Genomic DNA, 57,671 nt, shown 5'->3' on the forward strand with positions numbered 1-57,671 from the left:
GGCAGTGCCAAGAAAGGCTACGTCAACTGTTTGGGCGCACTGACTGGTGGCCAGGCGGTGCAGCAGGCCAAGGCGGGCATTGAAGCCATTTATCTATCAGGTTGGCAGGTTGCCGCCGATAACAACACAGCGTCGAGCATGTATCCGGACCAGTCACTTTACCCGGTAGATTCGGTACCCGCTGTGGTCAAGCGTATCAACAACTCGTTCCGCCGTGCCGACCAGATCCAGTGGTCAACCGGTAGCTCTCCAGAAGAAGGGATTGATTACTTCCTGCCAATCGTTGCCGATGCGGAAGCGGGTTTTGGCGGGGTGCTCAATGCCTACGAGCTGATGCGCAATATGATTGATGCCGGTGCGGCAGGTGTGCACTTCGAAGATCAGCTAGCGTCGGTCAAGAAGTGTGGTCACATGGGCGGTAAAGTGCTGGTGCCTACCCAAGAAGCGGTGCAGAAGCTGGTCGCAGCCCGCTTGGCGGCGGATGTGGCAGGTACGACGACTTTGGTGATTGCCCGTACCGATGCCAATGCTGCGGATCTGCTGACTTCAGACTGCGACCCATACGATAAAGACTTTATTGTCGGTGACCGCACTCAGGAAGGCTTCTACCGCGTACGTGCCGGTATCGATCAGGCGATTGCACGTGGCCTTGCTTATGCACCATATGCTGATTTGATTTGGTGTGAAACGGCGACCCCGTGCCTTGAAGAGGCGCGTAAGTTCGCTGAGGCTATCCATGCCCAGTACCCTGACCAGCTGTTGGCCTACAACTGCTCGCCATCTTTCAACTGGGAGAAGAACCTGGACGCCGAAACCATTGCCAAATTCCAGCAAGAACTGTCGGACATGGGCTACAAGTACCAGTTCATTACCCTAGCAGGTATCCATAACATGTGGTTCAACATGTTCGAGCTGGCCCACTCTTATGCCCAGGGTGAAGGGATGCGCCATTATGTTGAGAAAGTCCAGCGTCCAGAGTTCGAAGCGGCTGAAAAAGGGTATACCTTCGTGGCTCACCAGCAGGAAGTGGGTACCGGTTACTTCGATAAGATGACCAACACTATCCAAGGCGGTAACTCGTCGGTCACCGCACTGACAGGCTCGACCGAGGAAGATCAGTTCAAATAACCCATAAACCAAAACCTCCTAGTATTTGTTATAACCTTTTTTATTTTGAGCGCCTTTGTGGCGCTCTTTTTTTGTTTGCATTCGGGTGGTTTTTAAGGGCTTGGTTGAAAACGTTTTGCTGCCTGTTCGACTTGCGGGTAAATCAAAAAGAATTGGTGCTTTAGTTGGTCGTAGTTCGCCATAAGCACTGCCGGCGTATGGGCTAGCTGGTGGAGCCGAGGGCGACGGCTGGCCATCCTAACTAGCGCAGTTTCTAATGTTTCGGGGTACTGGTATTGCAAAAGCCAGTTTTGCTGCCACATTCGGTTCATCATAAGCAGGTAGGATTCAGGCATATTTTGCTGGTATGGCTCAACCTCATTTCGGGCTGTGTTGACAAAGTCGCTCAGGGAGTGGGGGTGGAATTGTTGCCAATGGCGGGCCAGGAAGTGATCCCAGACCATATCGAGGGCAATTCCGCTGACTCTGCGGGTATCTGACCCAAACAATTGCCTACATTGTTTCACCTCCGGCATGGCATCGATATAACTGTCGACAAACCGGTGGAGTTTGATCCCATCAGCGATGTCTTTGCTAAATTGCCGGTAGGGATCACCCCTGACGAAATCGGCAACCAGGTTGCCTGCGAGATGACTGTTGCATTGCTGGGCGAGGTGGAGATGGGCCAGAAAGTTCATGCGTTAACAATAGCGTCTGTGCTTTCTGGCGCAGGCTTGATGATAATTTCAGTAGGTTGATTGAGTGTCGTTTTCAAGCGGTTCGACCTCTTCTTGTAGCTCCAATAAATTAATGGCGATAGAGACAAAGTCGGTATCGGTGATGATCCCCACTAACTTATTGTGGTCGACAATAGGCAAACAGCCAATTTGGTGCTTTTGCATATAGAGCGCTGCTTCTTTTAGCCCCGCGGTCGGGTCAACACTCATCAAGTTACGGTGCATGGTTTGCTCAAGGGGAATATCCAAGGCGGAGATGAAAGAGCTCTTGGAGATTTGCTCAAGGCTAGACTCTTGGGCGGAGAGGATATCCCGCTGGCTTACAAGGCCAACCAGGTGGTTGTCTTTGTCGGTGATAGGGACATGGTGAATATGATGCTTGGCCATGAGTCGCTTGGCATCCGCCAAGGTGTGCGATGCGGTCAAGGTATGGGGGTGGGGCGTCATCATATCGGCAACGGTAAACATAAAGCCTCCTCAATAACGGTGCGTTATTTGTTGTTATTGCCCACTATTGCGGGCTTCTCGGTATCCTTTTTCTGCTTCTTCTATGAATGTAGCCAATCTTACCGTCATGACCTATGACGCCAGTCAAAGAACTTGCAAGTTATTTAACTGTGTCTCAGATGTTTCTCATGAGTTAAATTTAAGAATGTGTCGTATACTCATTGAAATGATGCCGTAGAGGAATGAGTCAATGCGTAAGCTGCTGTTTATTTTGCTGTCTTGGGCGATGTGGTTACCATTCTATGCTCACAGTGATGATCCTGTCCCCCAGGCCAAAATTATTGGCGGGATTGAATCCGGGACCAATGAAATTCCTTGGCAGGCTTACCTCAATATGACCTTTGGTGAGGGCACGCAGGAAAGGACTTTCATTTGTGGTGGGGTGGTGATCAGTAAAGATGTGGTTATTACCGCGGCCCATTGCATGCGTAATGGTTCCGAAACCGCTAGGCCCGAAAATGTCAAAGTATGGGCTGGCATCACCAGTATCTTCAGTGCGGGCTTACTCAACTCTGTGGCAGTCAGTGACATTATTCTCCATCCCAACTACAACTCATCGCGCTTTGCCAATGATATTGCCATCTTAAAATTATCCAGCACCTTGCCTGATGCTGCTCTGCCGATCCGTCTGGCCTCAGAGAGTGAGCAGCAACGCGCCGATCAGGCCTTTGCCAATGGCTGGGTAACTGACGGCGAGCGTCAGCCTAACCTATTGGTATCAGGCTGGGGCAGTACCGATGCCAATGACTCAAGTTCGGGGGCGACCCGGTTGCAGCAGACCTTATTATCGGGTGTGCCTGACACTATCTGTGATTCCATGTGGGGCAGTAATATCAATAGCAGCGAATACGGCATTTATTTGTGTGCCGGCTCGGTGTCGCCAACATTAGGACGAGACAGTTGCTTCGGTGACTCAGGCGGCCCTTTGGTATGGCAGGATCCTCAGCGGGCAGCTGACAGTGACTTTGGCTTGCGTTTGGTCGGCTTGGTTAGCTTTGGCGAAGGTTGTGCGGGGCGCCTACCTGGTGTCTACTCGGAAGTTGCCAGCCAGACTGGCTGGCTAGCAGGTGAAATAGGGTCGGCATTCTTGACGCAGGCGGCATCGGAGTTTTCGGTTGATCCTTTCCTTGCGAATTATGATGGGATTGGTGCTGAGGTTGAGGGTGGCCAATCTGTTGCAGTGGGAGGCAACAGTAGTAGCAGTGGGGGAGCTCTCGGAATGATGGGGACACTTCTTCTGACTATAGTGATGTGGTTACGTCGCCGTGGAGTCGCCTAGCAGATGATCTTTGCTTGATATTGCAGTGTGGCAGCCTATACTAGCTGCCTGCTGTAATTTAGGGCCCTAATGATGCAAGTTTCTGATTTTGACTTTGACCTTCCTGATGAGCTGATCGCTCGCTACCCGCAACCTCAGCGTACTGCTAGCCGCTTGCTGCAGCTGACCGGTAATACTGGTGAGTTGGCGCACAAAGGCTTCAAAGATGTATTGGATCTGGTAGAGCCGGGTGACTTGTTGGTATTCAACAATACCCGAGTGATCCCAGCGCGCCTGTTCGGCCGCAAAGCTTCCGGCGGTAAGATGGAAGTGTTGGTTGAGCGCATGCTGGATGACAAGAGCATCCTTGCCCATGTGCGTGCGTCAAAATCACCGAAGCCGGGTAATGAGCTGTTCCTCGGCGAAAACGACGAGTACCAAGCCGAAATGGTTGCCCGCCACGATGCATTGTTCGAAATCCGCTTCAACAGCGATAAAACGGTATTGGAGATCCTTGAAGAAGTTGGCCATATGCCGCTTCCGCCATATATCGACCGCCCAGATGAAGATTCCGATAAAGAGCGTTACCAAACGGTATATAACGCCAAGCCGGGTGCGGTGGCTGCGCCGACGGCGGGCTTGCACTTTGACGATGAGCTGATGGCTGACCTGAAAGCAAAAGGTGTCAATTTTGCTTTTGTGACCCTTCATGTTGGCGCAGGTACCTTCCAGCCAGTTCGTGTGGATAATATCAACGATCACCACATGCATGCCGAGTATGTCGAAGTTCCAGAGGAAGTGGTCACAGCGATCAACGAAACCAAAGCCAACGGTAAGCGCGTGATTGCAGTGGGGACGACGTCAGTGCGTTCGCTGGAAAGTGCCGCTCAGGATGCCAAGCAGAAGGGAACCGAGCTGAAGCCGTTTTTTGGTGATACCGAAATCTTTATCTACCCGGGTTATGAATACCAGCTGATTGATGTCTTGATCACCAACTTCCACTTGCCGGAATCAACCCTGATCATGCTGGTGAGTGCGTTTGCTGGTTACGAGCATACCATGAACGCATACAAGCAAGCTGTTGAAAATAAATACCGTTTCTTCAGCTATGGCGACTCGATGTTTATTACCCGTAAAACCGCGTAATCATACGTTTCATTGACGAAGTCAGTGTTACTTAAGGCTGCATTTGCTAAAATGCGGCCTTTCTGTTTTTCATCTCTGGCTAATTTAGATCAGACGATGACAAATTCTTCCACTAGGCTTTAGGGCGGAGTGGAAAACCTGCCAACACGTTGGCAGGTGATATTGGGCATCAAGGGCGTATTGCCTGTTGGTGCCATCGTTGTGCCCCTGACCTTAGCAGGATGGGGGTGTTGATGTCAGATTGTTTCTCTGGCTGTTGGAGGCTTTGTGAAATTTGAATTAGATAAAACCCAGGGACGTGCCCGTCGTGGCCGTCTGCAGTTTGAGCGTGGCACGGTAGAAACCCCTGCCTTCATGCCAGTTGGTACTTACGGTACCGTTAAAGGCATGACACCGGAAGAAGTGAAAGAAACCGGTGCGCAAATCCTGTTGGGTAATACCTTCCACCTGTGGCTGCGTCCTGGCCAAGAAGTAATGAAAATGCATGGCGATCTGCACGACTTCATGCAGTGGCAAGGCCCGATCCTGACTGATTCAGGCGGTTTCCAGGTATTCAGCTTGGGTGATATCCGTAAGATCACCGAAGAGGGTGTTCACTTCCGTAACCCTGTGAACGGCGACAAGATTTTCATGGACGCAGAGAAGTCGATGGAAATCCAGAAAGACCTGGGTTCAGACGTCGTGATGATCTTCGATGAGTGTACGCCATACCCTGCGACGCACGACGAAGCGAAGAAGTCGATGGAGATGTCACTGCGCTGGGCTCAGCGTAGCCGCAACCACTTTGACAAACTTGGTAACAAAAATGCGCTATTCGGTATCGTCCAAGGTAGTGTATATGAAGACTTGCGCGATGTTTCTGTTGAAGGCCTGACCAAAATCGGCTTTGACGGCTATGCGGTAGGTGGTCTGGCAGTCGGTGAGCCGAAAGAAGATATGCACCGCGTACTTGAGCACACTTGTCCTCAGCTACCTGAAGACAAGCCGCGTTACCTGATGGGTGTGGGTAAGCCAGAAGACTTGGTTGAAGGCGTACGTCGCGGTATCGACATGTTCGACTGCGTCATGCCGACTCGAAATGCCCGAAATGGCCACCTGTTTGTGACCGGAGGTGTGATCAAGATCCGTAATGCGAAACATAAAACGGATACAACCCCTCTCGATCCGCACTGTGACTGTTACACTTGTCGCAACTATTCGAAGGCGTATCTGTACCACCTGGATAAATGTAATGAAATCCTGGGTGCGCGTCTTAACACAATCCACAACTTGCGTTACTACCAGCGTTTGATGGAAAGTATCCGCAAGGCGATTGAAGAAGATCGTTTCGATGTGTTCGTAGAGGAATTCTACGCACGTCGTAACCGTGAAGTTCCACCATTAAATGACAACAAATAATCGAGGACGTTAGTAAATGAGTCTGATTTCTCAAGCACACGCAGCAGCTGAAGGTGCACCACAGGGCGGCGGCATGCAGCTATTCATCATGCTTGGCCTTTTTGCCGTAATCTTCTACTTCATGATTTACCGCCCACAGGCAAAACGTGTGAAAGAGCACAAGAACCTTATGTCCTCGATGGGCAAAGGTGACGAAGTGCTGACCAACGGTGGCCTTGTAGGTAAAATCTCTAAGGTTTCTGAAGAAAACGACTACATTGTTATCGCGCTGAACGACACAACTGAAGTGACTATCAAGAAAGACTTCGTTACTGCCGTTCTGCCAAAAGGCACAATGAAGTCTCTATAAAATTCGCTTAAAGGATCGTAGCAGTGCTAAACCGTTATCCCTTGTGGAAGAACCTGATGGTAGTGTTCGCACTACTGATCGGTTTGCTTTATGCGCTTCCCAATGTTTACGGCGAAGATCCAGCAATTCAAATCTCCGGGGCGCGTGGCGCCTCGGCAGATATGTCCACGCTGGATGCCGTCACCGAAGATTTAGAACAAAATCAAATCTCATATAAATCAGTCGCTTTCGAAAACGGTACTGTCCTGGTCCGCTTTAACGACACTAACACCCAAATTAGTGCTCGCGATATTCTTAACGACCAGCTTGGCGATGATTTCATCGTAGCCCTTAACCTTGCCCCTTCTACTCCGGCCTGGCTTGAATCCATCGGCGCGAACCCTATGAAACTGGGTCTTGATCTGCGTGGCGGTGTGCATTTCTTGATGGAAGTAGACATGGACGCAGCAATGGATAAATTGCTGGGTCAGCAGGAAGAAACGTTCCGTACTGAGTTGCGTGAAGCGAAGATTCGTTACCGCGCGATCAGCAAGACCGATGAAGCGGTTGAAGTTCGTCTGCGTAATGCAGAGCAGCTTGATGAAGCCAAGCGCGAACTGCAGCGTCTTCACCCTGATATGCAGTTTATCGATACCACTAGCGGCTTCCTGCTAACAGCGACATTTACCGATGCCCGACTGCAGGAAATCCGCAACTATGCGGTTGACCAAAACATCACTATCCTGCGTAACCGTGTTAACGAACTGGGTGTTGCCGAGCCATTGGTTCAGCGCCAGGGTGCTAACCGTATCGTGGTTCAGCTACCGGGTGTACAGGATACAGCCCGCGCCAAGGAAATCCTGGGTGCAACAGCAACCCTTGAATTCCGCGAAGTGGATAACTCGGCTGACCTGGCGGCAGCAGCATCTGGCCGTGTACCACCGGGCAGCGAAGTGAAGTTCACCCGTGATAATCGTCCTGTCGTACTGAAGAAACGTGTGATCCTTTCTGGTTCTCACATTACTGATGCAAGCTCCAGTGCCGATGAATACGGTCGTCCTCAGGTCAACATTTCGCTCGACAGCGAAGGCGGCAGCAAAATGACAGCCTTCTCGCGTAACAACGTGGGCAAGCTGATGGCGACGGTCTTTACCGAGTATAAAGACAGCGGTGATCGTGATGAGAGCGGTAAAGTCATCCTGGAAAAACACGAAGAAGTGATTAACCAGGCGACTATCCAGACTGCCCTTGGCCGTAACTTCCGCATTACCGGTATTGATTCGCAGGCTGAAGCCCACAACCTGGCGTTGCTACTGCGTGCCGGTGCTCTGATTGCACCTATCTCAATCGTTGAAGAGCGTACCATTGGTCCATCTATGGGTCAGCAGAACATCGACATGGGTATCCAGGCGATGATTTGGGGTATGGTTGCAGTAATGCTGTTTACCTTGGTTTACTACCGCCGTTTCGGTTTGTTTGCCAACATGGCACTGCTGATGAACCTGGTATTGATTATCGGTGTGATGTCGATGATCCCGGGTGCGACGATGACCCTGCCGGGTATTGCCGGTATCGTTCTGACAGTCGGTATGGCGGTTGATGCCAACGTACTGATCTTCGAACGTATCCGTGAAGAGCTTCGCGAGGGCCGCAGCCCGCAGCATGCGATTCAGCAGGGCTACGCCAATGCATTTAGCACCATTGCCGATGCCAACATCACGACCCTTATCACCGCAATTATCCTGTTTGCAGTAGGTACGGGCGCGATAAAAGGCTTCGCTGTTACGCTATCAATTGGTATTTTGACGTCCATGTTCACGGCTATCATCGGTACCCGTGCACTGGTTAACCTGGTTTACGGCGGTAAGCGCGTCGATAAACTGTCGATCTAAGGAGACGCTGACATGTTTCAGATAATGAAAGCGGATAAGGCGATCGACTTTATGCGCTGGTCGAAAGGCGCATTTGTCCTTTCGATCATTATGATTATCGCTGCAATCGGTACTGTGACGACCCAGAAACTGAACTGGGGCTTGGACTTCACCGGTGGTACCCTGATTGAAGTGGGCTTTGAACAGCCTGCTGATCTGGTGCTGATCCGTGAGTCGTTGGAAGGGGCGGGCTTTGGTGATGCCATTGTGCAGAACTTTGGCACGGCACGTGACGTCATGGTTCGTCTCCAGCCGCGCGAAGATGCACAGGGTGAGAAACTGGGTAACCAGATCATCGATGCACTGCGAGCGGGTACTGGCCAGGATGTTGAAATGCGTCGTATCGAGTTCGTTGGCCCGAATGTGGGTGATGAACTGGCAGAAGCGGGTGGCTTGGCTATCTTGGTCTCGCTGATCTGTATCTTGCTGTACGTTTCAATGCGATTCGAATGGCGTTTGGCGGCAGGTGCGGTACTGGCACTGGCTCACGACGTTATTATCACTATCGGTATCTTCTCGTTTACCCAGATTGAGATTGACCTGACTATCGTGGCAGCCCTGCTGACCGTTGTCGGTTACTCGCTCAACGATACCATCGTGGTCTTCGACCGTATCCGTGAGAATTTCCGCAAGATGCGTAAGGGCGATGCGGTAGAGGTGATGAACAACTCTATTACCCAGACCCTGAGCCGTACCCTGATCACCTCGGCAACGACATTGTTCGTGGTTATTGCCCTGTTCTTGAAAGGCGGCAGTATGATCCACGGTTTTGCCGCAGCCTTGCTGATCGGTATCACCGTTGGTACTTACTCGTCTATCTACGTAGCTTCGGCACTAGCGTTGAAACTGGGCATTGCCCGTGAGCACTTGATGCCGCCGCAAGTGGACAAAGAAGGTGAAGAGTTTGATGCCATGCCGTAAGGCATCCATCGCTTGAACGAAAAAATCCGGGCCTGGCCCGGATTTTTTTTGCTGGTGCTCAAGGTGCCTGTTTGGGCTGCTCGGGTGTCGCTGCCAGCCCCGACAAGTCCTTGATATGCAGATCCCTCTGCGGGAAGGGAATGGTTACTCCCCGGGCGGTGAGCTGCTCGTATATCTCGAATAGCAGATCAGACCGGATGATAAACACCTGCCGGACATCGTCAATAAAGCAGCGCAGTTCGAAAAGCAGCGCACTGTCGCCCATTTCAGTGAAAATGACCATGGGCTCGGGGTAGTCCAGTACCCGAGAGTGTCCAACGGCGGCTTCGGTCAACACCGCTTTGACGGTATTGAGATCGCTGCCATACGCGACACCGACCGGGACGACCAACCGGCCGTGGCTGTTGTGGAGCGTCATGTTCTTGACCGTGCCGGCGATGAGATCCGAGTTGGGGATCACGACGTCGTGCAAATCGAAGGTTTCGATACGAGTTGAGCGCACGGCGACCTTTTTGACAAAACCCGAATAGCCAGATACCTCGATCCAGTCCCCTTCCTTGATCGGCCGCTCCACCAGCAAGATGATCCCCGAGACAAAGTTCGACACTATGGTCTGCAAGCCAAATCCGATCCCGACGGAAAGGGCGCCGGCCACAACAGCCAGGCTCGACAGGTTGATCCCGGCAGCTGAAATCGCCACCAGTGCTGACAGGGTATAGCCGATATAGCCGATCCCGGTCACCAGTGCGGTGCTGGCCCCGATGTCGATACGGGTTTTTGGCAGCACCGAATACCTAAGGACATGCTGCAGCCAGCGGGTGAGAACGATCCCCGTGAGCAAAACGACGAACAGGGTCAGAATAACGTTCAGAGACAACCGCGCTTCACCGAGCGAAATGCCTTCGGAGAGCAAGCGCCAGACCTCGACAATATCGGTCATTCTCGCTCCCCAGGTCAGGGCGAGCAGAGGTATGATGGCAATGCCGATCAGGGTGATCAAGATGAAGGGCAACAAGCCCGGCTGGTTCTGCTTCTGCTCTTCGCTTAGGGTGGAAAAGCGAAATAGTACGGAAAGCAGGCCGTAGTACATCACAATAGCCAGCGCAATGACCCCGATAGACATCACCATTGGGATAATCGCCTGGCGAGCGAGGTTATCGTAGCCTAGCGCGACGAAGATAACACTAAGGATGCTGGAGGCTTTCATGAGGAGGATCAGCGTGCCGAGTACTCCCTTGCTGGCGGTATTGGCTTGCCCTTCTCCCTGATCGGCAGGGTGCTGCTGGATCGCCTTGCGGAGCACCCTTGCTAGGCTCCACATCATCAAGCTGCCCAGCAGAATGCACGGCAGAGTGTAAACGGCAATCGATGCTGGGCTGAATCGGAAATCGAGGCTGAAGGTGCCTATCAGGGAGATCAGGCACAGGAACCCTCCCAGCGACAAGCAGAACCGAAGCCCGAGCGCCGCCTGTTTGTCATCGCAGGTAATGATCCGCTTGTTGGGTGTTGCTGGCCGAAACATGAGAAACCCCAGCCAGTGACTGATGACCAAGAAACCGACCAGGGCTGGCCAAATACTCAGAGTGCTGTGCATTGAGGCAAGCCTTAACTCCAGGACCCTGATGGCAATAACAGCGGCGGCCATGCTGAGCAGTGGAAACAGTAGATAGAAGAAAGTGGCGGACATACTTAACAGTAATGACACCCCTTTGCTTGCCATATGCTGGATATGCCCCTCGAGATGCTCAAGCACTTTGGGCTGAAGCCAGGTGAGGTTGAGCACCGCTAGGATCAATAGGGCCAGCGACAGCGGAAGGACGGAAACGAAGTGGTGCTTTTTTTCCTTGTCATCCAGTACGCGGCTGAGTTCCTGATTAACGGACGAAAAGTAGCTGCTGAGTTCGCTGCTGGCGGTTGTCCAGCGTGCCGGCGAAAGCGGGGAGGGGCTTTTGACCAGCCACCTTTGCGCTGTATTTTCCCTGATCCTCGAGTCAATCTCCCCGATCAGGAGATTGATACGCTCATAGGCTCCCCTGGCGTACACACTAGGGCGGCTGGCGTTGGCCAGAGACTGCTCCAGCTCCTCTCTGCGCTGGGCTTTTAGGGGGGCTTCACTTTCCCCTTCTTTAGGGGGCGGGCCGAGGGCATCAAGCTGGGCCTCTAGGGTTCGAACTTCGACATCTTGATAGGTCGCAATTTTGTAAGCTTGTTCGCGCTGCTCGGCGAGCGCCTTGCGAAGCACCTCGAGTTGCCCGCTGGTGGTGCTCTCCCCCCGCAGTAAACGCTCTGCTTCACGGGCCGTTTGGTCCCAAGTACGAAAGGGCTCCTGCTGGTTGACGTCGGCGGCACTGGCCCACCGGGGGAGCAACGCAAGTGCGAGGAGTAGCATCCCAACGGTGAGCAGGTACATCCGTGGCTGAATTGGCGACAGCTGGATCGTATACATAGTGGCTCCTCGGGTGAGCGGCTTGTTATTATCGTCCTCTCGGGCGAAGAGAGCTGGCTTTTTCAGGATATGCCAAAAGCCGGCTGGTTGCTTGGCTGGGGGAGTGAATAGGCCAGAAACAACAACGCCCCGGTGACTTTCGTCACCGGGGCGTTTAATGTTTTTATATTAGCGAAAATTATTTCGCTAGTGCTTCGCTACCGTGTTCACGGATTTTGCTTAGCAGTGGCTTAACCACGCGTGCGTTACCAGCAACGATGTTGCCAGTCACAAGGTGGTTAGTGTTGCCAGTGAAGTCAGCGCAGATAGCACCTGCTTCGCGAGCGATTAGCTCACCCGCTGCAATTTCCCAAGGCTTCAGGCCTAGGCGGAATACACCGTCAACACGGCCAGCCGCTAGGTAGCATAGGTCTAGGGCTGCACAGCCAGACATACGCATATCGTCACACTCTACAAATAGAGCGCTCTGGATTTTGATGAAGCTTTCAGAGTGCTGCTTGGCAGCAAACGGTAGGCCAGTAGCCAGAGTCGTACCAGTTAGATCACGCGGCTGAGATGAACGGATACGCTGGCTGTTAAGCTGCGCACCTGCGCCACGAGTTGCAGTGAAAAGCTCGTTGCGTGCTGGGTCGTAAACTGCTGCCACTTCAGTGCGGCCGCGCATACGTAGTGCAACAGAGATTGCGTAGTGAGGGTAACCACGAACGAAGTTCTTGGTGCCATCCACTGGGTCGATGATCCACTGGCATTCTTTGTCCTTGCCTTCAATCGTACCGCTCTCCGCTGCAATGATGCAGTGATCAGGGTAAGATTTGCGGATAGTGTCGATAATGATAGCTTCAGCTTCGTTATCGATGTTAGTAACAACATCATTGCCTTTGTTAGCTACTTCAATAGCTTGCGATTTTTCTAGAGATTTAATGACATGGTCACCAGCCTTTCGTGCAGCACGAATGGCAATATTCAGCATAGGATGCATAGGATCTTCCCAACGGATGTTAAAGAACTAAAAAGCGGCGGCGAGTATATCAGAGCTAGGACAAAAGGGAAGTGGTTATTTTTTATTCGTGCAGGCAGGCGGTGCCGGGGCGGTGAGAAATTGCCCATTCGGTGAGGAACAAAACGTTATTGGTATAAAGTTTTTACATGTTTTCACCATTTTTAAAATGCCTGTGTTAAAATCCTTCGGTTCGATTGATAGAGTTGAAAGTTGCACCTCCTATGTTAGATAAAGTCAGTGTCGTTCTCGTGGGTACTTCTCACCCTGGCAATATTGGTTCTGCTGCCCGGGCAATGAAAGTGATGGGACTAACCAACTTGGTTTTAGTTGACCCAGCCTGTGAAATAGATGAAACAACCCATGCGCTGGCGGCGGGTGCATCCGATATCGTTGAGCAAGCAAAAATTGTATCTAGCCTTGATGAGGCTATTGCCGATTGTGGCTTGGTGGTCGGCTCTAGCGCCCGCTCTCGTACGCTGGAGTGGCCGCAGTTGGATCCCCGCGAGTGCGGGATCAAAACCATTGCCGAAGCACCTTCCCATAATGTCGCTATTCTGTTCGGCCGTGAACGCACCGGCCTAACCAATGAAGAATTACAGCGCTGTCACTGCCATGTGTATATTCCGGCTAACCCTGAATATAGCTCGCTGAATTTGGCGATGGCAGTGCAGACGGTGAGCTATGAAATTCGCATGGCTTATTTGGACTCTGAGAAATTCCAATCGCCACAGCCGGTTGAGGAATATCCGCGAATGAAGGAGCTGGAAATGTTCTACCAGCACCTTGAAAATGTGGCGACCAAGACCAACTTTATCAGTAAAGACAAGCCATCGATGGTAATGAGTAAGATGCGTCGCCTGTTTTCCCGAGCAAGACCGGAGTCACAGGAGCTGAATATTTTGCGTGGTATCCTTTCTTCAATAGAAAAATCACTCTCTCGCCCAGAGAAATAGACACAAACTCTTAATGGTTAAAAGCCTGACTAAAACAGTCGGGTAAATACTTGACCGTTTTAGTCAGGTATGCGACACTCCCCTCATAAACAAACGTGGGTAGCGGTGTGTTATGAGATTGACATCAAAAGGAAGATACGCAGTCACGGCCATGTTAGACGTGGCTTTGCACTCTCAGGATGGTCCGGTTCCTCTGGCTGATATTTCAGAGCGTCAGGGGATCTCATTATCCTATCTAGAACAGTTGTTCTCTCGCCTGCGCAAGGCTGGTTTGGTTGCCAGTGTTCGTGGACCGGGCGGGGGATATCGCCTCGGCGAAGATGCCAACCATATTGCTGTTGGCATGGTGATCGCAGCCGTCGATGAATCCGTAGATGCGACTAAGTGTCACGGCAAAGGAGACTGTCAAGGTGGCGTGCGTTGCCTGACACACACGCTATGGCGTGACTTGAGCTCCCGTATCAGCGGCTTTTTGAACAACATCACTCTTGGTGAGTTGATGCAAGACAATGACGTACAAGAAATTTCTGATCGCCAAGATCAGATCCTAACCAAGGCGTCATTTGGACATAAAAACACACACGACAACACCTCAATCGGTGTCGATGTTCGCTCCTAGAGACTAGACGTCCGTGTTTTCGGAGATGAAGATGAAACTGCCAATATATTTTGATTACTCTGCTACTTGCCCAGTAGATCCTCGCGTTGCCGAAAAGATGATGCAGTGCATGACTATGGATGGGAACTTCGGTAACCCAGCATCACGTTCTCACCGTTTCGGTTGGCAGGCTGAAGAAGCGGTTGACACTGCGCGCGAGCAAATTGCGGAATTGCTAAACGCAGACCCGCGTGAAATCGTATTTACTTCAGGTGCGACCGAGTCAGACAACCTGGCTATCAAAGGTGCAGCCCACTTCTACGGTAAGAAGGGCAAGCACGTGATTACCTGTAAAACAGAACACAAAGCGGTTCTTGATCCATGCCGCCAGCTAGAGCGTGAAGGCTACGAGGTAACTTACCTTGAGCCGGAAGCTAATGGCATTATCGATATGGCCAAATTGCGGGACGCAATGCGTGAAGACACAGTATTGGTGTCAATCATGCACGTGAACAATGAAATCGGTGTTATCCAGGACATCGCCGCTATTGGTGAGCTATGCCGTGAGAAGAAAGTGATCTTCCACGTTGATGCTGCCCAGTCGGCGGGCAAGTTGCCAATCGATGTTCAAGAAATGAAAATCGACCTGATTTCTCTTTCTGCGCACAAAATTTATGGTCCTAAAGGTATCGGTGCCCTTTACGTTCGTCGTAAGCCGCGTATCCGCCTAGAAGCTCAGATGCACGGTGGTGGTCACGAGCGTGGTTTCCGCTCTGGTACCTTAGCGACTCACCAGATTGTGGGTATGGGTGAAGCATTCCGTATCGCCAAACAAGAGATGGACAAAGATTACCAGCACGCCCTTGCCCTGCGCGAGCGTATGCTAAAAGGCCTTGAAGGCATCGAGGCAATGACCATCAACGGTGATTTGGAGCAGCGCGTACCAAACAACCTGAATATCAGCTTTGCCTTCGTTGAGGGCGAATCGCTACTGATGGCTCTGAAAGACCTTGCAGTATCATCGGGTTCGGCATGTACCTCTGCCAGCCTGGAGCCATCTTATGTGCTTCGTGCCCTTGGTTTGGACGACGAACTGGCACACAGCTCAATTCGCTTCTCTTTCGGTCGCTTCACGACGGAAGAAGAAGTAGACTACGCAGTTTCACAGATCCGCGGTGCGGTAGAGAAACTACGTGACATGTCTCCGCTTTGGGATATGTATAAAGAAGGTATTGACCTGAACACGGTCGAGTGGGCACACCACTAATCTTGCGGTCATCACGTATTCGAGGAAACTGTCATGGCATATAGTGAAAAAGTTATCGATCATTATGAGAACCCGCGTAACGTAGGCTCATTTGATAAAAGCGACAAAAATGTAGGTAGCGGCATGGTGGGAGCACCTGCCTGCGGTGACGTAATGAAACTTCAGATCAAAGTGACTGAAGAAGGTATCATCGAAGATGCCAAGTTCAAGACGTACGGCTGTGGTTCTGCGATTGCATCAAGCTCACTAATTACTGAGTGGGTGAAGGGCAAGACGCTGGACGAAGCTGCTAGCATCAAGAACTCAGCGATTGCTGAAGAACTTGAGCTTCCACCTGTAAAAGTTCACTGCTCAATTCTTGCGGAAGACGCAATTAAAGCAGCAGTTAGCGATTACAAGAAGAAACACGAAGATTAATTCTCTAAGGGTTGTTGTATGGCCATAACGATTACTGAAGCGGCAGCGAGTCGCGTAGCATCTTTCCTAGAAAACCGAGGAAAAGGCATCGGCCTTCGGCTGGGTGTTCGGACTTCAGGCTGTTCGGGAATGGCCTATGTACTGGAATTTGTTGACCAGCTAGATGAAGGCGATCAGATCTTCGAAGAAAAAGGAGTGAAGATCATCATCGATGCCAAGAGCATGGTATATCTAGATGGTACTGAGTTGGACTTCGCCAAAGAAGGTCTCAACGAAGGCTTCAAATTCAACAACCCGAACGTATCCAGCGAATGCGGCTGTGGTGAAAGCTTCAACGTATAATCGCTGAGCCAATTGGACCTGATTGCTGCCTTGAGTCGAGGGAGGATCAGGTTCAGTTATTTTTAGACTCGGTCTTTACAGAAACTCACGCGATATGAATCATTTCGAACTCTTTGGGCTACCTTTTCAGTTTCAGCTGGACGGTAGCCTTCTTGCAACCCAGTTCCGCGAACTGCAGCGCCATTTCCACCCTGATAACTTTGCGACGGCTTCCGAGCGTGACCGCTTAATGGCGGTACAGAAAGCTGCGCAGATCAACGATGCCTTCCAGACGTTGAAAAACCCTATCTCCCGTGCAGAGTACATGCTGTCGGTTAACGGCGTGGATATCCGTGGCGAGCAGAAGACGTTGCAGGATCCTGCCTTCTTGATGCAACAGATGGAGTTGCGTGAAGAGCTGGAGGAGATCCCGGAGTCGAGTGATCCACAAAGCGCGTTGTTTGATTTTGAACAGCACGCCTCAACCCTGTACAAAGCACAGCTGGTTGAGCTTGAGCAATTACTTGTTGATGAAAACTGGGAAGTGGCGGCTGACGCCGTGCGCAAGCTGAAATTTATTGTTAAGCTGCGTGAAGAAGTCGAGCGCTTGGAAGATAGCCTGCTTGATTGATTTGATCCAAGCCCGGTAAAAACACCACAGGAACGAAAATGGCACTGTTACAGATTGCTGAACCCGGTCAAAGCGCTGCGCCGCACCAACACAAATTGGCGGTGGGCATTGATCTGGGCACTACAAACTCTCTCGTGGCTGCAGTACGCAGCGGCGTTCCGGAAACCCTGAAAGATGACCAAGGCCGTGCGATATTGCCATCGGCGGTTCACTACAGCGAAGACTCAGTGGTCGTTGGCCGTGAAGCCCGCGATATCGCCCAGCAGGATCCGGCTAATAGCATTATTTCTGTTAAGCGTATGATGGGCCGCTCACTGGCGGATATCCAAGCTCGCTATCCGCAGATGCCATATCAGTTCAGCGCAACGGACAACGGTTTGCCTCAGCTGATCACCCGTGGTGGTGAGGTTAACCCGGTTCAGGTGTCGGCTGAAATCCTCAAGACCCTTAACCAGCGCGCGCAGGACACCCTAGGTGGAGAGCTGGAAGGCGTGGTGATCACAGTCCCTGCCTATTTTGACGATGCCCAGCGTGCGGGCACCAAAGACGCGGCGAAGCTGGCGAACCTCAATGTTCTGCGCCTACTTAACGAGCCAACGGCGGCAGCGATTGCTTATGGTCTGGATTCAGGCCAGGAAGGCGTGATCGCTGTGTATGACTTGGGCGGCGGTACATTTGATATCTCTATTCTTCGCCTGTCGAAAGGTGTGTTTGAAGTGATGGCAACCGGTGGCGACTCTGCCCTCGGCGGCGATGACTTTGATCACCTGCTGGCGGATTGGATTGCCGAGCAAGCCGGTATCTCCGAGCGTGATGCGATTGCCCAGCGTAAGCTGCAAGACGCTGCCCAGGCGGCCAAAGAAGCGCTGTCAGATGCCGATGAAGTCTCGGTTGATGTACTTGGCTGGCAGGGTAAGGTATTCCGTGAGCAGTTCGATGCCTTGATCCAACCTTTGGTGAAAAAGACGCTGATGGCATGCCGTCGCGCATTGAAAGATGCTGACGTCAGCGCGGAGGACGTTATCGAAACTGTCATGGTGGGTGGTTCGACCCGCGTACCACTGGTGCGTGAAATGGTTGGCAACTACTTCGGCAAACAGCCATTGACGTCTATCGACCCGGATCAGGTGGTGGCAATTGGTGCGGCTATTCAGGCTGATATCCTTGCTGGTAACAAGCCAGATGCTGATATGCTGCTGCTGGATGTGATCCCGTTGTCGCTGGGTATCGAGACCATGGGTGGAATGATCGAGAAAATCATCCCGCGCAACACCACGATTCCTGTCGCCCGCGCCCAGGAGTTCACCACTTTCAAAGATGGTCAGACGGCTATGTCAGTCCATGTGGTGCAGGGCGAACGTGAAATGGTGAGTGACTGCCGTTCACTGGCACGCTTTACCTTGCGCGGTATTCCGGCGATGGCCGCAGGTGCAGCGCATATTCGTGTTACATACCAAGTGGATGCAGACGGTTTGTTGTCTGTAACTGCGATGGAAAAGAGTAGCGGTGTGCAATCTTCTATCCAGGTCAAGCCATCATACGGCCTGACCGATGATGAAATTGCAACGATGATCCGCGATTCAATGACCTTTGCCCAGGACGATAAAGACGCCCGCGCCCTTGCCGAGCAACAAGTGGAAGCGGACCGCGTGCTGGAAGGGTTGATTGCAGCGCTGGCTCAGGATGGCGAGACCCTACTGAGCAAAGAAGAGCGCGACGAGCTGGAAGCCGTTATGATGGAACTGGTTCAATTGCGTCAGGGCACAGATCCGCACGCGATTGAAGCTGGAATTAAGAAAACAGATAAGGCAAGTCAGGAATTTGCATCACGCCGGATGGATCAGTCTATCCGCCGTGCCCTGGCTGGCCAGTCGATTGATGAGGTTTAGGCATGCCTAAAATTGTTGTATTACCCCATGATGAGCTTTGCCCGGAAGGGGCAGTGCTAGAAGCGCAAGAAGGCGAAACCATTCTTGATGTGGCACTGCGCAACGGTATTGGCATTGAACATGCGTGTGAAAAATCCTGTGCGTGTACCACGTGTCACTGTATCGTGCGTGAAGGCTTTGATTCACTTGAAGAGAGTGATGAACTCGAAGATGACATGCTGGATAAGGCATGGGGACTGGAGCCTGAATCGCGTTTGAGTTGCCAGGCCAAGGTTACCGATGAAGATTTGGTGGTGGAAATTCCGAAGTACACCCTGAACCTGGCATCGGAAAACCACTAAGATGTCCAAAGCCCCGATGGTGAAAACCATCGGGGCTTTTTTACACCGGGTAATCAATGGTCGTTGGCTACACTAATAAGGCTAGAGGCTAGAGGCTAGAGGCTAGAGGCATAAACAAGAGGAGAGTGTTATGGGCTTGAAATGGATAGATTCACGGGATTTGGCTATCGAGCTGTCCGAGCTGCACCCGGATGTTGATCCGGAGAAGATCCGCTTTACCGATCTAAGAGAGTGGATTTTGGCACTGGATGATTTTGACGATGATCCGAAACATTGTAGCGAGCGGGTGCTGGAAGCGGTGCAGATGTACTGGATCGAAGAAGCGGACTGAGTATCTGGGCTGTTTTTTTCCTTTCTATTAAATCCCCGCCTTATGATCTTGCTCTTAGTCTCGTTGTAAACAGCTTGTTTCTTGGCTGCAACCCAGGCAGAGTAAGATAAATTCTGAAAACTGGCTGTCAGGCCATACTTTCAACTACTTTGTCCGCCCTTTGTGGGGGGGATGGCTCGGAACGTGCTGAAATCGTTGTGAAACCCCTTGTAATGCTAAAATCCGCCCCAATTAATTCTGTTATAACGGGTAACGCCATTGTCATTCATTTGTTATCCAAATGCATGCAGGATAAGGTATTCAGGCGTTAGGCACGCCCTATCTCATCTCGTTACTTCGCCGTCACTGGCGGGGTAACAACAATCCAAGGAGAATTTCATGTCTGCCAAAATGAGTGTACGACTGTCTGCAGAAGCTGCTGACGAAAAATGGGGCAATAATGCCCTGGTAACCTTCGAGGCTGATGGTGCGGTAGTACACCTGACAGAAGAAAATGTGCTGCCTTCTTTGCAGCGTGCGGGGCGCAAGCTGGATGCACAAGGTATCAAGGTCGTAGAGCTGGCTGGCGAAGGCTGGGATTTGGAAAGTGTTTGGGCCTTTATCCAAGGGCACCGCAATGCCAAGCCGGGTAACGAAGTCAGCTGGAACGGCCTGTCAGCAGCGGACGAAGCCGAGCTTCAGGCACGCCTGATGGCAACCAACTGGGTACGGGAGATCATCAACCAGTCGGCGGAAGTGGTTCGCCCATCGCAGCTTGCTGCTCGTGCGGGGGAATTTATCAAGTCCCTCGCCCCAGAGCACGTTACTTACAAAATCATCAAGGGTAACGATCTGCTGGATGAGGGCTGGAACGGTATCCATACGGTCGGTCGTGGCTCGGAGCGTTCACCCGCGATGCTGCGTCTTGACTACAACCCGACGGGCAATGCCGAGGCGCCGGTCCACACTTGCTTGGTCGGTAAGGGGATTACCTTCGACTCAGGCGGTTACAGCATGAAGCCATCGGCGGGCATGACGGCGATGAAAGCGGATATGGGTGGCTCTGCGCTGGCAACAGGGGCTTTGGCACTGGCAATTGCCCGTGGTACCAACAAGCGTATCAAGCTGATCCTGTGCTGTGCGGAAAACATGGTATCAGGCCGCGCCTTCAAGCTGGGCGATATCATTACCTACAAGAACGGTAAAACCGTTGAAGTACTCAACACCGATGCAGAAGGCCGTTTGGTATTGGCGGACGGTCTGATCTACGCCAGCAGTCAACACCCAGAGCTGATCATCGACTGTGCGACCCTAACCGGTGCGGCGAAGAATGCGCTGGGCAATGATTATCATGCGCTGTTCAGTTTCGATCATGGTCTGGCCCAGAAAGCCCTGATGGCGGCAAGTGATGAAAACGAAGGCTTGTGGCCGCTGCCGCTGGCGGAGGACCACCGTGCCATGATGCCATCGAACTTTGCCGATCTGAGCAATATCTCCCAGGGTGACTTCATGCCTGGCGCGAGCACGGCTGCAGCGTTCCTGTCTTACTTTGTTGAAGATTACCAGAATGGCTGGATGCACATTGATGCCAGCGGTACCTACCGCAAGTCTGCCAACGATAAATGGGCAGCCGGTGCAACGGGTATGGGTGTGCGCACTCTAGCCAACATCCTGTGTGATCACGAACAAGACTAAAACTAAAAAGACTCATCGCTGCCGCCCAAGGGCGGCAGCTTTTTTCAGGAAGAAAGTATGTTAAAAATTTTATTATCGTCAGCCCAATATGAGGGTGTTTGGGGAGACAAGGCGCTGGTTGCCTATGAAGCCGACGGCGCGGTTATCCATTTTAGCGGTGATTACCCACTGCGCCGTATCCAGCAGGCTGCCCGCCAATTGCAGTCTCAGGGGATCACGGCTGCCAGCCTGGAAGGGGAAGGCTGGAGCTATGAGCGCCAATGGGCGTTCTATTGTGGCTTTGCCACGCCAAAAGCCAACGTTGAGCTGCGCTGGGCCTCCATTGACGAGGATGAGCTTGAATTGCTCAATGCCCGCCGCCGCAGTGCAGACTGGGTGCGTAAGGTGGTCAACGCGACACCGGAAGATATGTATCCTGAAAAGCTCGCCGATGAAGCGGTATCTTTCCTCTCTGCGATTGCGGGTGATGCTCTTTCCCATGAGATTGTGATGGGTGATGCATTAGCCGAGCAAGGCTGGATTGGTACCCACAGTGTTGGCCGCGCCAGCAGCCGACCGCCTGTGATGCTGACTGTGGACTTCAACCCGACGGGGGATGCCGATGCGCCGGTCTCCGCTTGCCTAGTCGGCAAGGGCATCACCTTCGACTCGGGCGGTTACAGCATCAAACCAAGTGCGAGCATGGTCACCATGAAGTGCGATATGGGTGGTGCGGCCACTGTAACGGCGGCCTTGGGGTATGCTATCGAGCAAGGTTTGCGCCAACGTGTGAAGTTGATCCTGTGTTGTGCCGAAAACCTGATAGCAGGAAATGCCTACAAGCTGGGTGATGTGTTAACGTACAAGAATGGCCAGACAGTAGAAATCGTCAATACCGATGCCGAAGGCCGTTTGGTATTGGCCGATGGTTTGATTGCAGCCAGTGAAACCAAAGCGCCACTCATCATTGATGCCGCGACATTGACCGGTGCTGCGATGATGGCAGTGGGTACTGACTACAATGCGTTGTTCGGGCTAGACAAGGAGTTGGTGTTCAAGGCACAGCAGCTGTCTGATTTGGTAAACGAGCCGGCTTGGCCGTTGCCGCTGGAAACCTGGCACCAGTCTTACTGCCCGTCATACTACGCAGATACCGCCAATAGCCGAGTGCAGAAAGGTGGCGGTATGGGCGGTGCATCCAATGCGGCCGCTTTCCTGTCGCGCTTTGTCGATACCGACAACTGCGGCTGGGTCCATTTTGACTTGGCAGCTTGCTTCCGTGACAGTGCCGATGCCCGCTGGGCGGCAGGTGCAACCGGAGTAGGTGTTGCCAACATAGCAGCGATGCTGCTTTAGACGATTTAAGCCTGAGGGGAAATATAATAATGACAATTGAAAGAACATTCTCAATCGTAAAGCCAGATGCCGTTAAACGTAATTTGATTGGTGCTATCTACAACCGTATCGAAAAAGCGGGCCTTCGTGTAGTCGCCGCCAAAATGATCCACATGGACGCCGACAAAGCCAAGGGCTTTTATGCCGAGCACGAAGGCAAGCCGTTCTTTGAAGACTTGGTTGCGTTTATGACTTCAGGCCCTGTAATGGTACAGGTATTGGAAGGTGAGAACGCTGTGGTGCGTTACCGCGAACTGATGGGCAAAACGAACCCGGAAGAAGCGGCTTGCGGTACCCTGCGTGCCGATTACGCCCTGAGTCTGCGCCATAACTCGGTACATGGTGCAGATAGCCCAGTATCCGCCGCGCGTGAGATCGCTTACTTCTTTGCAGACGATGAGATCTGCCCTCGCGACTAAGCCAGCCTAGTCAATCAATCAGTGAAAATGAAACGGGAAGCGAAGGCTTCCCGTTTTTATTTATACGCAAGCTGATACCCCTGCGGGGAACAAGTGGAATCTCACTGCCAAAGCCTGTACAATTTCGCGCCTTAAAACCAAACTGATAAACAAGCTGGTGGAAGAAAGCCGCTCTTGACCGTTTGGTACTCAAAGGTCCTGTCGTATACCGCTCTATGGTATGCCCAAGGCACAGATAACGTCACGTAATTTAAAGAGGCAACAACCGATGACAACTGTTAAAACGAATCTGCTGGATTTTGATCGCAAGGGGCTGCGAAAGTATTTTGCCGAGGAGTTGGGCGAAAAAGCCTTCCGTGCCGATCAGATCATGAAGTGGATTTATCATTTCGGTTGTGATGATTTCGATCAGATGACGAACATCAACAAGAAATTGCGTGAAAAGCTCAAGCAAGTTGCTGAAATCCGCGCGCCGTATGTGTCGGAAGCGCAGCACTCTTCTGATGGTACTATCAAGTGGGCGATGAAGGTGGGCGATCAGGATGTAGAGACGGTTTACATCCCAGAAGATGATCGTGCGACTTTGTGTGTCTCTTCCCAGGTGGGGTGTGCGCTGGAGTGTAAATTCTGCTCAACGGCCCAGCAGGGCTTCAACCGTAACCTGCGAGTGTCGGAAATCATTGGTCAGGTTTGGCGTGCAGCCAAAGAGATCGGTGTCGAGAAAGAAACCGGCCGTCGTCCAATTACCAATGTGGTCATGATGGGCATGGGTGAGCCACTGCTTAACATGAAGAACCTGATCCCGGCACTGGAAATCATGCTCGATGATCTGGGTTTCGGCCTTTCAAAGCGCCGCGTAACAGTATCAACGTCAGGTGTTGTGTCTGGCCTTGATCAGATGACCGGCAATATCGATGTGGCACTGGCGATTTCTCTGCACGCGCCGACTGATGAACTGCGCTCTGAAATCATGCCAATCAACGACCGCTGGAACATTGATGACTTCCTTGCCTCGGTGCGTCGCTATATTGCGTCATCGAATGCCAACCGTGGTCGAGTGACTGTCGAGTATATCCTGCTGGATCACGTCAACGATGGTATGGAGCATGCCCGTCAGTTGGCAGAAACATTGAAAGATACCCCGGCCAAAGTCAACCTGATCCCATTCAACCCTTACCCGGGCTCGCCGTACAATAAGCCAAGTAACTCGCGTATCGATCGCTTCATGAAAACCCTGATGGAGTACGACTTTACCGTAACGGTACGTAAGACCCGCGGTGATGATATCGATGCAGCCTGCGGACAATTGGTGGGCGATGTGATTGACCGCACGAAACGCACACAAGCTAAAGCTCAAAACGGTGAACAAATCCCGGTAAAATCAGTCTAATAGACGAGTACCAAGTCAGGGCAGGCGATAAGCTTGCCCTGACTGCACATTAATATGGATATTAAGGTGGGATTGGGATGGTGCAATGGAAGAAGTGCCTATTATTGTGTAGTTTTTTGGCCGGTTGTGTTACCGTCGATGAGACTGGCAAAGCCCCCCAGAGTGTCAACAAGGTAGAGGCTGCAGAAGCCAGAGTGACCCTTGGGTTGGGGTATTTGGAAAAAGGGCAATGGCAGCGGGCACGTGATAATTTTGAGCTTGCCCTGCAGTATGCTCCCCGTTATTACCGGGCACAAAATGCCATGGCTTATTATTACCAGCGGGTGGATGAACCAGAGTCGGCGGAAAAAATTTACCGTCAAGCACTGAAATATTCTCCAAAAAATGGCGATGTAAGAAACAACTATGGTGTATTCTTGTGTAGTCAGGGGCGCTATGATGAGGCGATCGATCAGTTTGAGAGCGCCATCAAGCAACCATATTATTACCTGACTTCGGCCAGTTATGAAAATGCGGCGTTGTGTAGCCTAGAGCAGGGTAATCAACCTCAAGCTCGGGGCTATTTCGATAAAGCCTTGGCTTATGACCCTTATCGGGGCAAGTCGATGCTGCAGCTGTCGAAGTTGGATATTGAGGCGCAGAACTTCAAGGAAGCCCGCGTCAGGCTGTTTAAATTTAACAAGAGATACGGGTACAAAGCCGACAGCCTATGGCTGTTGATCCAGCTTGAACAGCAGGCTGGCCAAGATAGCCAAGCGGATAAATATGCTGGCATTCTCAAAGCTCAGTTCCCTAACTCTCAGCAATATCAAAACTATCTAGCCAATGAATACTGAACAGAACGAAGAACGATCAACCGAGGAAATCATTCTTCCAGGGGATATGCTGCGTCAGGCTCGAGAGAAGCTAGGCTATTCACAGAAGGATGTTGCAAGCCGATTGAGGCTCCGCCTCTCGGTTGTCAGTGATATCGAAAACAACCATTTCGAAGAAGCACAGCTAGCCACATTTACCCGTGGTTATGTGCGCTCCTATGCCAAATTTGTCGGTCTGGATGAGGCCGTGGTTCTGGCCAAGCTAGACCAGCAGGGTCATGCTCAACCTCAAGAGCAGGAAATGCAGAGCTTTTCGCGTCGCACCAAGCGTGAAGCGCACGATAACCGAATCATGCGTTTGACTTGGGTACTGGGTGCCTTGTTTATTGGCCTTACCGGTATTTGGTGGTGGCAGAGCCTGCAGATGAACCCTGAAGCCGAATTTACAGCGGCTCCGGCTGAAGTCCAGGCGCTGGACGAGTCAATTGCCAATGCCGGTAACGGTTCGACTTCCACGGTTTTGACAACCGTGTCTGAGCCGGGTGCCGAGGACACTGCAAGCGTTGTGACCACGGTTGAAGCCGAACCTGTCCAGCTGCCAGAGATTGAAGCTGAGCCGCAGGCAAGCTTCGAAGACAGCTTTACCGAGCCGCAAGAGCTGGCAGATACAGATGTAGACAGTGCCGACAGTTTGGCCGCCGAGCAATTGAGCGACGTGGTATCGGAAGACGAAACCGTGGTCGCAAGCTCGGATCTTGAACTGAGCTTTACCGGTGATTGCTGGATTGATATCCGCGATGCCAATGGCCGCCGTTTGGATACCGGTATCAAGAAAGCCGGTGATGTCCTTAAACTCGATGGCAATGAACCTTTCCGCGTGGTGCTGGGTGCACCGAGCGTTGTAACCATGAGCTACAAAGGTGAGCCTGTTGATTTGAGCAGGTACCCTGCAGGAAAAGTGGCGCGATTGAAACTGCCGCAGTAAAGAGTAGATGTAATGCATAACGAGTCTCCAATTAAACGCCGTCAGTCCACCCGAATCTATGTCGGTGATGTGCCAATCGGTGACGGTGCACCTATTGCGGTGCAGTCCATGACCAACACCCGTACCACCGATGTGGCGGCAACAGTTGCCCAGATCAAATCGTTGGAAAATGTCGGTGCTGATATCGTCCGTGTTTCTGTGCCTACCATGGATGCGGCCGAGGCGTTTAAGCAAATCAAGCAGCAGGTGAATATCCCGCTGGTGGCTGATATCCATTTCGACTACCGTATTGCCCTGAAGGTGGCGGAATACGGCGTAGACTGTCTGCGTATCAACCCGGGTAATATCGGTCGTGAAGATCGTATCCGTGTGGTAGTGGACTGTGCTCGTGACAAGAACATCCCAATCCGTATCGGTGTAAACGGTGGCTCGTTGGAAAAAGATATCCAGCAGAAATACGGAGAGCCGACGCCGGATGCCTTGGTGGAATCGGCAATGCGTCATGTGGACATTCTGGATCGCCTCAACTTCGACCAGTTCAAGGTCAGTGTTAAGGCATCTGATGTGTTCCTGGCGGTAGACTCGTACCGCAAGCTAGCCCAGCAGATCAAGCAGCCGTTGCATTTGGGTATCACCGAAGCCGGTGGTGCACGTGCCGGTGCAGTGAAATCCGCGGTAGGCCTGGGTATGCTGTTGTCAGAAGGCATCGGTGATACCTTGCGTGTATCGCTTGCGGCCGATCCGGTTGAAGAAATCAAAGTGGGCTTTGATATTCTGAAATCACTGCGTATCCGCTCTCGCGGCATTAATTTTATTGCCTGCCCAACCTGTTCACGCCAGGAATTCGATGTCATTGGCACCGTGAACGAGCTTGAGCAGCGACTGGAAGACATCACAGTACCTATGGATGTCTCCGTGATTGGTTGTGTGGTTAATGGTCCGGGTGAAGCAGAAGTTTCCCATTTGGGCATTGCCGGCGGCAACCGTAAGAGCGCGTTTTATGAAGATGGCTTGCGCCAGAAAGAGCGTTTCGACAACGACAATGTTATCGAACAGCTGGAAGCTAAAATCCGCGCTAAAGCATCAATGCTGGATATAGCAAACCGCATTGATGTGACAGAAAAATAACGAAATTGACGAGAATCGCCCTGACTCGCGTTAGGGCGGTTCACTATTTGCGTTATAACCTATATATTCAACTCCATTCCCCATCGGTTAACGAGAATAAACGTGGCGAAACAAATTCAAGCAATTCGAGGCATGAACGACTGCCTTCCAACCCAGTCTCCACTTTGGCAGAAAGTGGAATCGACCATTAAACAAGTAGTGAGCGCTTACGGTTATAGTGAAGTCCGTATGCCAATCGTTGAGTCGACGCATTTGTTTAGTCGGGCAATCGGTGAAGTAACGGATGTTGTTGAAAAGGAAATGTACACATTTGATGACCGCAACGGCGACAGCCTGACTCTGCGTCCTGAAGGGACTGCTGGCTGTGTCCGCTCGGGGATCCAGAATGGTCTGCTGTACAATCAGGAACAGCGTCTGTGGTACACCGGCCCTATGTTCCGCCACGAGCGTCCGCAGAAAGGCCGCTACCGCCAGTTCCACCAGTTCGGTGTGGAAGTGTTCGGCCTGAATGGCCCGGATGTTGACGCGGAACTGATCATGATGACAGCCCGTATGTGGCGTGAGCTGGGTATCGACAAGCATGTTCGCCTTGAGCTGAACTCTATCGGCTCTCTAGACGATCGTGCCAACTACCGTCAGGCCCTGGTGGCGTTCCTTGAGCAGCACATCGAGATTTTGGATGAAGACTGCAAGCGCCGTATGCACACCAATCCGCTTCGTGTATTGGATACCAAAAATGCGGCTATCCAGGAAGTATTGGCCGATGCACCTAAGCTATCTGACTACTTGGGTGATGAGTCAAAACAACATTTTACCGGTTTGTGTGAACTATTGGACGCTGCAGGCATCGAATACCAAGTAAATGAACGTCTTGTTCGTGGTTTGGATTACTACAACCGCACTGTATTTGAGTGGATCACTGAAAGCCTTGGCGCCCAGGGTACCGTATGTGGCGGTGGCCGCTACGATGGCCTCGTTGAGCAGCTAGGTGGCAAAGCGACACCAGCTGTGGGTTTTGCGATGGGTCTTGAGCGTCTAGTGCTTATGATGGAAACCCTAGAGCTGACTGATGTACGTCGTCCGGTTGACGTCTACATGGTGACTGCTGGTGAAGGCACTATGATGGCAGGCATGAAGCTGGCTGAGAAGCTGCGTGAAGAAGTGGCTGGCCTACGTGTGATGAGCCATTTCGGTGGTGGTAGCTTTAAGAAACAATTCAAGCGTGCTGACAATGTCGGCGCGGCAGTTGCACTGGTATTGGGCGAGAACGAAATCGCTGAGAATACCGTGGTAGTGAAAGATCTTCGCGGCGGTGAGCAAACCACTATGGCGCAAGACGAAGTGGCAGCAAAGCTGGCCGAATTGATTTAAGAGAGGACAGGAAGTGGACGGCAATATCACAGAAGAACAACAAGTTGAACAGATAAAGGCTTGGTGGAAAGAAAACGGAAAAGCCGTTGTTCTCGGTACTGTGATTGGTTTGGGGGGTCTGTTTGGCTGGCGTTATTACCAGTCGGAAGTTCAATCAGCCAAGGAACAGGCATCTGATGCATACACTCAGGTGGTTAACCGCCTGGAAAGTGGTAGCGAATCTGCCATTGCTGATGTGCAGGCGTTTATCGCAGCCCATGAAAGCAGCCAGTATTCTGTACTTGCGTCACTGCAACTGGCCAAAGCGCAGGTTGATAACGGTGACTTGGATGCAGCGGCTGAGCAGCTAAGTTGGGCTATCGCCAACACCCAAGATGTGGCGATTCTTCCTATTGCCCAAACCCGCCTGGCGCGTATTTACGCCGAGCAGGATGCCTTTGACCAGGCGCTGTCTGAGCTGGACAAAGTGACGGCTGAGAGCTGGGCGGCCAAGGTTGCTGAGCTACGCGGCGATGTTCTGCTGCAAAAGGGTGAGACTGAAGCGGCGCGTGAAGCATATGTTAGCGCACAGCAGCTAGGTGCCTCTCCAGCCTTGCAGATCAAGCTAGACGACTTGGCACAATAAGGTAGAGCGTATGCAGAAGGTGTTGAAGCAAGCTATTTCGGTCGCCTTGGCTGTCGGTCTCCTTGCTGGTTGTGCCAGCGAGGAAGATACCATCCAGATGGCTCCATTGCCGGTGGTAGAAAACACGTTTACCCCAGTACAGGGTTGGAGCAGCAAGGTAGGGGATGGTGTCGGCCACTTCTTCTCCAAGCTCAGCCCGGCGGTGGGTTACGGCAAGGTGTTTGTCGCTGACCGTACCGGTCTCGTCAAAGCACTGGATCCGGATACGGGTTCGGAAATCTGGCAGCAGGATCTTGAAGGGGATATCTCAGCAAGATTAGCGGGCGGTATTTCCCTGTCTTACGGCAAGGTGTTTATCGGCTCTGAAAATGCCGAGGTGATTGCCCTTGATGAGGAAACCGGTGAAGTCGCTTGGCGTCAGACGGTAGAAGGCGAAGTCCTGTCCAAACCATTGGTTGATGAAGGTTTGGTCGTTGTGAATACCAGCCGTGGTATTTTGCAGGCGCTGGATGCCGATACCGGTGAAAGTCGCTGGCAGCTAGGTAGTGAACTGCCGACGCTGACCCTTAGAGGTGACAGCTCGCCAGTTTCTATTTCTGGTGGTGTATTCTGGGGGCAGGCCAACGGCCGTCTGGCGGGTGCTTTGATGGGCAATGGCCAGATGCTGTGGCAGCAACCTATCGGTTCACCGAAAGGCGGTACTGAAATCGACCGTTTGGTTGATGTCGATGCGTCGCCGGTTATCGACGGTGAGCGCTTGTTTGCCCTTGGCTTCAACGGTAGCTTGGTCTCGATCGATCTGCGTACCGGTCAGCCGGCGTGGAAACGTAACTATTCCTCGGCCACTGACTTTGCCATTGACGGTAGTCAGCTATATTTGATCACAGATAAAGACCATGTTGTTGCGGTTGATACCCGAAGCGGCACGGAGCTGTGGTCTAACAGTCAGCTGGAACACCGTTTGCTCAGCGCACCCGCTGTGATCAACGGTTACCTTGTTGTTGGTGATAGCGAAGGTTACCTGCATTGGATTGATCCATACAGTGGTGACTTTGTCGCCCAGCAGGAAACAGACGGCAGTGGTATTGCGGTACCGCCAGTCCGGATGAGCGATGGCTACTTGGTGATCACTCGAGATGGGCGTATTAACAAAATGCAAATGCCTTAATTTGCCGCTATAATACGCGCCATTATTATTCTCGGCTCCTGCTGTGGACACAGTCAGGGGCCGTTGTTGTTATATCCGTTCGCGATATTATTGTCGGATGAAGGTGCAGGCTGGTAGCCTGGCTGGAGGCAAGAATGAATGGAAAATATGTCATTAAGACTATGAAAAGTAAGAGGTACTTATGATTCCTGTTGTTGCCCTTGTCGGGCGCCCAAACGTGGGTAAATCGACGTTATTCAACCGTCTTACCCGCACAAGGGATGCGCTGGTAGCTGACTTTCCTGGCCTAACAAGGGATCGTAAATACGGTAAGGCTGAGCTCGAAGAGCACGAATTTATTGTGATTGATACTGGCGGTATCGACGGTACTGAAGAAGGCGTCGAAACCAAAATGGCCGAGCAATCACTGGCCGCTATCGAAGAAGCCGATGTTGTTCTGTTCCTGGTTGATGGTCGTGCGGGTCTGACTTCATCAGACGAGGCAATTGCCAAGCATTTGCGCAGCCGCGAAAAGCCAACCTTCCTGGTGGTGAACAAGATCGACGGCATCGATGCAGACAGTGCCTGTGCCGAGTTCTGGAAGCTGGGTATGGACGGTATGTACCAGATTGCTGCAGCACAGAACCGTGGTGTGACTGCGCTGATGGAGCGTGCGTTGGCGCCATTTGCTGACGACCTCAAGGCCAAAGCCGAGGAAGACAGCGACGAAGTCTTCATCGAAGATCTGACATCGGTAGAAGATATCGAGAAGGCCAACCTGTCTGAAGCGGATGCTGAGGCGGCTTACAAGCGCCTGCAGGAGCAGCCAATTAAGATGGCGATCATCGGTCGTCCGAATGTGGGTAAGTCGACGCTGACTAACCGTATTCTGGGTGAAGAGCGTGTGGTTGTTTACGATATGCCGGGCACCACCCGTGACTCTATCTACATCCCGATGGAGCGCGAAGGCCAGGAGTATGTGCTGATTGATACGGCGGGTATCCGCCGTCGTAAGAACATGCACGAAGCGGTCGAGAAGTTCTCGGTGATCCAGACCCTTAAAGCGGTAGAAGATGCCAACGTTGTCCTGCTGGTTATCGATGCCCGTGAAAACATTTCTGATCAGGATCTGAGCTTGCTTGGCTTTGCCCTGAATGCGGGCCGTTCACTGGTGATTGCCGTGAACAAATGGGATGGTCTGGATAACGAAGTCAAAGAGCGTGTGAAGTCTGAGCTAGACCGCCGTCTGGGTTTTGTTGATTTCGCCCGTATCCACTTTATCTCGGCGCTGCATGGTACAGGTGTTGGCCACTTGTACGAATCAGTACAGGAAGCCTACCAGTCTGCAACTAAGCGTATCAGCACCTCAATGCTGACTCGCATTATGCAGATGGCACAGGACGATCACCAGCCACCGATGATCCGTGGCCGCCGTGTGAAACTGAAGTATGCGCACGCAGGTGGTTACAACCCGCCGATTATCGTTATTCACGGTAACTTGGTGAATGAACTGCCGGGCTCTTATAAGCGTTATCTGATGAACTATTACCGTAAGTCATTGGAAATGATGGGTACCCCAATCCGTATCCAGTTCCAGAGCAGCGATAACCCGTTCGAAGCCAAGAAGCAGAAACTGACCGTTTCTCAGGAGCGCCAGCGTAAGCGTCTGGCAACGGCGCTGAAAAACCGTGACCGTGACAGCTAATTAACCTGTCAAACCGCATAGACAAACCCGGCCCCTTGGCCGGGTTTTTGTTATTATCGATTTTCTATCGAGCAGTAAGGATATCCCCATAGTGATTAGTGCGACCCAGGTTCTGTTCCCAGAACGTGTTTACCAATGCGAAGCCAATATTCAATTGATTGCCACCCACCCAGAACGAGGGTGTTATGTGGTTACCGACCGTACGCCTTTTCATCCTGTCAGCCATATCTGGCCAGATCATCCCGCCGATCGCGGAACATTGGTCGTTAATAGCCAAGTGCATGAGGTGGTTGATTGCCTCGTGGGTGCCGTAGAGCAGGAAAGCGGGCAACTTTGTGTTGGCGCAGACATTCCTGTGAAACGCGATACGCCGGGGTGGGTATTTGTGGTCGTTCACCAGTTGGCTGAAACGGTAGATCTTCCTGCAGGTAGCAAAATCACCCTGAATGTCGATGAGCACTATCAGTTGGCATTGAGCCGCGGCCACAGTGGCGGCCACTTGTCATCCCTGGCTTTGAACAAAGTCTTGCATCATGATTTCTGGCGTAAAGACGCCTCGCGTAAGGATGAGCTGGGCCATTATGACTTCCACAGCTATGCCCAGACAGAGAGCAGGGTAACGGAAGACTGCAGCACAGACACTTACCGTATCGGTAAAACCCTGCGCAAGCGCGGGCTCAATGCCGCCGATATGATTGCAGCCTTGCCTGCAATAGCCGAGCAAATCAACCGGCAGTTGGCTGCATGGTGTGAGTCGGGCTATCAGGTAGATATGCGAAGGGAAGGGCAAGCGCTCACCGATTCCCGCTACTGGCGCTGTGATTTGCAAGAAGGGGAAGTGGTAGAAATCCCTTGTGGTGGTACTCATGTCCGCTCACTAGCAGAATATGCGGTGCTGCGGGTTGAATTCCAGCTAATCAATGAACAGGAACTGATCATGCTTACCCATAGTCAACCTGCATGATCGGCTGTCGATAAGGATTTAAGTCTTACGTTTCTATAAAAGTGATTTAATTTTAACTACTTAAGTGTAATGTGATATTTTGGCGACAGATTTTCGATCCTTTTGCGCTGATTTTATGATTTGCTGGATCGTATGGCTGAAAACCGAAAGTGATAGATATTAATATCGTTTAAAATTGAAAAACAGAACATGTAACTTATGCTTTCGGGATGTGTATTGATAAATGTTCTTTTGCTGGCTGATCGCTGATCAGCATGGCTTTTGGCGTTGATCAACAGTTTGAAGTACGATCAAGATACGCAGTCTTGTTGGAGGACAACCCACGTTAGCCGTTGCTGAGTTGGATCAAGAGTGCAGGGGGCTCGGTTAAGTTATCATGGGGACAGTTGGATTAAGGGAGAGATTATGAGCCAGAATATTTGCCCTAGTTGTAGCCAAGAGCTCGAGTGGCAGGACGGGAAGTACCGTTGCGGACAATGTAGCCTGACGTTTATCAAGACGGCATTTTGCCCTGATTGCGATGCTGAACTGGAAAAGCTCCAGGCATGCGGGGCAGCAAGCTACTTCTGCAATACATGCAATGAATTGAAGTCCAAATCGCGAGTCAGAATCCAGTTCGACAAAGCTTGAGTGGGATGACCGGAAACGCCATAGATTGAATTTTATATGGCTTTCGAGCTGAGCAATCGGGCTGAGCCATCAAGCAGAGCAATAAAAATGCCGCCTAGTGTCACTCATTAGGCGGCATTTTTGGTTATGTGGTATGCCTTTAGCTTTATGGATTACTGCGTTGATTGACTTGCATTGCAATCTGAAACTGATTCCAATACTGTGGAATGAATTTCCCCGTCGGCAAGTGTCGTCCTCAGGTTATCACCCTGCTTGACCTGCTCGGCACTGCGGATGACCTGTCCCCTGCTGTTGCGGGTGATCGAGTAACCACGCCCCAGGGTTGCCAGCGGGCTGACCGTTTCCAGCTTTTCTGCTGCCATCGCCAGTTTGTGGCTGGCATTGAGCAGGCGCCGGTCCATACCGTCCTGCAATCTTTGTTGTAGGCGTTCGAGGCGGTTTTGCTGGGCCTGGACAATGTTGGCAGGCGAGTTAAGCACCAGTTTGTAATTGTTGCGGTCGAGGTGCTGCTGGTGGCGGTTAAGTCGCTGCTTCATCGCGAGTTCAAGTTTGCCTGCCAGCTCATCCAGCTGTTGTTGCTGCTGGTTGAGGCGAACCTGTGGGTGCTGGCGATCAAGGCGGTGCTGCAGCCTGACTGTCTGTGCTTGCTTGCCCGCAAGATAATGGCGCATAGCATGCTGGAGCTGCTGTACTTTCTGGCTGATCTTCTGGGTCTGGAAGCCCATGTCACGGCTGATCAGCTCTGCGGCTGCCGAAGGGGTCGGGGCACGGACATCGGCGACGAAATCTGCAATAGTAACATCCACTTCGTGGCCGACGGCGCTGACAATTGGGATTTGGCTGGCGGCAATAGTCCTTGCCACGATCTCCTCATTGAAAGCCCACAGATCTTCCAGCGAACCACCGCCACGGCCGACAATCAGCACATCACACTCACGGCGGGCATTGGCACGGCCAATAGCCTGGGCTATCGAAATCGCTGCACCTTCGCCTTGGACAATGGTTGGATATATGACAACGGGCAAGCTGGGATCACGGCGCTGCAGGACATTGAGGATATCGTGCAGGGCGGCACCGGTCTTCGAGGTCACGATACCGACCCGCTGTGGCTGCTCGGGCAGCGGTTGCTTGAGTGTCTGGGCAAACAGGCCTTCGGCGGCCAGGTTCATTTTCAGCTGCTCGAACTGCTGCTGCAGGCGGCCGTCGCCTTCCGGTTGCATGCTCTCGATGATCAGCTGGTAGTCGCCGCGAGGCTCGTACAGTGACAGGCGGGCTTTGACTAAAACCTGGGTACCGTTGGTGGGTTTGAAGGTCACACGGCGGTTGCTGCCTTTGAACATGGCACATTTGACCTGGGCCCGGGAGTCCTTGAGGGTGAAATACCAATGGCCGGAGACGGGCATGGAAAGATTCGACAGTTCACCGACCAGCCAGACGACACCCATTTCGTTTTCAAGGATCAAACGGACTTGGGCATTAAGGCTGGAAACAGTGTAGATACGGTCATTGGTCTGGTTCTGTTGAGCAAATAACGTCACGAGACAAGATACCTGTTTTGGAAGGCGAAGGTGTGCGGTTGACAGGGGCTAGGACGAGGTTAAAAGGGCCTAGGCAGATCTATGGACAGATCTTGGTCGTAATATGCTGACCGCAGCACCGGATACTTAACCGATATATACTACACATCAAGAGTTTTTTGTCAATTAAAAAAATTAAAAAAAGTCTAGCCAATCGATTGCATCCTCCGTATAATTCGTCCGCAATATTTTATCCTTCTTTAAACCTTTACTTGGTGTGAGATATTGCAATGTTACGAATCAAACAAGAAGCTTTGACTTTCGATGATGTCCTGCTGGTTCCAGCCCATTCAACTGTACTGCCTAACACTGCCGATCTGCGCACCCGCCTGACGAAAGACATTACGCTGAACATCCCTATGGTGTCTGCGTCAATGGATACCGTGACAGAAGGTCGCCTGGCAATTGCCCTTGCCCAGGAAGGCGGCATTGGTTTCATCCACAAGAACATGTCTATTGAGCAGCAAGCCAATGAAGTTCGCATGGTGAAAAAGTTCGAAGCCGGTGTGGTTTCTGAGCCTGTAACCGTGAAGCCTAATAACACGATTGAAGACGTGAAGCGCCTGACTATCGAAAATGGTTTTGCCGGTTACCCTGTTGTTTCTGATACCAATGAGCTTGTTGGTATTATCACAGGCCGCGATGTTCGTTTTGTTACTGACCTTTCTCTTAAGGTTGAAGAAGTGATGACGCCAAAAGACAAGTTGGCATCGGCCAAAGAGGGCGCGTCACGTGAAGAAGTTGAAGCTATCATGCAGCAGCACCGTGTAGAGAAAGTACTGCTAGTCAACGATGACTTCCAGCTTCGCGGTATGATCACAGCTAAAGACTTCCAGAAAGCAGAACGTAAGCCTAACGCGTGTAAAGATGAGCGTGGCCGTCTGCGCGTCGGTGCAGCTGTAGGTGCTGGCGCTGGTAACGAAGAGCGTGTTGCAGCCCTGGTTGAAGCTGGCGTTGACGTACTGCTTATTGACTCTTCACACGGCCATTCAGAAGGTGTGCTAGCGCGTATCCGCGAAACTCGCGAAGCTTTCCCTGACCTACCAATCGTAGGTGGTAACGTGGCAACTGCTGAAGGTGCCCGTGCCCTTATCGAAGCCGGTGTAAGTACTGTCAAAGTCGGTATCGGCCCTGGTTCAATCTGTACTACCCGTATCGTTACCGGTGTTGGTGTCCCTCAGGTTACCGCGATTGCTGATGCAGTTGCCGTTGCGGACCAGTACGGTATCCCAGTTATCGCTGACGGTGGTATCCGCTTCTCTGGCGACATGTGTAAAGCGATTGCTGCTGGCGCCTCTTGTGTGATGGTTGGTTCAATGTTCGCAGGTACTGAAGAAGCACCGGGCGAAGTTGAGCTGTACCAAGGCCGTGCCTACAAATCTTACCGTGGTATGGGCTCACTGGGCGCTATGTCTAAAGGTTCTTCTGACCGTTACTTCCAGACTGACAACGCGGCTGACAAGCTGGTTCCTGAAGGTATCGAAGGCCGTGTTGCTTACAAAGGCCACATGAAAGAGATCGTTCACCAGCAAATGGGTGGCTTGCGCTCAAGCATGGGCCTAACAGGTTCTGCGACTATCGAAGAACTTCGTACTAAAGCTGAATTTGTCCGCATTTCAGGTGCTGGCTTGAATGAGTCTCACGTACACGACGTGACGATCACTAAAGAAGCACCTAACTACCGCTTGGGTTAATTTTCATCAGCTGCACCAGCAACTGACGAAAACGTTTGCCTAAACGCGAAACTTGTATAAGATCGGGGGCGTTTTTATGCCCCCACCTTTCAATTATTTTTTGAGACAGCTCGAATGACCACGACCACAAATATTCATGACCAGCGTATCCTGATCCTGGACTTTGGTTCTCAGTACACCCAGCTTATTGCACGTCGCATCCGTGAAATTGGTGTTTACTGTGAACTATGGAGCTGGGACGTTGATGAAGCGGATATTCGCGATTTCAACCCTAACGGCATCATCCTTTCTGGTGGCCCTGAAAGTGTGACCGAAGAAGGTTCACCTCGCGCACCGCAATATGTGTTCGAAGCCGGTGTGCCTGTATTCGGTGTTTGCTACGGTATGCAGACTATGGCCGAGCAGCTAGGTGGTAAAGTTGCTGGCTCTACAGAGCGTGAGTTTGGTTATGCTCAGGTGAAAGTGGTTGAGCCAACTGCTTTCTTCAAGAATATCGAAGATGCGATTGCCGATGACGGCAAAGCGCTGCTAGACGTATGGATGAGCCACGGTGACAAAGTGGTAGAGATCCCGTCTGACTTCGTGAAGGTTGCCGAAACCGAGACCTGTCCTTACGCGGCCATGGCGAACGAAGAGAAGCGCTTCTACGGCGTGCAGTTCCACCCAGAAGTGACGCACACTCGCCAGGGGATGCGTATTATCGAGAACTTCGTTCTTAACATCTGTGGCTGTGAGAAGCTGTGGACGTCTGCCAACATCATCGACGATGCAGTTGCCCGTATCAAAGAGCAGGTGGGTGACGATGAGGTGATCCTAGGCCTATCTGGCGGTGTTGACTCGTCAGTTGTTGCGATGCTTATCCACCGTGCGATCGGCGACCGACTAACGTGTGTGTTCGTCGACAACGGCCTACTTCGTCTTAACGAAGGTGAGCAGGTGATGGAAATGTTCGGCGACCATTTCGGCCTGAACATTGTTCATGTTAAAGCAGAAGACCGTTTCCTTGATGCCCTTGCGGGGGAAGCTGAGCCTGAAGCTAAGCGTAAGATCATCGGCCACGTATTTGTTGATGTATTCGATGAAGAGTCGAAAAAGCTGTCAAATGCTAAATGGTTGGCACAGGGTACTATCTACCCAGATGTGATCGAATCAGCAGCCTCTAAGACAGGTAAAGCGCACGTTATCAAGTCTCACCACAACGTAGGTGGTTTGCCGGATGACATGGAAATGGGCCTGGTTGAGCCGCTAAAAGAACTGTTCAAAGATGAAGTGCGTAAGATTGGCCTTGAGCTTGGCCTGCCTTACAACATGCTATACCGCCACCCGTTCCCAGGTCCAGGCTTGGGTGTACGTGTACTGGGCGAAGTGAAGAAAGAGTACTGTGATTTGCTACGCCGTGCTGATGCTATCTTCATCGAAGAGCTGCACAAAGCGGATCTGTACCACAAGGTTTCTCAGGCATTCACTGTTTTCCTACCGGTTCGCTCTGTAGGTGTAATGGGTGATGGCCGTAAATACGACTGGGTTGTATCACTGCGTGCGGTAGAGACTATCGACTTTATGACTGCGCACTGGGCACACCTGCCATACGACTTCCTGGGGAAAGTTTCCAACCGCATCATCAACGAAGTAGACGGCATCTCTCGTGTTGTTTACGACGTATCTGGTAAGCCGCCAGCAACGATCGAGTGGGAATAATCCTGGCATTAACGCCAAGCCCTGTTTAGCTGAAATGGACAATAAGAAGCACCTTCGGGTGCTTCTTTTTTTTGGCTACACTGTAGTCATGCCTGTGGAATATTGCTTTTATATGGCAGGGATCAGGTACCTGTTGTTGGCGGGTAAAATTACCTTCTATGCTCGCTGTGACATCTGCTTGCTGTTAACAAATAGCAGGCAGGGTATCGATGGCTTTATGGGCTACCAAGGAGTAGTGCTGAAAATAATTCATATAAATGAAAGTATTGTTGTGCTTTAGGGGTGGGCTTGTAACGTGCTTGTTGGTGTAATGTTTTGTATTAATATTTCATTACAATATGGTATTGTTTATATTCTCGAATTCGTGGTGGTTCGTGCGTTTTTGTTTGAACTTTTCATTACAATTCGCCGCAGGATTTTTCTGTTGCAGAAAAATCGGATTGACGGCGATACAACGACAATCTAACGCCGCAAATTTACAACATCACTAATGACCATGGAGTTCCCATGAGCAATCAAGCTGTCAATAAGACGCCTAATGAATCGCCAAGCGCGATGAATAAGTTTCTTAACTTTATTGAGCGAACAGGTAACAAGATCCCAGATCCTGCTTTGCTTTTCTTCTGGGGACTGATCCTTGTATGGGTTCTGTCTGCAGTTTTCTCTCAGTTCGAATTTGGTTTAATTCACCCGGTTTCTGGCCAAGCAGTAGAAGTTAACAACCTGCTGACAGGCGAAGCGTTCGCAAACTTCCTTGCGACAATGGTGAAAAACTTCACTGGCTTTGCACCTCTGGGTATTGTCCTGGTAGCAATGCTGGGTGTAGGTGTTGCAGAAGCATCGGGCTTCATCAACACTGGCCTTAAAAAAATGCTGAATGTTACGCCAGCTAAATTCATCACACCAGTGCTGATCCTGGTTGCTATCGTATCGCACACTGCTGCTGATGCGGGCTACGTTCTGGTTATCCCTCTAGGTGGTATCATCTTCCACGCCGCGGGCCGTCACCCTCTAGCAGGTATTGCAGCTGCTTTCGCTGGTGTATCCGGTGGTTTCGCAGCAAACTTCATCCCTTCAGGTATCGACCCACTTTTGGCTGGCTTCACTCAGGAAGCAGCAAATATCCTAGATCCTGAATATGTTGTTAACCCACTTTCAAACCTATTCTTCACCGGTCTGTCTTCACTACTAATCGTGAGCATTGGTTGGTACATCACTGACCGTATCATCGAACCACGCCTATCTCAGACGCCTATTGACGAAGATGCTGAAGAAGCGCCGGACATGGGTTCATTCACTGAGCTAGAAAGTAAAGCTTTCTCGCGCGCGGGCTGGGCAATGATGGCAGGTATTGCCGTGTTGTTCCTGTCTCTGATCCCTGAGTCTTCTCCTCTGCGTTCTCCAGCAGGTGAAATCACAGCGTTTGACGCGCCTGTTATGCAGTCTATCGTACCGCTTATTTTTATCCTGTTCGTGATCCCTGGTGTGGTTTACGGCCGCGTTGCTGGTACGTTCAAGGCAAGCGATGACGTCATCAAGTCTATGTCTGCGACAATGAGCAGCATGGGTAGCTTTATGGTAATGGCATTCTTCATCGCTCAGTTCCTGGTTGCCTTCACCCAGTCGAACCTAGGTACACTGCTAGCGCTTTCTGGTGCTCAGTTCCTACAGGCAATGAACCTACCGGGCCAGGTGACTATCGTTGGTATGATCCTGCTAACTGCTTTTGTTAACCTGCTAGTGGGTTCAGCATCTGCGAAGTGGGCCCTGATCGGTCCAATCATGGTGCCGATGCTAATGGCTGTGGGTATCTCTCCTGAGCTGACTCAGGCGGCTTACCGTGTAGGTGACTCAGTATCTAACATCATCTCTCCTATGATGGTGTTCTTCCCACTGGTTGTTGTATACATGCAGCGTTACGTGAAGAGCTCTGGTATCGGTTCTCTGGCTTCTATGATGATGCCTTACTCGATTGCGATGCTAATTGGCTGGACTATCTTCCTACTGGTTTACTGGGCAATTGGTATCCCACTAGGTATCCAGGCGCCTTACACCTACAGCATGTAAGAGCTGAAGTCCCAAATGATATTGAAGCCCCGCACTGCGGGGCTTTTTTATGCTGGCAAGGCAAGTTTTTGTTATACCTTGTCGGGATTTTATGTTGTTAAAAGGTGGGTTTGTATTGGTATTATCAATAATTAACTGTTATTTGATTGTTAATTCTGATTTTATTGTATTAATTGAAATTTAATTTTGCAAAATTTAAATTCTGTACTAACTCATTAGTACGGGATTTGAGTGTTGCTTAACGGTGGCTGAACGGGATCTTATACTTATCATTTTGCTTGTGTTGGTGTATTAGTCTGATTTTAAACATCTTTAGTGGTTTTACTCAGTTGAAATGATTTGTTAGTTTCATCTGAAAACACAACATCAAAAACTCAATCGGTATATTAAGGAAGTACGATTATGAGTGAGACCATTTCTAGCCCGCCTTCGCAGAAAGGCATCATCGCGTTTATCGAGCGCGCCGGAAAAAAAATCCCTGATCCAGTGATCATCTTCATGTCACTGTTTGTGTTCTGTCTGGTGCTGACCGCAGCCATAGGTGGCCTGCAGTTTGATATCACAGGCGCAGACGGCGGCTCTGTCACTCACACCATCAAAAACATGATGGCGACAGAAAATGTTCGCTGGATGTTTGACAACGCACTGCTAACTAACTGGTTGTCGTTCGGTGGTGGTGTACTGGGCGTGATCCTTATTGTGATGCTGGGTGTTGGTATCGCGGAAAACTCAGGTTTGTTATCGGCTGTTATTAAGAAAGTTGGTCTGCGTATCAATGATCGCTACTTGCCGCTTTTAGTGGTCTTCCTAGGTATCATGAGTTCGATTGCAACAGATGCGGGCTACCTGATCCTTATCCCTCTTGCTGGTCTTCTTTATGCAGGTTTAGGTAAGAACCCACTGATCGGTATGGCGGCAGCATTTGCAGGTGTATCGGCGGGTTTCAGTGCCAACTTGATCCCGGCTACACCAGTTGACGTTATTCTGGGTGCCAACGCGCGTATCTTTGCCGAGTCGCAAGGTATTCCGTTTGAGACGGCCGCAGGTGAGCCAATCAACCCAGCGACCATGCACTACTTCTTTATTTTCACGTCAACCTTCCTGCTTGCTGGTCTTGGTGCGTGGGTAACGACTCGTTTTGTAGCACCTCGCCTTGAGAAAATGTCTTACCAGCTACCGGAAGATCTTAACCTGAATGACTTCCAGGTGACGGACGCTGAAAACAAAGGTCTTCGTGCGGCAGGCCAAGGCCTTATCATTGCACTGGCTGCTGTGGTTGGCTTGGCAATGGGCCCTCTAGCTACTTACACCAACGAAGCAGGCCGTGAAGTAACGCCTTACCTAGACAACGTGATCCTGCTGATTGCGATGGTGTTTGCGGTTGTTGGTATCTTCTTCGGTGTGGCGACAGGTAAGTTCAAATCACTGCAGGATGTGGTGAAGGCGATGGTTACGCAGATGAATACCATGGGATACATTTTGGTACTGACGTTCTTCTGTTACAACTTCCTGGCACTACTTGGCTTCTCTGGTCTGGGTACGTATGTGACTTACCTAGGTGCGACCTTCTTGAGTGCGCTTGGTCTGCAGCAGTTCCCGATCCTGCTGATCATCGGCTTCATCCTGACCACAGCAGTTATCAACTTGTTTGTGGGGGGGTTGACGTCGAAGTGGATGCTGCTTGGCCCTATCTTTGTGCCGATGCTGTACCAGGTAAACCCGAACATGACCCCGGATCTTGTGACTGCGGCTTACCGTGTAGCGGATTCTTCAACCAACATCATCACACCAATGATGAGCTACGCGGGCGTTATCCTGGCATTCATGCGTAAATACAAGCCTGAGCTGTCGTTCGGTGATGTGATTGCGATGATGGTACCTTACTCGGTCGCGTTCCTGACGGTGTGGACCTCGGTATTGATTGCATTCTTTGCCTTCAATATTCCGCTAGGCTTCTAACCAAACGTACCTTGTTAGGTAAACAAAACCCCGCTTGTGCGGGGTTTTTTGTTATGAGCCGTGAATGCTAACTCACTGCAGGTGCTGGGCATGGAAGCGTAGGTGATCCTCGATAAAACTTGCGATGAAGTAATAGCTGTGGTCATAGCCTTCCTGCATACGTAGCTCTAGCGGGTAGTCAACGCCCAGGGCAGTTTCTGCCAGTACGCTTGGTTTTAACTGCTCTTCTAAGAAGCTGTCCTGATCGCCCTGGTCAACCAGCGCTGGTACCGGTTGCTGGCTTTGCTTGAGAAGTTCAGTGGTGTCGTATTGCAGCCAGCTTGTTCGGTCTTCACCGAGGTAACCACCCAGCGCTTTTTCACCCCAAGGGCAGTTGATCGGATTGCTGATCGGGCTAAACGCCGAAACCGAGCTGTAGCGTGACGGGTTGCGCAGGGCAATCATCAATGCTCCGTGGCCGCCCATTGAGTGACCGCTGATCGCCCGCTTGTTGCTGACCGGGAAGTGCTCCTCGATCAAAGCCGGTAGTTCATGCACCACATAGTCGTACATTTGGTAGTGGCGGTTCCAAGGCGCCTGGGTGGCGTTGACATAAAAGCCGGCACCCAAACCAAAGTCATAGGCACCTCCAGGATCATCCGGAACGCCTTCACCACGAGGACTGGTATCCGGTGCGACAATAGCGATGCCAAGCTCAGCCGCCAAGCGCTGGGCCCCGGCTTTTTGCATGAAATTCTCATCGGTACAAGTGAGGCCCGATAGCCAGTAAAGCACAGGTACCTTAGTGCCCTGGGCGATTTGCGGCGGTAGGAAAATGGCAAAGCGCATATCGCAGTTCAGTACAGCGGAGTGGTGGGTATACTGCTTGTGCCAGCCACCAAAGCTTTTGTTCCAGCTTACGTTTTCAATAGTCATGGGGTCTCATTACTTGTCGTAGTGGATCACAGAGCGGATGCTCTTGCCTTCATGCATTAGGTCGAAAGCGTTGTTGATATCATCAAGGCCCATGGTGTGGGTGATGAAGTCATCAAGCTTGAATTCACCGGCCATGTAACGTTCAACAATTTCAGGCAGCTCAGAACGCCCTTTCACCCCACCGAAAGCAGATCCACGCCATACTCGGCCGGTTACCAACTGGAACGGACGGGTAGAGATTTCCTGGCCAGCACCGGCAACACCGATGATCACCGACTCGCCCCAACCTTTGTGGCAGCACTCAAGTGCTGAGCGCATCACGTTGACGTTACCGATACATTCGAACGAGAAGTCCACGCCACCGTCGGTCATTTCGACAATGACTTCTTGGATAGGTTTGTCGTAGTCATTTGGGTTGATGCAATCGGTCGCACCAAGCTCTTTGGCTAGGGCGTATTTGCTCTCGTTGATATCAACACCGATAATACGGCTGGCACCGGCCATGGTTGCGCCGATGATGGCTGACAAACCAATGCCGCCCAGCCCAAAGATTGCAACGGTATCGCCTTTTTGTACTTTGGCGGTTTTCAGCACGGCACCCATACCGGTGGTTACCCCACAGCCGAGTAGGCAAACTTCTTCCAGAGGCGCTTCTTTGTTCACTTTCGCCAGTGAAATTTCTGGCAGTACCGTGTACTCAGAGAATGTCGAGCAGCCCATGTAGTGGAAGATTGGCTGGCCATCTTTGTAGAAACGGGTAGTGCCGTCTGGCATCAGGCCTTTACCTTGGGTCTCGCGGATCTTCTGGCATAGGTTGGTTTTACCTGACTTGCAGAATTTACACTCGCCACACTCTGGCGTGTAGAGCGGGATAACATGGTCGCCCACTTCAACACTGGTCACGCCTTCGCCGACCATTTCAACAATACCGCCGCCTTCGTGGCCAAGGATCGCCGGGAAGATCCCCTCTGGATCATCACCAGACAGGGTAAAGGCATCAGTGTGGCAGACACCGGTTGCGATGATGCGAACCAACACTTCGCCTTTTTTCGGCAGCATCACATCAACTTCCTCTACCGATAGTGGCTGGTTTGGACCCCATGCAATAGCCGCTTTGGATTTGATAAATTGCTCAGACATTTAATTTCTCTCTTATCTTAGGTGGGCAAGGCCCTTTGCTGTTCCTACGGTTGCTTTAACAGTAGGAGAGATTTCTAACGAAGGCGGAGAGATTGCTGGCTCCGCTTCCTCGTTGTGATGGGCTTAGTATATTTATTTCTTTGATGGTGATAATTACCCTACAATGCAAATAACTTTTTCTGTCAGGTAATAATGGTGAATATGTTTTTGTGGGAAGGGGTCAGTGAGTTTGTCGCGGTGGCGGAAGCGGAGAGCTTTACCGCCGCAGCCAAACAGCTTGGAATATCTACCGCTCAGGTGAGCCGCCAGATCAGTGCGTTGGAGAACAGGCTCAATACCAAGTTGTTCTACCGGACCACCCGTAAGGTATCGTTGACCGAAGAGGGAACTATCTATTACCAGCACTGCCGCCGGCTAATGGATGGGCTTGAGGAGGCGGAGCGGGCGATCAGTGATCGGCGTGATACCCCACAGGGTAGCCTGAAGCTAACGGCACCGGTGACCTATGGCGAACAATACATTATGCCATTGGTGGTCGATTTTATGCAGCAGTATCCTGAGGTCGATGTAACAATGATTTTGACCAACCAGACGGTGGATTTGGTCGAAGGTGGTTATGACTTGGCTATTCGCCTCGGCAAGCTCAGTAGCTCGACCATGATGGCTAAGCGCCTTGCCAGCCGTACCCAGTATGTGTGTGCATCATCGGTATATTTGGAAAAGTACGGTGTACCCCATTCGCTCTCCGAGCTTCGTCATCATAATTGCCTGGTGGGAAACTATGACCACTGGCGCTTCCAAGAGGCGGGCAAAGAGCGCAGTGTCAAAGTTGACGGCAAGTTGCGTTGTGCCAGTGGCCATGCCTTGCGTGATGCTGCCCTTAAAGGGCTGGGCTTGGTGCAATTGCCGGACTATTACATCAGCGATGATTTAGCAAAGGGGGATCTGGTGACGGTACTGGATACCTTCCGCGAGCCGGAAGAGGGCATTTGGGCCCTGTATCCCCATAACCGCCATCTATCACCCAAGGTCAGGCTGCTGGTGGATTTCTTGGCTGATTCTTTGTCGTAGCGCCCTCGCATCCTACAAGCATTTGGGTATAATCAGCGGCCTCAAGCCACAGAGAGTATTTGTTCCATGACCGAGTCATCCACTACACAAGCCCTTCATGATTACAGCGACGAAGATTTCATGCGCCGCGCCATGGAGCTCGCAGCCCGTGCTGAGGCTGATGGTGAGGTGCCGGTCGGTGCAGTGGTGGTCTACCAGGGGCAGGTAGTCGGAGAAGGCTGGAACCGCTCGATCACCCAGCATGATGCGACCGCCCACGCCGAGATTATGGCATTGCGCCAAGCCGGCAAGGTATTGCAGAACTATCGACTGATAGATGCCACCTTGTATGTCACTCTTGAGCCATGCCCGATGTGTGCTGGTGCCATGGTCCATAGCCGGATTGGCAAAGTGGTCTTTGGTGCCCACGATCTCAAAACCGGGGCGGCGGGCAGTATCATGAACCTGCTCAGTTACGAACAGGTCAACCATCATGTCGCTATTGAGTCTGGGGTGTTGGCCGACGAGTGCCGCCAGCAGTTGCAGGCTTTTTTCAAGCGTCGCCGGGCCGAGAAAAAGGCGGAAAAGAAAGCCCGTCAGCAAGCCTTGCAGCAAGCTGAAGATAAGCCATCCTGAGACTCATTCTCCCCGGCGAAGGAACAAGGGGGGAAATTATATCCCTGCTGAACTGTTGATGATGTAGCTGCGCTGGCGCCACAGGATCTTCTTGCGGATATTGGCATTGAGCCGTTTGCGGCGGGTGGCTGCTGACGCCATTCGCTTGCGCATGTTGCTGATAGTTTTTTTCTTTGAAAAGTGCATAGAGCCTCCTCCTTTAGAACTGCTCGGGGTAGCGAGGTTATAGAGTTAGTATCTCTGATCCCCTTCCTTTCTCTAACGATAGCGGTCACGCTTTGCGATCATTTATTTCAGATAAGAACAGAAAGGTGTGAGCAAGATCCCCTGCCTGAGCAGGGGGGAGGATAAGGCGAATTAATTGCTGGCGGTTTTGTTTGGTGCTGCCGATTCTGGCATAACTTGCGCCTCGGCATCAGCCGTTAGCTGCTGGGCAAGCGTGTCAGCTGTAGCTGCTGGCGTAATGGTGTGCAGGCCATCAATCAGCTCAATGTCTTCAAGTTGAGGCCCCTGGCTGTGGGTTTGCTCATAGCCGATGATACTCTGGTAGTAGCGGCGGATATTTTCCACATAGTGCAGGGCTTCGTCACCGCGTGCATAGCCATAGCGGGTCTGTTTGTAGTACTTGCGTTGGCGAAGCAGTGGCAAACGTTGTTTAACATCGCTCCATGCATCTGGGTTGCCGCCTTGCGACTGGGTCAGACGGCGTGCATCCATCATATGGCCGAAGCCGACATTGTAGGAGGCAAGGGCAAACCATACTTTCTCGTGTTCTTCGATACTGTCCGGGATGCGGTTGATCATCTTGCGCAGGTACTCGGTACCACCGCGGATGCTCTGCTCCGGATCCAGTCGGTTTTTGACGCCCACCGAACGCGCGGTCGGTAGGGTCAGCATCATCATCCCGCGTACACCGGTTGGTGACACTGCGCGTGGATTCCAGTGCGACTCCTGATAGGAAAGGGCGGCAATCAGACGCCAGTCAAATTCGTTGGCATACTGCTTGAACAAGTCTTTCCATTGTGGAAGTTTGCCTTCAACGGCACGCAGGAAGGCGCGGGTATCGACATAATCAAATTTGTCGACGTGACCTAAGTATTTTTCCTCTAGCTTGGCCAGTTCACCGCTCTGCTGGATTTCACCGAAGAACTCGATCAGCAGCGCATAAAGGCTATCATCATTGCCTTGGTTGACAAACCAGGCGATCGGCTCATCTTCGGTAAGCTCAAGAGCGGTAGTCACATCCGGCAGGATGCGTTGGTTGAGGGCAATATCTACCGAGTCGGCAAGGGTATAGTCGAGCTCTCCTTCAGCAACTTGGCGCAAAAGCTCATCACTGTCGATTTCTTCCTGAGATTGCCACTCAAGGCTTGGGTGATCCAGCTTGAGTGCTAGTAGGGTCTTTTCGTGGCTTGAACCGCTGACCACCGCAAGTGTACCTTTGTTCTCAGCTAAGTCTTCAATGCTGCGAGGTCGCCACTGGCCTTTCTTGTACACCACTTTTTGGCTGGCGTAGTAATAAGCCGGAGCGGCACGGAAATCGGCAAGGCGCTCATCGGTCATGGTCAGACCGGCAGCAAGGATATCGACATCGCCGCGTTCTAGGCCAGGGAACAGGCCTGATAAGGTGAACATGGCTTTCATTTCCAGCTTCACGCCAAGCTTGTCGGCAAAGCGGCGGGCCAACTCGTAGTCCAAACCGGTTGGGCCTTCATTACCGATATAATATGAGAGCTGGTTGTTGAGCGTACCCACTCGCAGTACACCTTCCTCGCGGATTCGTTCAAGATCGGACAGGGGCTCTTCTTGCCACAGGCAGCCATTGAGAACCAAAACGCTCAATAGTAAGGCAATAAAATGTTTGATACTTGAATTCGGTCGAAGAATACTCAACGAGGTACGCCCTTGGTAAAAATAGGACGTCCTTTATACCAAAGCTTGACCGAACCGCAAAATAATCCCAGCGCTTTGGCGACGTGTTTGCGGTGGCAAGACGCATTTCTTAAGCCTGAAATCGTAAAAAAGTGTAATTGGATAGGCAGTGTGAGCAATATCTCACTGGTTTTTGGTGCTGATTGAAAAAAAAACACGCAAACGGTTGCGTCAGGTGTTACGTCACAAAAAAAATTCCCTTATACTACGCCCCATCATGAGCACTTCGCCTCACCTAGGGTCTGGTACGCGAGGTGACATTGACGTAATTAGCCCGGTAAAGCGCCGGGGATTAGGCCAATATCACCTTCATTAAACTGCTAATCGAGAGACGTAAGCACATGGAAATTTTGCGTGGTTCACCCGCACTGTCTGAGTTTCGCGTAAACAAGCTACTTGAGCGTTGTCGCGAATTGGATCTGCCTGTGTCAGGTATTTATGCTGAGTTCATGCACTTTGCAGACTTGTCTGCGCCATTGAGTGCCGAAGAGCAAGAAAAGCTGGCAAGCTTGCTAACTTACGGCCCTACGATTGCAGAGCATGAGCCATCAGGCCTACTGCTACTGGTTACCCCGCGTCCGGGTACAATCTCCCCATGGTCATCTAAGTCTACCGATATCGCCCACAACTGTGCCTTGGCCCAAGTTAAACGCCTGGAGCGCGGTACAGCTTACTACATCGAGACATCTGCTGAGCTGTCTGCCCAGCAAGTGGTAGAACTGAAAGGTTTGATCCACGACCGTATGATGGAAGTCGTTTTTACCGATCTTGACTCAGCGGCAGCGCTTTTCCAAGTGGCTGAGCCTGCACCTGTTGCCGATGTCGACCTACTGTCAGGTGGCCGCAAGGCGCTTGAAGAAGCAAACGTTACCCTGGGCCTTGCGCTAGCGGAAGATGAGATTGACTACCTAGTAGATAGCTTCGTTAACAAGCTAGAGCGTAACCCGACTGACATCGAGTTGATGATGTTTGCCCAGGCGAACTCGGAGCACTGCCGCCACAAGATTTTCAACGCAGATTGGACAATCGACGGTGTGAAGCAGGAAAAATCCCTGTTCAAGATGATCAAGAACACCTTTGAAACCACACCTGATCACGTACTGTCTGCCTACAAAGATAACGCAGCGGTAATGACAGGTTCTAAGGTTGGCCGTTTCTTCCCAGATCCAGAGACTCGCCAGTACAACTACCACAATGAAGATGCTCACATCCTGATGAAGGTTGAGACGCACAACCACCCAACTGCGATTTCACCTTGGCCGGGTGCTTCAACGGGTTCAGGCGGTGAGATCCGTGACGAAGGCGCAACAGGTATCGGCGGTAAGCCAAAAGCTGGCCTTGTTGGTTTCACAACGTCTAACCTGCGTATTCCTGGTTTCGAGCAGCCTTGGGAAACAGATTTCGGTAAACCAGGCCGCATTGTTAACGCCCTGGATATCATGCTAGAAGGCCCACTGGGTGGCGCGGCGTTCAACAACGAATTTGGTCGTCCGAACCTTCTTGGTTACTTCCGTACTTACGAAGAAAAAGTGACTTCACACGCTGGTGAGGAAGTACGTGGTTACCACAAGCCAATTATGATTGCGGGTGGTATGGGTAACATCCGTGACGAGCACGTGCAGAAGAAAGAGATCCCTGTTGGTGCGAAGCTTATCGTACTGGGTGGTCCTGCGATGAACATCGGCCTTGGTGGCGGTGCAGCTTCTTCTATGGCATCAGGCCAGTCGGCAGAAGATCTGGATTTTGCTTCTGTACAGCGTGAGAACCCAGAAATGGAGCGTCGCTGTCAGGAAGTGATCGACCGTTGCTGGCAGCTGGGCGATGCTAACCCAATTGCCTTTATCCACGACGTGGGTGCAGGCGGTATTTCTAACGCACTGCCAGAGCTTGTCGACGATGGCGAGCGCGGTGGTATCTTCCAGCTACGTGATGTGCCAAACGACGAGCCGGGCATGAGCCCACTAGAGATTTGGTGTAACGAATCGCAAGAGCGCTACGTGATGGCGGTTGCGCCTGAGAACATGGCGGCATTCGATGCTATCTGTAAGCGTGAGCGTGCACCGTACGCCGTGGTTGGTGAAGCAACAGAAAAGCGTGAGCTGAAACTGGAAGACTCACACTTCGACAACACGCCAATCGATATGCCGATGGACATCCTGTTAGGCAAAACACCTAAGATGCACCGTGATGCGAAGACGCTAAAAGTAGATAGCCCGGCGATCGCTCGTGACGGCATCGAAGTCAATGAAGCGGTTGATCGTGTTCTTCGCCTACCAACGGTAGCTGAGAAGACGTTCCTTATCACTATCGGTGACCGTACCGTGACAGGTCTGGTGGCGCGCGATCAGATGGTGGGTCCTTGGCAGGTGCCAGTGGCTAACTGTGCGGTAACTGCAGCAAGCTACGACTCTTACCACGGCGAAGCCATGTCTATGGGTGAGCGCACGCCAGTTGCCCTGCTAGACTTTGGTGCATCTGCCCGTCTTGCGGTGGGTGAGTCCCTGACTAACATTGCCGGTACTGACATCGGTGATATCAAGCGTATCAAACTGTCTGCTAACTGGATGTCTCCAGCTGGCCACCCAGGTGAAGATGCTGGCCTTTACGAAGCGGTTAAAGCTGTCGGTGAAGAGTTGTGTCCAGCACTTGGCCTGACTATCCCTGTTGGTAAAGACTCTATGTCGATGAAGACCAAGTGGGAAGAAAATGGTGAGAACAAAGAAGTCACTTCTCCTCTTTCATTGATCATCACTGCGTTCGGCCGTGTTGAAGACGTGCGTAAGACGGTAACTCCTCAGCTTCGTACCGACAAAGGCGATACCTCTCTGCTTCTTGTTGATCTAGGTAACGGTAAGAACCGTCTGGGTGCAACGGCACTGGCTCAGGTTTACAAGCAGCTAGGTGATAAACCGGCTGATGTTGACAACGCTGAGCAGCTAAAAGGCTTCTTCGATGCGATGCAAACTCTGGTTCGTGATGACAAGCTGGTGGCTTACCACGATAAAGGCGACGGTGGTCTGTTCGTTACACTGGCAGAGATGGCATTTGCCGGTCACTGTGGTGTGAAAGCAGACGTTGCTGCTCTAGGCGACGATGCTCTTGCTGCGCTATTTAACGAAGAGCTAGGTGCGGTTGTTCAGGTTAAGAACGACGATCTTGAAGCAGTTAAAGCGGTACTGGCAGCAAATGGCTTAGAAGCTTGCTCACACGTTATCGGTAGCGTAGAAGCTTCTGACAGCGTTGTTATCACTGCAGGCAATGCGGCTGTCCTTGAGCGCTCTCGTACTGAGCTTCGTACTATCTGGGCTGAAACCACGCATAAGATGCAGGGCCTTCGTGACAACCCAGCGTGTGCCGACCAAGAGTTTGAAGCGAAGAAAGACAACACTGATCCAGGTCTTAATACCAAGCTAAGCTTCGACATCAACGAAGACGTAGCGGCGCCATTCATTGCCAAAGGCGCCAAGCCGAAGATGGCTATCCTGCGTGAGCAAGGCGTTAACTCACACGTTGAGATGGCGGCAGCTTTTGACCGCGCTGGTTTCGAAGCAACAGACATTCACATGAGCGACATCCTAACCGGTCAAGCGGTACTGGATGAGTACCATGGCCTAGTAGCTTGTGGTGGTTTCTCTTACGGTGACGTACTGGGTGCCGGTGAAGGTTGGGCGAAGTCTATCCTGTTCAATGGCCAGGCTCGAGAGCAGTTCCAAGCTTTCTTCAACCGTGACAACACCTTCTCGCTAGGTGTTTGTAACGGCTGCCAGATGCTATCTAACCTGAAAGAGTTGATCCCGGGTGCCGACCTATGGCCGCGCTTCGTTCGTAACGAATCTGAGCGCTTTGAAGCACGCTTCAGCCTGGTTGAAGTACAGAAGTCTGATTCTGTGTTCTTTAACGGTATGGAAGGCTCTCGCATGCCAATCGCGGTATCTCACGGTGAAGGTCGCGTCGAAGTACGTGATGCCGACCACCTGGCAGCGATTGAAGCATCAGGTACGGTTGCGGTACGCTACGTGGACAACCATGGTAACCCAACCCAGCAGTACCCGAACAACCCGAACGGCTCGCCAAACGCTATCACCGGCCTGACAACTCAAGATGGTCGTGTGACTATCATGATGCCTCACCCTGAGCGTGTGTTCCGTACAGTGGCTAACTCTTGGCACCCAGATGACTGGAGCGAGAACAGCCCATGGATGCGCATGTTCCGCAATGCCCGTGTGAATATCGGCTAATAAGCTAATCGCTTAATATTGATGAAAAAAACCGCTCCCAGTGAGCGGTTTTTTATTGTCTGTATCATTTTTAGGAAATAAAAGTAGCAACAAATACAAGACTATGATTAAGCTGAAGTTATCCATCTGGTGAATAATTGATGGGGCATTAGCCCGAAGAGCCGGTACTGGAGGTGCAATGATTTTCTTCGATCTCGACAATACCCTGCTTGATCATGATGGCGCGGAGCAAGACGCCATTCGTGATTTTGCCAAGCGTTACCGTGATGAAATTATTGACTGCCCAGACGGTATCGAAGTGATGTGGCGCGCAATCACTGACGAAAAGCGCCAGCAGTGGCGGGCCGGAACACTCAATTTCGAAGGGCTGCGCCGGGCCAGGATCAGTGCCTTGTTTCGCCGCCCGCTCAGCGAAGAGCTGGCGGACGAATTGATTGCCGAATACTATGCCAGTTACCGCCAATACTGGCGTTTGTTCCCCGACGTCCAGCCCGCGTTGGAGAAGCTGAGAAAGATCTCCCCGCTTGCCATCATTACCAACGGCTTTACCTATCATCAAGAAGCTAAGCTAAAGGTAACCGGGATCCGGGAGTTCTTCTCGTTTCTGGTGATCTCGGAGCAAGTCGGGGCGGCCAAGCCGGATCCAAAAATTTTCCAGCATGCATTGAAGCAATCAGGAAAATCGGCCGCTGAGTGTTGGTATATCGGTAATCATCCGTTCAATGATGCCACTGCCGCCAGTGAGTTGGGGTTCAAGGCGGTATGGCTCAATCGGCACAAGCTCGATACCAAGGTGTCGACACGGGTGGTCCGAAGCCTCGAAGGATTGGTTGATCTGGTTACCGTGCATTACTAGCCCAGAAGGGAACCAATTGCTAAACCAAGGTCTAAATAAGAGGAGAGAAATTAAACCAAGAATTGATTGAATAATTGTTGTACTGGTTAAAATACCCGCATAGAATATGCGCTTATTTTTTGCGGGCTCTAACTGTCATTACCTCATGGAAGAGAGACAATAATGGATGTAACACGTCGTGGACTGCGTTTGGCCACCAAGGGCCTTGCAGTACTAGTAATGATTTGCCTGGTAAGATACGCCGACAGCTTTGCTTTGATTTTCAGTCTAAACCAGGTCGGTATCGTGCCAAGTTATATCGCTATCTTGGTCCTACTCTCCGGTATCGGTGCGATACTGGGTCTCAGCCGCGGAAACCGCTGGGGATTCATCCCGCTGTACTTTTTTATTCCCGCGATCACTATGTTTTTCAACTATAGCCTGATCCCATATCTCCCCCAGTTGGTCGCCCCTGAGTTTAGAGACATGGCTGTTTTTTTCCTCAACAGCAGCGTACTGCTTTTTGCCGTCCTGTTACTGCTGAAAATGATGGACAGTGATGTCATATTCTCGGTAGAAAAATACTGATACACTGATCTTTCAGCGCCAGGCTTTTGATATACTTCAACTTAAATTAAACAGGTTGTTGGCAGTTTCCCCAAAAGCGTTTGCCAGCATTACCTTGCTCAGCAAAGGATGATGAGAATGAAAAAAATTGAAGCTATCATCAAGCCGTTCAAGCTTGATGACGTTCGCGAAGCGCTAGCCGATGTCGGTATCACCGGTATGACAGTCTCTGAAGTCAAAGGCTTCGGTCGCCAGAAAGGTCACACCGAGCTCTACCGTGGCGCCGAGTACATGGTCGATTTCCTGCCGAAAGTGAAGCTGGAAATCGTTGTCGCCGATGACGTGGCCGATCAGTGTGTCGATACCATCATCGAAACCGCCCAAACCGGTAAGATCGGTGACGGCAAGATCTTTATGTTCGATGTGGATCGCGTGGTGCGTATTAGGACTGGTGAGGAAGACGAAGACGCTATCTAAAATCGTCTCTGTCGTCGTTGTTTCATCCTCTGGCGTTATCGGAAGTGCTCATTTATGCGTATAAAATCCGCGCTTCCTCTTAGCCAGAGAATGAAACAGCTTAGCCAGAGCTGATTTAACTGAGAAATACTCCGCGCTCCCTCTGTGTTCTTGAGCGAAATCCCTTTGCTCTAATATCAATTGGCCATTGGCAGGTGGCTATCGGCCAATGGAAGAGCAAAGAGAAGGTGCAAGAGCAAGAGCTTGACCGGGGAAAGTTATTCCACAATCCGGAGTCGCCCATCGCCCATCGCCCATCGCGGTGATGAGGGGACTGCCGCAATCATGGGCGATTATATCCGCGAGCAAGAAAAGTTGATGTGATACTTAACGCATACAGCCATTAAATAAACACAAAAAAGAGGTCGCAGGAAGCGACCTCTTTTTTTATTTTTAGCCTCTAGCCTCTAGCCGAGATCTTAACTTGCCTGCGGCTTTAGCTCACCGCTGTAGCGGCCTGGCTTGTGGTTCATTGCTAGTACTAGGTTCAGCATAAAGGCGCCGATAACCGAGAATAGTAGTACCATCGGGCTAACAAGGAAGAAAGAAGCGACTAGGATAGTGATATCAATACCCATCTGTAGCTTGCCAGCCGACCAGCCCATTTTTTCCTGTAGGAATAGTACCAGCACGTTGAAGCCACCCAGGCTGGTTTTGTGGCGGAATAGGATCAGCATACCCAGTCCCATCAGCAGGCCACCGATCAGGGCGCAGTAAAGCGGTTCGAGGCGGCTGATCTCGAGCACGTGGTGGAGGTTGTCGGTAATGATAGATACCAGACCGCCGGAAATCACACTGGTGATCGCAAAGCTTTTGCCCATACGGAACCAGGCCATCAGGTAAAACGGGCAGTTCATCATAAAGTACAGCTGGCCAAACGACAGATCGACAAACTGGCTGACAAGCAGGGCCAGGCCGGTGGTACCGCCGGTGAGAAGATCAGCTTGCTGGAGAAAGAAAACCCCTTGGGCAACGATGAAAGTACCGGTAAGAATAGCAATGATATTTTCTTTCAGTGAATGATGATAACCGCTCAAGACAACACTCCTTATGTATAGAGGCGCCATGATATAGGGCATTGGAGACAAGCGTGATAGCAGGCATGAAATCTGTCTGATGGTCAGTGTACAAATTATATTACGCTGTCGTAAAAAATTAATTTCAATCATTACTTGTAATGTGGGTATTTTAGTTTTGGTCATCCATGACGAGGGAGTGAACAACTTGAAAACAATTCATACCAAAAATGAAATAAATACCAATAAAAAGTCACATTAGGGGTATCTGATTTAGATCAAATTCTGTAAAATACTGCGTTATCTACAGGCGAGACGAAAACGTTTGCGTCCACGTGGCGCCTAGCTTTGCGGATTTTCCGTTTTTTGCCAATTTTGTGTGTTTACCGCCTCTTTGTCGGCACAGCCATTCACAGGCTTACCAGAGACAAAAAGGACTAAAACAATCTGAGTCAGGAGATACAGATGCTAAAGCGCGACATGAATATTGCCGATTACGATGCTGAACTATTTACAGCGATTCAGGAAGAAACGGCGCGTCAGGAAGAGCACATCGAGTTGATTGCTTCTGAGAACTACACCAGCCCTCGCGTGATGGAAGCTCAGGGCTCCCAGCTGACCAACAAGTATGCTGAAGGTTACCCGGGCAAGCGCTACTACGGTGGTTGTGAGTACGTGGATAAAGCCGAGCAGCTGGCTATCGACCGTGCTTGTGAGCTGTTTGGTGCCGAGTACGCCAACGTTCAGCCTCACTCTGGCTCTCAAGCCAACAATGCCGTGTACATGGCACTACTGAATGCAGGCGATACCGTTCTGGGGATGAGCCTGGCACACGGTGGCCACTTGACTCACGGCTCCCCGGTAAACTTCTCGGGCAAGCTATACAACATTATCCCTTACGGTATTGATGAAGCGGGCCAGATTGACTACGCCGAAGTTGAAGCGCTGGCGCTTGAGCACAAGCCAAAAATGATCATCGGCGGTTTCTCTGCCTACTCCCAGATTGTTGACTGGAAGCGCATGCGCGAAATCGCAGACAAAGTGGGCGCGTACTTCTTTGTTGATATGGCGCACGTTGCCGGTCTGATTGCTGCGGGTGTCTACCCGAACCCGGTTCCACATGCTCACGTGGTTACAACCACAACGCACAAGACGCTTGCGGGCCCTCGTGGTGGCCTAGTGCTGTCTAATGGTGGCGAAGATCTTTACAAGAAACTGAACTCAGCAGTATTCCCTGGTGGCCAGGGTGGTCCTCTGATGCACGTTATCGCAGCTAAAGCGGTGGCATTCAAAGAAGCGATGGAGCCAGAGTTCAAAGACTACCAGGCACGCGTGGTTGAGAATGCCAAAGCAATGGTCGGTGAGTTCCTTGAGCGCGGTTACAAGATCGTATCGGGCAGCACGGAAAACCACCTGTTCCTGGTTGATCTGATCGACAAAGGCATCACAGGTAAAGAAGCGGATGCGGCACTGGGTGCAGCGAACATTACGGTTAACAAGAACAGTGTGCCGAATGACCCGCGTAGCCCGTTTGTGACTTCAGGTATCCGTGTCGGTACACCTGCGATTACCCGTCGTGGCTTTACGGTTGAAGATGCCAAGCAGCTGGCTAACTGGATGTGTGATGTGATGGACAACATCGACAACCCAGAAGTGATTGAAGCGACCAAGGTCAAGGTGCTGGAAATCTGTAAGCGCCTACCGGTATACGCGTAAGCACTGGCCCTTCGGGGTGACAGTTTTGGAACAAAAAAGGGCCTGCAGCTTGCAGGCCCTTTTTTATGGCGGTTTCGCGCCACTTTCGGCAGAATTTTTATTGTAATAGTCTCCCCCCACTAATGAAATGAGTTACACTGGTGCGACGAAGTTGAGGAGGCAAGATGCATTGTCCTTTTTGTGGTGCCAATGACACCAAAGTAATAGATTCCCGTCTGGTGGCCGATGGCCATCAGGTTCGTCGCCGTCGCCAGTGTCTAGCCTGTAGCGAACGTTATACGACGTTTGAAACCGCTGAGTTGGTGATGCCACGGGTGATCAAAACTAATGGTAACCGTGACCCGTTCAATGAAGACAAACT

Annotated in this window: 51 protein-coding genes and 1 pseudogene (2 of these 52 cut by a window edge); 42 read left to right on the top strand and 10 right to left on the bottom strand. The window is 51.4% G+C overall.

The annotated features are described in order from the left end of the window. Positions 1-1,128, top strand: the 3' portion of a protein-coding gene (aceA, locus tag R2X38_RS20500) for an isocitrate lyase (protein WP_317524218.1). It extends 180 nt beyond the left edge of the window; 1,128 of the gene's 1,308 nt are visible here — the last part of the coding sequence; its start codon lies beyond the left edge, outside the window; it ends in the stop codon at positions 1,126-1,128. Between the two features lie 92 nt (positions 1,129-1,220). Here the strand turns inward: aceA and R2X38_RS20505 are convergent, their stop codons facing one another. Both R2X38_RS20505 and R2X38_RS20510 read right to left on the bottom strand, forming a co-directional pair. After that, a complete protein-coding gene (locus R2X38_RS20505) occupies positions 1,221-1,805 on the bottom strand; it encodes an ACP phosphodiesterase (RefSeq protein ID WP_317524219.1) in 585 nt (194 codons plus the stop codon). Positions 1,806-1,853: 48 nt separating this feature from the next. Next, on the bottom strand, positions 1,854-2,312 hold the full coding sequence (locus R2X38_RS20510; RefSeq protein WP_317524220.1) for a CBS domain-containing protein: 459 nt from the start codon (positions 2,310-2,312) through the stop codon (positions 1,854-1,856). A gap of 229 nt (positions 2,313-2,541) precedes the next feature. On the opposite strand from R2X38_RS20510, the gene R2X38_RS20515 reads away from it, so the two are divergent. The 6 genes from R2X38_RS20515 to secF all read left to right on the top strand — a co-directional run bounded on the left by R2X38_RS20515 (position 2,542) and on the right by secF (position 9,333). Further along, complete coding sequence (locus tag R2X38_RS20515) at positions 2,542-3,630, top strand: serine protease (RefSeq protein WP_317524221.1); 1,089 nt, start codon at positions 2,542-2,544, stop codon at positions 3,628-3,630. Between the two features lie 72 nt (positions 3,631-3,702). After that, positions 3,703-4,755, top strand: coding sequence for a tRNA preQ1(34) S-adenosylmethionine ribosyltransferase-isomerase QueA (gene queA, locus R2X38_RS20520; RefSeq protein ID WP_317524263.1), 1,053 nt, complete (start codon positions 3,703-3,705; stop codon positions 4,753-4,755). Positions 4,756-5,022: 267 nt separating this feature from the next. Continuing rightward, complete coding sequence (gene tgt, locus R2X38_RS20525) at positions 5,023-6,153, top strand: tRNA guanosine(34) transglycosylase Tgt (protein WP_039469158.1); 1,131 nt, start codon at positions 5,023-5,025, stop codon at positions 6,151-6,153. 16 nt (positions 6,154-6,169) lie between these two features. Next, the gene (gene yajC / locus R2X38_RS20530) at positions 6,170-6,502 is read left to right on the top strand and encodes a preprotein translocase subunit YajC (RefSeq protein ID WP_039469161.1); all 333 of its coding nucleotides are present in this window, start codon (positions 6,170-6,172) and stop codon (positions 6,500-6,502) included. Between the two features lie 23 nt (positions 6,503-6,525). After that, positions 6,526-8,373, top strand: a complete 1,848-nt coding sequence (secD, locus tag R2X38_RS20535) for a protein translocase subunit SecD (protein WP_317524222.1) — start codon at positions 6,526-6,528, stop codon at positions 8,371-8,373. Positions 8,374-8,385: 12 nt separating this feature from the next. Continuing rightward, positions 8,386-9,333, top strand: a complete 948-nt coding sequence (gene secF / locus R2X38_RS20540; protein WP_317524223.1) for a protein translocase subunit SecF — start codon at positions 8,386-8,388, stop codon at positions 9,331-9,333. Positions 9,334-9,391: 58 nt separating this feature from the next. On the opposite strand, the gene R2X38_RS20545 is transcribed toward secF, so the two are convergent. Then, the gene (locus R2X38_RS20545; RefSeq protein WP_317524224.1) at positions 9,392-11,779 is read right to left on the bottom strand and encodes a DUF3772 domain-containing protein; all 2,388 of its coding nucleotides are present in this window, start codon (positions 11,777-11,779) and stop codon (positions 9,392-9,394) included. 178 nt (positions 11,780-11,957) lie between these two features. Then, the gene (gene suhB / locus R2X38_RS20550) at positions 11,958-12,758 is read right to left on the bottom strand and encodes an inositol-1-monophosphatase (protein WP_317524225.1); all 801 of its coding nucleotides are present in this window, start codon (positions 12,756-12,758) and stop codon (positions 11,958-11,960) included. A 242-nt stretch (positions 12,759-13,000) separates the two neighbouring features. Between suhB and trmJ the strand changes: the two genes are divergently transcribed. From trmJ to R2X38_RS20660, 22 genes are all read left to right on the top strand, one after another. Then, a complete protein-coding gene (gene trmJ / locus R2X38_RS20555) occupies positions 13,001-13,732 on the top strand; it encodes a tRNA (cytosine(32)/uridine(32)-2'-O)-methyltransferase TrmJ (RefSeq protein ID WP_317524226.1) in 732 nt (243 codons plus the stop codon). 112 nt (positions 13,733-13,844) lie between these two features. Beyond that, positions 13,845-14,351 (top strand): Fe-S cluster assembly transcriptional regulator IscR, encoded by a 507-nt coding sequence (gene iscR, locus R2X38_RS20560; RefSeq protein WP_317524227.1) that lies wholly within the window; start codon positions 13,845-13,847, stop codon positions 14,349-14,351. Between the two features lie 31 nt (positions 14,352-14,382). Then, a complete protein-coding gene (locus R2X38_RS20565) occupies positions 14,383-15,597 on the top strand; it encodes an IscS subfamily cysteine desulfurase (protein ID WP_317524228.1) in 1,215 nt (404 codons plus the stop codon). Between the two features lie 33 nt (positions 15,598-15,630). Next, positions 15,631-16,014, top strand: coding sequence for a Fe-S cluster assembly scaffold IscU (gene iscU / locus R2X38_RS20570; protein ID WP_107301179.1), 384 nt, complete (start codon positions 15,631-15,633; stop codon positions 16,012-16,014). 18 nt (positions 16,015-16,032) lie between these two features. After that, positions 16,033-16,356, top strand: a complete 324-nt coding sequence (gene iscA / locus R2X38_RS20575; RefSeq protein WP_317524229.1) for an iron-sulfur cluster assembly protein IscA — start codon at positions 16,033-16,035, stop codon at positions 16,354-16,356. Between the two features lie 94 nt (positions 16,357-16,450). Further along, positions 16,451-16,966: a co-chaperone HscB gene (hscB, locus tag R2X38_RS20580; protein WP_317524230.1), complete on the top strand. Its 516-nt coding sequence runs from the start codon at positions 16,451-16,453 to the stop codon at positions 16,964-16,966. A 38-nt stretch (positions 16,967-17,004) separates the two neighbouring features. Then, positions 17,005-18,855 (top strand): Fe-S protein assembly chaperone HscA, encoded by a 1,851-nt coding sequence (gene hscA / locus R2X38_RS20585; RefSeq protein ID WP_317524231.1) that lies wholly within the window; start codon positions 17,005-17,007, stop codon positions 18,853-18,855. 2 nt (positions 18,856-18,857) lie between these two features. Then, positions 18,858-19,196 (top strand): ISC system 2Fe-2S type ferredoxin, encoded by a 339-nt coding sequence (fdx, locus tag R2X38_RS20590; RefSeq protein ID WP_317524232.1) that lies wholly within the window; start codon positions 18,858-18,860, stop codon positions 19,194-19,196. Between the two features lie 130 nt (positions 19,197-19,326). After that, on the top strand, positions 19,327-19,527 hold the full coding sequence (gene iscX, locus R2X38_RS20595; protein ID WP_187461661.1) for a Fe-S cluster assembly protein IscX: 201 nt from the start codon (positions 19,327-19,329) through the stop codon (positions 19,525-19,527). Between the two features lie 378 nt (positions 19,528-19,905). After that, entirely contained in the window at positions 19,906-21,201 is a 1,296-nt protein-coding gene (gene pepB, locus R2X38_RS20600; protein ID WP_317524233.1) for an aminopeptidase PepB, read from the top strand. 57 nt (positions 21,202-21,258) lie between these two features. After that, positions 21,259-22,536 (top strand): aminopeptidase PepB, encoded by a 1,278-nt coding sequence (gene pepB / locus R2X38_RS20605; RefSeq protein ID WP_317524234.1) that lies wholly within the window; start codon positions 21,259-21,261, stop codon positions 22,534-22,536. A 29-nt stretch (positions 22,537-22,565) separates the two neighbouring features. Then, positions 22,566-22,994: a nucleoside-diphosphate kinase gene (gene ndk, locus R2X38_RS20610; protein WP_317524235.1), complete on the top strand. Its 429-nt coding sequence runs from the start codon at positions 22,566-22,568 to the stop codon at positions 22,992-22,994. A gap of 268 nt (positions 22,995-23,262) precedes the next feature. Continuing rightward, the gene (locus R2X38_RS20615) at positions 23,263-24,384 is read left to right on the top strand and encodes a bifunctional tRNA (adenosine(37)-C2)-methyltransferase TrmG/ribosomal RNA large subunit methyltransferase RlmN (RefSeq protein WP_317524236.1); all 1,122 of its coding nucleotides are present in this window, start codon (positions 23,263-23,265) and stop codon (positions 24,382-24,384) included. Positions 24,385-24,461: 77 nt separating this feature from the next. Next, positions 24,462-25,220 carry a type IV pilus biogenesis/stability protein PilW gene (pilW, locus tag R2X38_RS20620; protein ID WP_317524237.1) on the top strand — a complete coding sequence of 253 codons (759 nt, stop codon included), beginning with the start codon at positions 24,462-24,464 and terminating at the stop codon, positions 25,218-25,220. Further along, positions 25,210-26,184 carry a cytoskeleton protein RodZ gene (rodZ, locus tag R2X38_RS20625; protein ID WP_317524238.1) on the top strand — a complete coding sequence of 325 codons (975 nt, stop codon included), beginning with the start codon at positions 25,210-25,212 and terminating at the stop codon, positions 26,182-26,184. The genes pilW and rodZ overlap by 11 nt, the downstream gene beginning before the upstream one ends. A 12-nt stretch (positions 26,185-26,196) precedes the next feature. Next, a complete protein-coding gene (ispG, locus tag R2X38_RS20630) occupies positions 26,197-27,312 on the top strand; it encodes a flavodoxin-dependent (E)-4-hydroxy-3-methylbut-2-enyl-diphosphate synthase (RefSeq protein ID WP_317524239.1) in 1,116 nt (371 codons plus the stop codon). Between the two features lie 102 nt (positions 27,313-27,414). Continuing rightward, the gene (gene hisS, locus R2X38_RS20635; protein WP_317524240.1) at positions 27,415-28,683 is read left to right on the top strand and encodes a histidine--tRNA ligase; all 1,269 of its coding nucleotides are present in this window, start codon (positions 27,415-27,417) and stop codon (positions 28,681-28,683) included. 13 nt (positions 28,684-28,696) lie between these two features. Continuing rightward, complete coding sequence (locus R2X38_RS20640; protein WP_317524241.1) at positions 28,697-29,308, top strand: YfgM family protein; 612 nt, start codon at positions 28,697-28,699, stop codon at positions 29,306-29,308. A 10-nt stretch (positions 29,309-29,318) separates the two neighbouring features. Beyond that, entirely contained in the window at positions 29,319-30,476 is a 1,158-nt protein-coding gene (gene bamB / locus R2X38_RS20645; RefSeq protein ID WP_317524242.1) for an outer membrane protein assembly factor BamB, read from the top strand. Between the two features lie 181 nt (positions 30,477-30,657). Further along, the gene (gene der, locus R2X38_RS20650) at positions 30,658-32,160 is read left to right on the top strand and encodes a ribosome biogenesis GTPase Der (RefSeq protein WP_222552288.1); all 1,503 of its coding nucleotides are present in this window, start codon (positions 30,658-30,660) and stop codon (positions 32,158-32,160) included. Between the two features lie 88 nt (positions 32,161-32,248). Next, complete coding sequence (locus R2X38_RS20655; RefSeq protein WP_411185659.1) at positions 32,249-33,124, top strand: alanyl-tRNA editing protein; 876 nt, start codon at positions 32,249-32,251, stop codon at positions 33,122-33,124. Positions 33,125-33,529: 405 nt separating this feature from the next. Next, on the top strand, positions 33,530-33,754 hold the full coding sequence (locus R2X38_RS20660; RefSeq protein WP_317524244.1) for a zinc ribbon domain-containing protein: 225 nt from the start codon (positions 33,530-33,532) through the stop codon (positions 33,752-33,754). 152 nt (positions 33,755-33,906) lie between these two features. Here the strand turns inward: R2X38_RS20660 and xseA are convergent, their stop codons facing one another. Beyond that, positions 33,907-35,292, bottom strand: a complete 1,386-nt coding sequence (xseA, locus tag R2X38_RS20665; protein ID WP_317524245.1) for an exodeoxyribonuclease VII large subunit — start codon at positions 35,290-35,292, stop codon at positions 33,907-33,909. Between the two features lie 269 nt (positions 35,293-35,561). On the opposite strand from xseA, the gene guaB reads away from it, so the two are divergent. From guaB to R2X38_RS20685, 4 genes are all read left to right on the top strand, one after another. After that, positions 35,562-37,025: an IMP dehydrogenase gene (gene guaB / locus R2X38_RS20670; protein ID WP_317524246.1), complete on the top strand. Its 1,464-nt coding sequence runs from the start codon at positions 35,562-35,564 to the stop codon at positions 37,023-37,025. A gap of 114 nt (positions 37,026-37,139) precedes the next feature. Further along, complete coding sequence (gene guaA, locus R2X38_RS20675; protein WP_222552286.1) at positions 37,140-38,723, top strand: glutamine-hydrolyzing GMP synthase; 1,584 nt, start codon at positions 37,140-37,142, stop codon at positions 38,721-38,723. 507 nt (positions 38,724-39,230) lie between these two features. Continuing rightward, positions 39,231-40,790 (top strand): AbgT family transporter, encoded by a 1,560-nt coding sequence (locus R2X38_RS20680; RefSeq protein ID WP_317524247.1) that lies wholly within the window; start codon positions 39,231-39,233, stop codon positions 40,788-40,790. A gap of 402 nt (positions 40,791-41,192) precedes the next feature. Then, positions 41,193-42,749 carry an AbgT family transporter gene (locus tag R2X38_RS20685; RefSeq protein ID WP_317524248.1) on the top strand — a complete coding sequence of 519 codons (1,557 nt, stop codon included), beginning with the start codon at positions 41,193-41,195 and terminating at the stop codon, positions 42,747-42,749. Positions 42,750-42,821: 72 nt separating this feature from the next. Here R2X38_RS20685 and fghA read toward each other — a convergent pair whose 3' ends face one another. Further along, entirely contained in the window at positions 42,822-43,664 is an 843-nt protein-coding gene (gene fghA / locus R2X38_RS20690; RefSeq protein WP_317524249.1) for an S-formylglutathione hydrolase, read from the bottom strand. A 9-nt stretch (positions 43,665-43,673) separates the two neighbouring features. Continuing rightward, a complete protein-coding gene (locus R2X38_RS20695) occupies positions 43,674-44,804 on the bottom strand; it encodes an S-(hydroxymethyl)glutathione dehydrogenase/class III alcohol dehydrogenase (protein WP_317524250.1) in 1,131 nt (376 codons plus the stop codon). 201 nt (positions 44,805-45,005) lie between these two features. Here R2X38_RS20695 and R2X38_RS20700 point away from each other — a divergent pair, with 201 nt between their 5' ends. Both R2X38_RS20700 and tadA read left to right on the top strand, forming a co-directional pair. Beyond that, complete coding sequence (locus R2X38_RS20700; protein ID WP_317524264.1) at positions 45,006-45,875, top strand: LysR substrate-binding domain-containing protein; 870 nt, start codon at positions 45,006-45,008, stop codon at positions 45,873-45,875. A gap of 66 nt (positions 45,876-45,941) precedes the next feature. Next, the gene (tadA, locus tag R2X38_RS20705) at positions 45,942-46,490 is read left to right on the top strand and encodes a tRNA adenosine(34) deaminase TadA (RefSeq protein WP_317524251.1); all 549 of its coding nucleotides are present in this window, start codon (positions 45,942-45,944) and stop codon (positions 46,488-46,490) included. Positions 46,491-46,526: 36 nt separating this feature from the next. On the opposite strand, the gene R2X38_RS20710 is transcribed toward tadA, so the two are convergent. Continuing rightward, the gene (locus R2X38_RS20710; protein WP_317524267.1) at positions 46,527-46,676 is read right to left on the bottom strand and encodes a hypothetical protein; all 150 of its coding nucleotides are present in this window, start codon (positions 46,674-46,676) and stop codon (positions 46,527-46,529) included. Positions 46,677-46,847: 171 nt separating this feature from the next. Further along, a complete protein-coding gene (mltF, locus tag R2X38_RS20715; protein ID WP_411185661.1) occupies positions 46,848-48,377 on the bottom strand; it encodes a membrane-bound lytic murein transglycosylase MltF in 1,530 nt (509 codons plus the stop codon). Positions 48,378-48,763: 386 nt separating this feature from the next. Between mltF and purL the strand changes: the two genes are divergently transcribed. From purL to R2X38_RS26825, 5 genes and pseudogenes are all read left to right on the top strand, one after another. Beyond that, complete coding sequence (gene purL / locus R2X38_RS20720) at positions 48,764-52,660, top strand: phosphoribosylformylglycinamidine synthase (protein ID WP_317524252.1); 3,897 nt, start codon at positions 48,764-48,766, stop codon at positions 52,658-52,660. A gap of 178 nt (positions 52,661-52,838) precedes the next feature. Then, entirely contained in the window at positions 52,839-53,516 is a 678-nt protein-coding gene (locus R2X38_RS20725) for an HAD family hydrolase (RefSeq protein WP_317524253.1), read from the top strand. Between the two features lie 162 nt (positions 53,517-53,678). Then, positions 53,679-54,083: a hypothetical protein gene (locus R2X38_RS20730; RefSeq protein ID WP_317524254.1), complete on the top strand. Its 405-nt coding sequence runs from the start codon at positions 53,679-53,681 to the stop codon at positions 54,081-54,083. Between the two features lie 117 nt (positions 54,084-54,200). Continuing rightward, positions 54,201-54,539, top strand: coding sequence for a nitrogen regulatory protein P-II (glnB, locus tag R2X38_RS20735; RefSeq protein ID WP_317524255.1), 339 nt, complete (start codon positions 54,201-54,203; stop codon positions 54,537-54,539). 303 nt (positions 54,540-54,842) lie between these two features. Further along, positions 54,843-54,925, top strand: a pseudogene (locus tag R2X38_RS26825) (DNA starvation/stationary phase protection protein); the annotation flags it as partial. A gap of 72 nt (positions 54,926-54,997) precedes the next feature. On the opposite strand, the gene R2X38_RS20740 reads toward R2X38_RS26825, so the two are convergent. After that, the gene (locus tag R2X38_RS20740; RefSeq protein ID WP_411185650.1) at positions 54,998-55,615 is read right to left on the bottom strand and encodes a YitT family protein; all 618 of its coding nucleotides are present in this window, start codon (positions 55,613-55,615) and stop codon (positions 54,998-55,000) included. 444 nt (positions 55,616-56,059) lie between these two features. On the opposite strand from R2X38_RS20740, the gene glyA reads away from it, so the two are divergent. Continuing rightward, positions 56,060-57,310 carry a serine hydroxymethyltransferase gene (gene glyA / locus R2X38_RS20745; protein ID WP_317524256.1) on the top strand — a complete coding sequence of 417 codons (1,251 nt, stop codon included), beginning with the start codon at positions 56,060-56,062 and terminating at the stop codon, positions 57,308-57,310. A 164-nt stretch (positions 57,311-57,474) separates the two neighbouring features. Continuing rightward, on the top strand, positions 57,475-57,671 hold the beginning of the coding sequence (nrdR, locus tag R2X38_RS20750; protein WP_039460556.1) for a transcriptional regulator NrdR. 253 nt of this gene lie beyond the right edge of the window; the window shows 197 of its 450 coding nt (coding positions 1-197); its start codon is at positions 57,475-57,477; the stop codon falls past the right edge of the window.

The organism is Photobacterium rosenbergii, from assembly GCF_033022775.1.
Lineage (GTDB): Bacteria > Pseudomonadota > Gammaproteobacteria > Enterobacterales > Vibrionaceae > Photobacterium > Photobacterium rosenbergii_A.

Bases quoted from the DNA above. Each gene is read 5' to 3' on its own strand.
- R2X38_RS20505 (WP_317524219.1), bottom strand. From the start codon at position 1,805: ATGAACTTTCTGGCCCATCTCCACCTCGCCCAGCAATGCAACAGTCAT.
- R2X38_RS20510 (WP_317524220.1), bottom strand. From the start codon at position 2,312: ATGTTTACCGTTGCCGATATGATGACGCCCCACCCCCATACCTTGACC.
- R2X38_RS20515 (WP_317524221.1), top strand. From the start codon at position 2,542: ATGCGTAAGCTGCTGTTTATTTTGCTGTCTTGGGCGATGTGGTTACCA.
- queA (WP_317524263.1), top strand. From the start codon at position 3,703: ATGCAAGTTTCTGATTTTGACTTTGACCTTCCTGATGAGCTGATCGCT.
- yajC (WP_039469161.1), top strand. From the start codon at position 6,170: ATGAGTCTGATTTCTCAAGCACACGCAGCAGCTGAAGGTGCACCACAG.
- secF (WP_317524223.1), top strand. From the start codon at position 8,386: ATGTTTCAGATAATGAAAGCGGATAAGGCGATCGACTTTATGCGCTGG.
- R2X38_RS20545 (WP_317524224.1), bottom strand. From the start codon at position 11,779: ATGTATACGATCCAGCTGTCGCCAATTCAGCCACGGATGTACCTGCTC.
- suhB (WP_317524225.1), bottom strand. From the start codon at position 12,758: ATGCATCCTATGCTGAATATTGCCATTCGTGCTGCACGAAAGGCTGGT.
- trmJ (WP_317524226.1), top strand. From the start codon at position 13,001: ATGTTAGATAAAGTCAGTGTCGTTCTCGTGGGTACTTCTCACCCTGGC.
- iscR (WP_317524227.1), top strand. From the start codon at position 13,845: ATGAGATTGACATCAAAAGGAAGATACGCAGTCACGGCCATGTTAGAC.
- R2X38_RS20565 (WP_317524228.1), top strand. From the start codon at position 14,383: ATGAAACTGCCAATATATTTTGATTACTCTGCTACTTGCCCAGTAGAT.
- iscU (WP_107301179.1), top strand. From the start codon at position 15,631: ATGGCATATAGTGAAAAAGTTATCGATCATTATGAGAACCCGCGTAAC.
- iscA (WP_317524229.1), top strand. From the start codon at position 16,033: ATGGCCATAACGATTACTGAAGCGGCAGCGAGTCGCGTAGCATCTTTC.
- hscB (WP_317524230.1), top strand. From the start codon at position 16,451: ATGAATCATTTCGAACTCTTTGGGCTACCTTTTCAGTTTCAGCTGGAC.
- hscA (WP_317524231.1), top strand. From the start codon at position 17,005: ATGGCACTGTTACAGATTGCTGAACCCGGTCAAAGCGCTGCGCCGCAC.
- fdx (WP_317524232.1), top strand. From the start codon at position 18,858: ATGCCTAAAATTGTTGTATTACCCCATGATGAGCTTTGCCCGGAAGGG.
- iscX (WP_187461661.1), top strand. From the start codon at position 19,327: ATGGGCTTGAAATGGATAGATTCACGGGATTTGGCTATCGAGCTGTCC.
- pepB (WP_317524233.1), top strand. From the start codon at position 19,906: ATGTCTGCCAAAATGAGTGTACGACTGTCTGCAGAAGCTGCTGACGAA.
- pepB (WP_317524234.1), top strand. From the start codon at position 21,259: ATGTTAAAAATTTTATTATCGTCAGCCCAATATGAGGGTGTTTGGGGA.
- ndk (WP_317524235.1), top strand. From the start codon at position 22,566: ATGACAATTGAAAGAACATTCTCAATCGTAAAGCCAGATGCCGTTAAA.
- R2X38_RS20615 (WP_317524236.1), top strand. From the start codon at position 23,263: ATGACAACTGTTAAAACGAATCTGCTGGATTTTGATCGCAAGGGGCTG.
- pilW (WP_317524237.1), top strand. From the start codon at position 24,462: ATGGTGCAATGGAAGAAGTGCCTATTATTGTGTAGTTTTTTGGCCGGT.
- rodZ (WP_317524238.1), top strand. From the start codon at position 25,210: ATGAATACTGAACAGAACGAAGAACGATCAACCGAGGAAATCATTCTT.
- ispG (WP_317524239.1), top strand. From the start codon at position 26,197: ATGCATAACGAGTCTCCAATTAAACGCCGTCAGTCCACCCGAATCTAT.
- bamB (WP_317524242.1), top strand. From the start codon at position 29,319: ATGCAGAAGGTGTTGAAGCAAGCTATTTCGGTCGCCTTGGCTGTCGGT.
- der (WP_222552288.1), top strand. From the start codon at position 30,658: ATGATTCCTGTTGTTGCCCTTGTCGGGCGCCCAAACGTGGGTAAATCG.
- R2X38_RS20660 (WP_317524244.1), top strand. From the start codon at position 33,530: ATGAGCCAGAATATTTGCCCTAGTTGTAGCCAAGAGCTCGAGTGGCAG.
- guaB (WP_317524246.1), top strand. From the start codon at position 35,562: ATGTTACGAATCAAACAAGAAGCTTTGACTTTCGATGATGTCCTGCTG.
- guaA (WP_222552286.1), top strand. From the start codon at position 37,140: ATGACCACGACCACAAATATTCATGACCAGCGTATCCTGATCCTGGAC.
- R2X38_RS20680 (WP_317524247.1), top strand. From the start codon at position 39,231: ATGAGCAATCAAGCTGTCAATAAGACGCCTAATGAATCGCCAAGCGCG.
- R2X38_RS20685 (WP_317524248.1), top strand. From the start codon at position 41,193: ATGAGTGAGACCATTTCTAGCCCGCCTTCGCAGAAAGGCATCATCGCG.
- fghA (WP_317524249.1), bottom strand. From the start codon at position 43,664: ATGACTATTGAAAACGTAAGCTGGAACAAAAGCTTTGGTGGCTGGCAC.
- R2X38_RS20695 (WP_317524250.1), bottom strand. From the start codon at position 44,804: ATGTCTGAGCAATTTATCAAATCCAAAGCGGCTATTGCATGGGGTCCA.
- R2X38_RS20700 (WP_317524264.1), top strand. From the start codon at position 45,006: ATGTTTTTGTGGGAAGGGGTCAGTGAGTTTGTCGCGGTGGCGGAAGCG.
- tadA (WP_317524251.1), top strand. From the start codon at position 45,942: ATGACCGAGTCATCCACTACACAAGCCCTTCATGATTACAGCGACGAA.
- R2X38_RS20710 (WP_317524267.1), bottom strand. From the start codon at position 46,676: ATGCACTTTTCAAAGAAAAAAACTATCAGCAACATGCGCAAGCGAATG.
- purL (WP_317524252.1), top strand. From the start codon at position 48,764: ATGGAAATTTTGCGTGGTTCACCCGCACTGTCTGAGTTTCGCGTAAAC.
- R2X38_RS20725 (WP_317524253.1), top strand. From the start codon at position 52,839: ATGATTTTCTTCGATCTCGACAATACCCTGCTTGATCATGATGGCGCG.
- R2X38_RS20730 (WP_317524254.1), top strand. From the start codon at position 53,679: ATGGATGTAACACGTCGTGGACTGCGTTTGGCCACCAAGGGCCTTGCA.
- glnB (WP_317524255.1), top strand. From the start codon at position 54,201: ATGAAAAAAATTGAAGCTATCATCAAGCCGTTCAAGCTTGATGACGTT.
- glyA (WP_317524256.1), top strand. From the start codon at position 56,060: ATGCTAAAGCGCGACATGAATATTGCCGATTACGATGCTGAACTATTT.